Source organism: Aliiglaciecola sp. SL4 (genome assembly GCF_041538045.1).
Classification (GTDB): domain Bacteria; phylum Pseudomonadota; class Gammaproteobacteria; order Enterobacterales; family Alteromonadaceae; genus Aliiglaciecola.
In genome coordinates, this window is record NZ_JBGOSE010000018.1 from 1 (window position 1) to 57,671 (window position 57,671).

The 57,671-nt window shown below is 42.2% G+C and carries 44 protein-coding genes (1 of these 44 running past the window's edge); 20 read left to right on the forward strand and 24 right to left on the reverse strand.

The features are described 5' to 3' along the window. Positions 1-451: 451 nt before the first annotated feature. Positions 452-1,840 carry an MFS transporter gene (locus tag AB6T38_RS17955; RefSeq protein WP_372548613.1) on the forward strand — a complete coding sequence of 463 codons (1,389 nt, stop codon included), beginning with the start codon at positions 452-454 and terminating at the stop codon, positions 1,838-1,840. Positions 1,841-1,916: 76 nt separating this feature from the next. Here AB6T38_RS17955 and AB6T38_RS17960 read toward each other — a convergent pair whose 3' ends face one another. The 8 genes from AB6T38_RS17960 to AB6T38_RS17995 all read right to left on the reverse strand — a co-directional run bounded on the left by AB6T38_RS17960 (position 1,917) and on the right by AB6T38_RS17995 (position 18,801). Next, positions 1,917-3,407 (reverse strand): tryptophan halogenase family protein, encoded by a 1,491-nt coding sequence (locus AB6T38_RS17960; RefSeq protein ID WP_372548614.1) that lies wholly within the window; start codon positions 3,405-3,407, stop codon positions 1,917-1,919. Positions 3,408-3,409: 2 nt separating this feature from the next. After that, entirely contained in the window at positions 3,410-4,900 is a 1,491-nt protein-coding gene (locus tag AB6T38_RS17965; RefSeq protein WP_372548615.1) for a tryptophan halogenase family protein, read from the reverse strand. Positions 4,901-5,027: 127 nt separating this feature from the next. Beyond that, the gene (locus AB6T38_RS17970) at positions 5,028-7,958 is read right to left on the reverse strand and encodes a TonB-dependent receptor (RefSeq protein ID WP_372548616.1); all 2,931 of its coding nucleotides are present in this window, start codon (positions 7,956-7,958) and stop codon (positions 5,028-5,030) included. A gap of 520 nt (positions 7,959-8,478) precedes the next feature. Further along, on the reverse strand, positions 8,479-10,164 hold the full coding sequence (locus AB6T38_RS17975; protein ID WP_372548617.1) for an alpha-glucosidase: 1,686 nt from the start codon (positions 10,162-10,164) through the stop codon (positions 8,479-8,481). Positions 10,165-10,672: 508 nt separating this feature from the next. Beyond that, entirely contained in the window at positions 10,673-10,891 is a 219-nt protein-coding gene (locus AB6T38_RS17980) for a hypothetical protein (protein WP_372548618.1), read from the reverse strand. A 148-nt stretch (positions 10,892-11,039) separates the two neighbouring features. Further along, positions 11,040-15,992, reverse strand: coding sequence for a PAS domain S-box protein (locus tag AB6T38_RS17985; protein WP_372548619.1), 4,953 nt, complete (start codon positions 15,990-15,992; stop codon positions 11,040-11,042). Between the two features lie 124 nt (positions 15,993-16,116). Further along, positions 16,117-16,440 (reverse strand): EscU/YscU/HrcU family type III secretion system export apparatus switch protein, encoded by a 324-nt coding sequence (locus AB6T38_RS17990; RefSeq protein WP_372548620.1) that lies wholly within the window; start codon positions 16,438-16,440, stop codon positions 16,117-16,119. A 12-nt stretch (positions 16,441-16,452) separates the two neighbouring features. After that, on the reverse strand, positions 16,453-18,801 hold the full coding sequence (locus tag AB6T38_RS17995; protein ID WP_372548621.1) for a flagellar hook-length control protein FliK: 2,349 nt from the start codon (positions 18,799-18,801) through the stop codon (positions 16,453-16,455). 210 nt (positions 18,802-19,011) lie between these two features. Here AB6T38_RS17995 and ccmA point away from each other — a divergent pair, with 210 nt between their 5' ends. Genes ccmA through AB6T38_RS18055 form a run of 12 tightly spaced genes read left to right on the forward strand, consistent with a single transcriptional unit; the run spans position 19,012 to position 28,309 of the window. Then, positions 19,012-19,641 carry a cytochrome c biogenesis heme-transporting ATPase CcmA gene (gene ccmA, locus AB6T38_RS18000; RefSeq protein WP_372548622.1) on the forward strand — a complete coding sequence of 210 codons (630 nt, stop codon included), beginning with the start codon at positions 19,012-19,014 and terminating at the stop codon, positions 19,639-19,641. Then, on the forward strand, positions 19,638-20,306 hold the full coding sequence (gene ccmB / locus AB6T38_RS18005) for a heme exporter protein CcmB (protein ID WP_348491106.1): 669 nt from the start codon (positions 19,638-19,640) through the stop codon (positions 20,304-20,306). The genes ccmA and ccmB overlap by 4 nt, the downstream gene beginning before the upstream one ends. Next, on the forward strand, positions 20,306-21,052 hold the full coding sequence (locus tag AB6T38_RS18010) for a heme ABC transporter permease (protein ID WP_372548623.1): 747 nt from the start codon (positions 20,306-20,308) through the stop codon (positions 21,050-21,052). The genes ccmB and AB6T38_RS18010 overlap by 1 nt, the downstream gene beginning before the upstream one ends. Next, on the forward strand, positions 21,049-21,312 hold the full coding sequence (ccmD, locus tag AB6T38_RS18015; protein WP_372548624.1) for a heme exporter protein CcmD: 264 nt from the start codon (positions 21,049-21,051) through the stop codon (positions 21,310-21,312). Before AB6T38_RS18010 ends, ccmD begins: the two co-directional genes overlap by 4 nt. Then, the gene (gene ccmE, locus AB6T38_RS18020; protein WP_348491103.1) at positions 21,309-21,797 is read left to right on the forward strand and encodes a cytochrome c maturation protein CcmE; all 489 of its coding nucleotides are present in this window, start codon (positions 21,309-21,311) and stop codon (positions 21,795-21,797) included. Before ccmD ends, ccmE begins: the two co-directional genes overlap by 4 nt. Positions 21,798-21,809: 12 nt before the next feature. Continuing rightward, on the forward strand, positions 21,810-23,858 hold the full coding sequence (locus tag AB6T38_RS18025; protein ID WP_372548625.1) for a heme lyase CcmF/NrfE family subunit: 2,049 nt from the start codon (positions 21,810-21,812) through the stop codon (positions 23,856-23,858). Beyond that, entirely contained in the window at positions 23,855-24,427 is a 573-nt protein-coding gene (locus AB6T38_RS18030; protein WP_348491101.1) for a DsbE family thiol:disulfide interchange protein, read from the forward strand. Before AB6T38_RS18025 ends, AB6T38_RS18030 begins: the two co-directional genes overlap by 4 nt. Beyond that, positions 24,424-24,864: a cytochrome c-type biogenesis protein CcmH gene (locus tag AB6T38_RS18035; RefSeq protein WP_372548626.1), complete on the forward strand. Its 441-nt coding sequence runs from the start codon at positions 24,424-24,426 to the stop codon at positions 24,862-24,864. The genes AB6T38_RS18030 and AB6T38_RS18035 overlap by 4 nt, the downstream gene beginning before the upstream one ends. Then, positions 24,857-26,107, forward strand: a complete 1,251-nt coding sequence (gene ccmI / locus AB6T38_RS18040; protein WP_372548627.1) for a c-type cytochrome biogenesis protein CcmI — start codon at positions 24,857-24,859, stop codon at positions 26,105-26,107. The genes AB6T38_RS18035 and ccmI overlap by 8 nt, the downstream gene beginning before the upstream one ends. Continuing rightward, positions 26,107-26,883, forward strand: a complete 777-nt coding sequence (locus AB6T38_RS18045; protein ID WP_372548628.1) for a VacJ family lipoprotein — start codon at positions 26,107-26,109, stop codon at positions 26,881-26,883. The genes ccmI and AB6T38_RS18045 overlap by 1 nt, the downstream gene beginning before the upstream one ends. 28 nt (positions 26,884-26,911) lie before the next feature. Further along, entirely contained in the window at positions 26,912-27,718 is an 807-nt protein-coding gene (gene murI / locus AB6T38_RS18050; RefSeq protein ID WP_372548629.1) for a glutamate racemase, read from the forward strand. A 51-nt stretch (positions 27,719-27,769) separates the two neighbouring features. Beyond that, positions 27,770-28,309, forward strand: a complete 540-nt coding sequence (locus tag AB6T38_RS18055) for a hypothetical protein (RefSeq protein ID WP_372548630.1) — start codon at positions 27,770-27,772, stop codon at positions 28,307-28,309. A gap of 67 nt (positions 28,310-28,376) precedes the next feature. Here the strand turns inward: AB6T38_RS18055 and AB6T38_RS18060 are convergent, their stop codons facing one another. The 7 genes from AB6T38_RS18060 to AB6T38_RS18090 all read right to left on the reverse strand — a co-directional run bounded on the left by AB6T38_RS18060 (position 28,377) and on the right by AB6T38_RS18090 (position 40,437). Further along, positions 28,377-29,900, reverse strand: a complete 1,524-nt coding sequence (locus tag AB6T38_RS18060) for a tryptophan halogenase family protein (RefSeq protein ID WP_372548631.1) — start codon at positions 29,898-29,900, stop codon at positions 28,377-28,379. 215 nt (positions 29,901-30,115) lie between these two features. After that, positions 30,116-33,298: a TonB-dependent receptor gene (locus tag AB6T38_RS18065; protein ID WP_372548632.1), complete on the reverse strand. Its 3,183-nt coding sequence runs from the start codon at positions 33,296-33,298 to the stop codon at positions 30,116-30,118. 206 nt (positions 33,299-33,504) lie between these two features. Further along, the gene (locus AB6T38_RS18070; RefSeq protein WP_372548633.1) at positions 33,505-35,148 is read right to left on the reverse strand and encodes a glycoside hydrolase family 43 protein; all 1,644 of its coding nucleotides are present in this window, start codon (positions 35,146-35,148) and stop codon (positions 33,505-33,507) included. A gap of 2 nt (positions 35,149-35,150) precedes the next feature. After that, on the reverse strand, positions 35,151-36,467 hold the full coding sequence (locus AB6T38_RS18075) for a glycoside-pentoside-hexuronide (GPH):cation symporter (RefSeq protein WP_372548634.1): 1,317 nt from the start codon (positions 36,465-36,467) through the stop codon (positions 35,151-35,153). A gap of 17 nt (positions 36,468-36,484) precedes the next feature. Next, positions 36,485-37,639 (reverse strand): endo-1,4-beta-xylanase, encoded by a 1,155-nt coding sequence (locus AB6T38_RS18080; protein WP_372548635.1) that lies wholly within the window; start codon positions 37,637-37,639, stop codon positions 36,485-36,487. Positions 37,640-37,712: 73 nt separating this feature from the next. Continuing rightward, the gene (locus tag AB6T38_RS18085; protein WP_372548636.1) at positions 37,713-38,741 is read right to left on the reverse strand and encodes a LacI family DNA-binding transcriptional regulator; all 1,029 of its coding nucleotides are present in this window, start codon (positions 38,739-38,741) and stop codon (positions 37,713-37,715) included. A 322-nt stretch (positions 38,742-39,063) separates the two neighbouring features. After that, positions 39,064-40,437, reverse strand: a complete 1,374-nt coding sequence (locus AB6T38_RS18090; protein ID WP_372548637.1) for a M28 family peptidase — start codon at positions 40,435-40,437, stop codon at positions 39,064-39,066. A gap of 411 nt (positions 40,438-40,848) precedes the next feature. Here AB6T38_RS18090 and AB6T38_RS18095 point away from each other — a divergent pair, with 411 nt between their 5' ends. From AB6T38_RS18095 to AB6T38_RS18105, 3 genes are read left to right on the forward strand one after another with little or no spacing between them, the layout of a single operon-like run. Beyond that, positions 40,849-41,622: a gamma-glutamyl-gamma-aminobutyrate hydrolase family protein gene (locus AB6T38_RS18095; protein WP_372548638.1), complete on the forward strand. Its 774-nt coding sequence runs from the start codon at positions 40,849-40,851 to the stop codon at positions 41,620-41,622. Position 41,623: 1 nt separating this feature from the next. Beyond that, positions 41,624-42,283 carry a TVP38/TMEM64 family protein gene (locus AB6T38_RS18100; protein ID WP_372548639.1) on the forward strand — a complete coding sequence of 220 codons (660 nt, stop codon included), beginning with the start codon at positions 41,624-41,626 and terminating at the stop codon, positions 42,281-42,283. 37 nt (positions 42,284-42,320) lie between these two features. Beyond that, entirely contained in the window at positions 42,321-43,217 is an 897-nt protein-coding gene (locus AB6T38_RS18105) for a histone deacetylase (protein WP_372548640.1), read from the forward strand. An 828-nt stretch (positions 43,218-44,045) separates the two neighbouring features. Here AB6T38_RS18105 and AB6T38_RS18110 read toward each other — a convergent pair. Then, positions 44,046-46,073, reverse strand: coding sequence for an FAD-dependent oxidoreductase (locus AB6T38_RS18110; RefSeq protein ID WP_372548641.1), 2,028 nt, complete (start codon positions 46,071-46,073; stop codon positions 44,046-44,048). 158 nt (positions 46,074-46,231) lie between these two features. Between AB6T38_RS18110 and AB6T38_RS18115 the strand changes: the two genes are divergently transcribed. Further along, positions 46,232-47,233, forward strand: coding sequence for a phosphotransferase (locus AB6T38_RS18115; protein WP_372548642.1), 1,002 nt, complete (start codon positions 46,232-46,234; stop codon positions 47,231-47,233). Here the strand turns inward: AB6T38_RS18115 and AB6T38_RS18120 are convergent. Then, complete coding sequence (locus AB6T38_RS18120; protein WP_372548643.1) at positions 47,207-47,959, reverse strand: sulfite exporter TauE/SafE family protein; 753 nt, start codon at positions 47,957-47,959, stop codon at positions 47,207-47,209. The two genes, AB6T38_RS18115 and AB6T38_RS18120, sit on opposite strands and share 27 nt — an antisense overlap. Before the next feature lie 177 nt (positions 47,960-48,136). Here AB6T38_RS18120 and AB6T38_RS18125 point away from each other — a divergent pair, with 177 nt between their 5' ends. Then, positions 48,137-48,571, forward strand: a complete 435-nt coding sequence (locus AB6T38_RS18125; RefSeq protein ID WP_372548644.1) for a YbfB/YjiJ family MFS transporter — start codon at positions 48,137-48,139, stop codon at positions 48,569-48,571. Continuing rightward, the gene (locus tag AB6T38_RS18130) at positions 48,571-49,014 is read left to right on the forward strand and encodes a YbfB/YjiJ family MFS transporter (RefSeq protein ID WP_372548645.1); all 444 of its coding nucleotides are present in this window, start codon (positions 48,571-48,573) and stop codon (positions 49,012-49,014) included. The genes AB6T38_RS18125 and AB6T38_RS18130 overlap by 1 nt, the downstream gene beginning before the upstream one ends. Positions 49,015-49,233: 219 nt before the next feature. Here the strand turns inward: AB6T38_RS18130 and AB6T38_RS18135 are convergent, their stop codons facing one another. The 7 genes from AB6T38_RS18135 to AB6T38_RS18165 all read right to left on the reverse strand — a co-directional run bounded on the left by AB6T38_RS18135 (position 49,234) and on the right by AB6T38_RS18165 (position 56,793). Beyond that, complete coding sequence (locus AB6T38_RS18135; RefSeq protein ID WP_372548646.1) at positions 49,234-49,422, reverse strand: hypothetical protein; 189 nt, start codon at positions 49,420-49,422, stop codon at positions 49,234-49,236. A 246-nt stretch (positions 49,423-49,668) separates the two neighbouring features. After that, complete coding sequence (gene prpF, locus AB6T38_RS18140; RefSeq protein ID WP_372548647.1) at positions 49,669-50,850, reverse strand: 2-methylaconitate cis-trans isomerase PrpF; 1,182 nt, start codon at positions 50,848-50,850, stop codon at positions 49,669-49,671. After that, complete coding sequence (gene acnD / locus AB6T38_RS18145; protein ID WP_372548648.1) at positions 50,847-53,444, reverse strand: Fe/S-dependent 2-methylisocitrate dehydratase AcnD; 2,598 nt, start codon at positions 53,442-53,444, stop codon at positions 50,847-50,849. The genes prpF and acnD overlap by 4 nt, the downstream gene beginning before the upstream one ends. Positions 53,445-53,521: 77 nt before the next feature. Then, positions 53,522-54,646, reverse strand: a complete 1,125-nt coding sequence (prpC, locus tag AB6T38_RS18150; RefSeq protein ID WP_372548649.1) for a 2-methylcitrate synthase — start codon at positions 54,644-54,646, stop codon at positions 53,522-53,524. A gap of 35 nt (positions 54,647-54,681) precedes the next feature. Then, the gene (prpB, locus tag AB6T38_RS18155) at positions 54,682-55,560 is read right to left on the reverse strand and encodes a methylisocitrate lyase (protein ID WP_372548650.1); all 879 of its coding nucleotides are present in this window, start codon (positions 55,558-55,560) and stop codon (positions 54,682-54,684) included. 98 nt (positions 55,561-55,658) lie between these two features. Further along, the gene (locus AB6T38_RS18160) at positions 55,659-56,318 is read right to left on the reverse strand and encodes a GntR family transcriptional regulator (RefSeq protein WP_348491061.1); all 660 of its coding nucleotides are present in this window, start codon (positions 56,316-56,318) and stop codon (positions 55,659-55,661) included. A gap of 283 nt (positions 56,319-56,601) precedes the next feature. Continuing rightward, positions 56,602-56,793, reverse strand: coding sequence for a PLDc N-terminal domain-containing protein (locus tag AB6T38_RS18165; RefSeq protein ID WP_372548651.1), 192 nt, complete (start codon positions 56,791-56,793; stop codon positions 56,602-56,604). A 402-nt stretch (positions 56,794-57,195) separates the two neighbouring features. Between AB6T38_RS18165 and AB6T38_RS18170 the strand changes: the two genes are divergently transcribed. Next, positions 57,196-57,671, forward strand: the 5' end (the start) of a protein-coding gene (locus tag AB6T38_RS18170; RefSeq protein ID WP_372548652.1) for an HDOD domain-containing protein. 988 nt of this gene lie beyond the right edge of the window; the window shows 476 of its 1,464 coding nt (coding positions 1-476); it begins with the start codon at positions 57,196-57,198; the stop codon falls past the right edge of the window.

Here is a 57,671-nt window from a genome sequence, read left to right on the forward strand (position 1 = left end):
TAATTGACACACTGAGAAAACGTTCTTTAAGTTAGCCTTCAAGGATAACTTGCCAACCAATAAGTGGGGCACCTTAGTGTGTTAATTTTCATGGATGTCCTCTAAAGCTCTTCATGGATGTCCTTTAAATTCCCTTAAGTTAGCCTTTGAAGGAGAACATACCAACCAATGAGAGGGGCACCTTAGGTTAAAATTTACATGGATGTCCTCTAACTCCCTCTAACTCCAAATTTACATGGATGTCCTATAAACTATCTGCTAAAGTTTGGTCTAAACTTCTATAACTTTACCGCCATAATAACCATACCTTTTCAATCAATCCAGAAAGCTAAATTACTGTTGATCTATTCACCTTAATCGTTTAAGTTAAGCAGGTGTAAAATATCTGTTAACACATGAGCGTTATGACTAACTGTAATGTCATTTATTTTGGAACCTGTTTGGAGAAATCATGTCATCTGATTCAAGCAAAGCGCCCCTAAGTTTTAAAGAAAAAATAGGCTACGGCGTCGGAGATATGGCTTCAAACTTCTATTTGGGGTTCTTCGGTTTATATTTGCTTTACTACTACACCGATGTCTACGGTCTTGCTCCTGCAGCAGTGGGGCTAATGTTATTAATTTCAAAAATCACTGACGCTGTTAGTGATCCTGTTATGGGGCTTATCGCCGATAGAACAGAGTCTCGTTGGGGGAAGTATAGACCTTACCTCTTATGGGGTGCTATTCCTTATGGACTGCTAGGCTTTGCTATCTTTTTTGGTCCTGATTTTTCCGACACTGGAAAGCTGATTTATGCTTATGTCACTTACATTGGGGTGATGATTGCGTTCACCGCAATGAATGTACCTTATTCAGCGCTGCTAGCTGTGATTTCACCTGTAGCAGAAGAGCGTACTAAGGCGACCATGTACCGATTTATTTGTGCAGGTCTTGGTGGACTGTTGATTGCCGCCTTCGCAACGCCACTGGTTAGTTTATTAGGTGGAGGTGACGACGTACTTGGGTTTCGTTTGACCATTAGTGTTTTCGCAGTGCTGTCTATCGCTCTCTTTTGGTTCACCTTTGCCGTCACTAAAGAAAGGATAAAATTACCTAAACACGATTCATCGGCTAGAAAAGATATGAAAGTGTTGTTTAAAAATACTTCCTGGGTTGTTTTAGCTATCGCTTGTGTGTTGCTTGTAGTGGCCTTGGTGGCTCGCTTTTCATCGATTATCTTCTACGTAAAGTATTATATGGGAGATGATGGAGAAGCCATTTTCCTTATTTTCGACCGCGTTGCATTGTTTTCATCAATTGGCCTTTTTGGGCAAATCGTGGGTTCTTTATGGACACCCACATTAACTCGGTTATTTAACAAACATACGATAGTGTTAGTGATGTGTTTGTTGCATACCGTGTTCTTAGTGATGAGCTATTTTATTCCCCCTGATATGTTCTGGACAGCGGTGTTTTTACATTTCTTAGGGATCACTACGTTTGGGGTGGTGATTACTTTGCTGTTTGCCATGTTTACTGATTGTGCTGAGTATGGAGAGTGGGAAACCGGCAAACGAACTTCAGGTTTGACTGTTTCAGCATCTATGTTCGCTTTAAAGTTTGGTTCTGCTGTGGGCGGAGCTCTACCCGGTTTCATTCTTGCCTATGTGGGGTTTGTGGCAAATCAAACCGTGTCGGCTTTTACAATGGAAGGAATTCGAGTCATGGCGACACTATTGCCAGCAGTGTTGTTTGCCCTAGGCGGTCTATTAATGTTGTTCTACAAGATAGATAGACATCTATTATATCGTATCGAAAAAGAACTTATTGAACGTAGACGTTTAAATAGTAGTGAATAAATCCACCGCCCCTAAACCTCTCAAGTAGGTTCTGAGGCAGGGGCTTCTGAACAATTGATTTTCTGGCTGTAAATCTCTACTTCTGAGGGGCGAAATTTAGAATACAACCTGAAAACAATTGTTCTATTTGATTCTCTTCAAAATAATCTGTTGATGGCGTCAAAGTCTGCTGTTTGGCTCCCTTATTCAGTTTCGGAAAAACTCCGTATCCGGCTAACAGACAATGCCAAGAGGTGGCTCCAAAATGTTGGTTTATACCCTGACGCACGAGCTCTTTGCTCAAATCATTTTTCTTGTACCAAGTATCAAGGATCAATAATAACGACTCAGATAAGGCCATATTGTCGCGATTTTCCCGCCAATACTCGCTGTCTTGGCGGCTATTTAGTTTGTAATGGGCAACAATATAATCTCGTATTCGTTCAAAACGCTCACTCATTTCCTTATTGTAGTCATTTTGAAACTGGTTTGAAAAATGCCCTTTTTCAAAGTTATCAATGAACATCTCGACTGATATTTGGGTTAAATGTAAGGCAGTAGCTTCTAAAGGTTCAATAAAGCCCTGAGCTAGTCCGATGGCGATACAGTTTTTACTCCAGTGTTCAGTTACCTGACCTACACGCATTTTTAAATGGCGAGTTTCAATATCTGAATCTAATAAACCGAGATGTTGTCGCAACTCTATTTCGGCATCAACCTTTGAAATATGTTGCGAACTGTATACGTAACCATTGCCTGTCCTATTCTTCAACGGAATACGCCAAGCCCAACCATTCGAAAGAGCCGTAGATACGGTTTCAACAGGTATCTTTTGAAGTGGTTTAGTGCCTATTACTAGTGCTGAGTCATTGAATAGATTGTTACTGAAGTCCTTGAACTTTACACCTAATGCTCCTTGCAACAGTAAAGACCTAAAACCACTGCAGTCCACAAAAAAGTCAGCCTCAATTATTTGCTCATTATCGGTATGCAGTCTTGCAATACTGCCATCAGGGTGCAGTTCAACATTTTGTACTTTCAACGCATGGTGTCGCACGCCTAAACTCATCCCATGCTTTTGTAAAAATCGCCCTAAACAAGCAGAATCAAAATGATAACCATATTCAATTTTAAACGGAAAGTTGTTTGGAGTAACAGGGCTTAAGTTATGTTTGGCCAGCCAACCATTGAAAAGAAACCTATCGCTGGAAGTACAAACATCACTGCCCATGCGCCGCCCAAAACAGTTGGCATAAAACGGACGTTCACTGAAGGTATCTAATTGTGAGATAAAAGGGTGGCTATAGGATTCAATGTTTGACTCTGGGCTCCAATGTTCGAACCTAATATTTACTTTGTAAGTAGCATGACAAGCGGGCATCCATTCTGATTCAGGTATATCCATTATCTCAAAAAAACGCTTTAAGGTGGGCGTAGAGCCTTCCCCCACACCTATAGTGCCAATATCTGGCGCTTCAATAACGTCAATTTCAATATTTTTGTCTTGCCATTGTTTGGCCATTAGGTTTGCCGCCAACCATCCAGCAGTGCCGCCACCAACAATTGCGATTTTTTTACTAGGCTGCATGTTTACCCACCTGTGTACTGAGCAATGAATTGGTCGTGGGGGAGCAAACTAGATAATGGTTTTTGCTTTTCAGCTAAGACTTTCTGCATCACATTTAACAGTGCGCTATCGCCGTATTTTTTGGCTACAGGGTGGTAATCTTGTGGCTGAATCCCTTGCCCTAACATAACTTGCAACCATGAAGCATCTCGGAAGATATCGTTGTTGTCATTAAATATGGCGGCCGAAGATTGGAAAGCGTCAATCTTTTCTTTTAACCTATCGGGTATTGTCATGTTACGCATATCTTTCCAAAAATCTGAATCATCCCGTTCGTTTACATGGTAATGAAGGACAATAAAGTCAGCTATGGTTTCAAATTCGCGTTTAGATTCTGCGTTGTACATGTTTATCATTGCTTCAGAAATGCCGTTATTTGGAAACATTTTTAATAAACGTACAATGGCGGCTTGAATCAAATGGATACTCGTTGATTCAAGCGGCTCTAAAAACCCGCTAGATAAGCCGATGGCAATCACATTTTTATGCCATTGTTGTTCAGTGCGCCCTGTTTCGAATTTGATTTTTCTAGGCTCATCTAAAGGTTTGGAATCTAAATTAGTCATCAAGGTTTGATGAGCTTCGTCATCAGACATATATTTAGAGCTGTAAACAATACCATTGCCATTGCGATGGGTAAGAGGGATGCGCCACTGCAATCCTTTTTTGTGGGCAATACTGCGAGTGTAAGGGAGTGTGGTTGGAAATCGCTCGCTAGGGACCGCAATAGCCGAGTCGGCAGGTAGAAGATTCTCCCAACTTTGGTACTTTACGCCTAGGGTTTTCGTGATAAGTAGCTTTCGCATTCCCGTGCAATCAATAAATAAATCACCACTAATTTTATTCCCATTTTTAAGATGTAACTCAGTAATAAAGCCGCTACTTTTATCCTGTACTACATGCTCGATTATCCCTTCAGTGCGTTTTACTCCAGAATTTTCCGCTAACTTTCGTAAAAAGCGGCCATACAACCCAGAATCAAAGTGATAGGCATATTGCATTTCGTAAACAGGATTTTGGGTATTAATTTTGTTAAATAAACCGCGTTCACAACTCAAATAATTTAGATCGTAATCCCATAAAGATGCCGTTGCGCCAGCTTGTTTTGCGTGCAGCCAAAAATGCTGAAAACTACAAAACCCAATGTTTGCACCAGGCGCACCAAAGGTGTGGTAGTAACTTTCTCCAGGGACTCGCCAGTTCTCAAATTTAATCGCAAGTTTAATTGTCGCTTTGGTTTCACGAAGGAATTGCTTTTCATCTACTCCTAAGTACTGATTAAATAATTGAATCGGTGGAATAGTTGCTTCACCAACTCCTACAATGCCAATATCTTCTGATTCAACTAATTCAATCTCAACCTGATCTTGAAGGACTTTTTTAAGTAAGGCCGCGGTCATCCAACCTGCGGTGCCTCCGCCAGCAATAACGACTTTTTTAACCGGCTTTTGCATAGACAAGATCCTTTAAATTGTTTCATAAGCGCCAGCTTATAATATTTCGTTTAGTATAAATGTAAAAAAGCCTCATGAGTCTTGCAACTATGAGGCTTTTTATCAATCAATATTAACGCATAACTACTTAGTAGAAAGAATAGTTGAAGTTAAGCATATATGAAGGTCCAAACTGACGGCGTGTAGTAACGATGCCGTTCGCATCAACTATCTCATCATCCACGTCAGTCAAGTTTGTACCTTGCAATGAAACCCGTAGACCTTGCAAATAGTCATGCTCTGACTCAGAGAAGTCATAACTAATTTGCGCATCCACCAAAGTCACACCATTGCGTTGTACAGTATCGATTTTGTTAGAGCCACCACGTTGATAAGTATAGTATTCACCACGGTCAGTTCCAGCCACACGTACCTCAAAACCACCCATTGCATAGTATGCGGTTAGTGAATATGTTGAATCCGATTGACCAACAAGCGGCGAACCATCATCTAACTCGGCATCAATGAATATCGCAGAGGCGGCAACACCAAAGCCGTCTAAGGTATCGCTAAACATGCCAAAAGGCACATTTGCTGTAAGCTCTAGACCCTGAACGTCACCTGTTAAACCATCTTCAAAGAATGAGTAAGTTCCATAATCAGGAGGCGTGATTAAGTCGCCTTCGTTATACACAACACCAGCAGGTTCATGTGGCCCTGTAAATAACGCTAGGCGATCATGGAAGCCTGGGATGTAGTAATCTGCACCGTTATTCGTTTCATCATTTCTGAAGTTAATAAGTGAATTATCACCACTACTTTCTTGGGTTAAATTCACTAAGTCTTTATAGAATAAAACCGCAGATAAATAACCTTCATCTTCAAAGTAGTACTCGTAAGAAACGTCAAAGTTATTCGACTCTAAAGGACGAAGTTCTGGGTTGCCTGCAAATTTAGACCAAGGAGAACCGTACTGATTCACTGCTTCCACTGTATTAGGGATAGCAATAAGCGTGATGTTTTGATCAAACTTCACAAAACTAGAGGCTTTCATTTGATCGATACGAGCACGACTAATGGCTTTATTTGCTGCAAGTCGTACGAATTGGTTGTCGCCCACTTCCATACTAATATTTACACTTGGAAGCACATGACTATAGTCTGCACCACCAGAAACTCGACAGCTATCATCAATTTGCTGGTCATTGTTATCATCACATACCGCAAAATTAGAACCTACGATACCGTTAAAACCTGAAGATGTTTGGTCCGTTTGAACGTATTGCACACCTAAATTACCGCTAACTGGGAAGTCACCTAACTCAGTTTCAAAATCAACTTTAGCATACAAGGTGGTCACTTCTTCTTCGACAACATAAGTGTCACCTAAACGATCAGGTTCAAGTAGACCGGCATCATTTAATGTGTATTCGCCGTCTTGGTAAGGAGCAAAACCGTCGTAAGCTACAACCATACCTAGGCCAGCCCAGGTTAAATCAGCCAATCCGTCATACAGATATTTAGATGGAATTGAATCAGAAAAAGGGAAGGCCGATGCGGTAGCAAAGAAGCCTTTATTGTCTTTATCTTTATAACGATCACTGTAATTGATACCAGCCGTAAGAGTGTGGAAAACATCACCGTCTAAATTACCTACAACTTCAAAGCGTACTGTGGTTAGTTCTTCTTTGAAATCCGCATAATTTAAGAAACCATCTTGAGCTTGAACATAACTGAAAGGTTGTCCGTTTGCTTGTAGTTCAGAATGATCGTCAAAGTTGTCCGCTAAATTAGCTAAACCGCCACCCCATGCTTGAGGTCCAGTTAATTGCAATGCGTTAGGGTCAGAGAATGCATCAAGTCCAGAGGTGCTTGTGAAATCAATACCATCTTGGCTCATCACGAACTCTCGTGTACCGAACAAAGATGGGTCAGAGGCGTCAAGGGCACCGTTACGTGCTAAGCCTGAGTATGATTCACCTTGCAAATCACGTTTAGTTGACTTGCTGCGAGCAACATCTAATTCAACTGACCAGTCGTCGTTTACGTGATATTCAATGTTCAAACCATAGACATTCAAATCACCATCTTTTTGTTTAGGGTTGTTGATTAAAACAGAGTTGGCGTTAACTTGTGTTCCTGTGGAATTAAAACCTGTACCTGTTACATTTGCTGCTTCAAAGGGTTCGACGAAACCACGAATAATCCCCGAGTCGGAGAAACTAATATCCAGCGCATCTATTACAATATCAAGATCGTCTGTTGGTTGAAATTGTAAGACAGCTGAAATCGTGTCTCTTTCTAAAACGGTACTTTGTACGTTGGTATCAAGACCAGAAGGTAAAATTTGGCCATCATCATTTGCCGGGTTATATCCCCACACACCAAATTTACGCTGATTATTTGGTGATTCAGTTGTTGCTAGCGCTACTGCAAGACCAATAGTATCGTCGGCAAACTTTTCAACAAAAGATAGTGAATAGCGGTGGCCTTTGTTATCGAATTCTGGATTATCAGATTCGCGACCACTAATTTCGTATACGCCAGTGACTGTGAGTGTTTCTTGAGCTTGTAAAGGACGCACAGTTTGTAAATCAACCGTACCGCCTATACCTTGCACCATCAAAGAAGCATCAGTGGTTTTGTAAACCGTTGCGCCTGTCATTATTTCAGAAGGGTATAAATCGTATTCAACACCGCGGTTATCACCAATCCCGATTAGTTCTCTACCGTTTAATGATGTACCGGTGAAATCTTCTTTAAATCCGCGAATTGAAATTCCAGATGTTCGTCCACCTACACGCTCTCCAGACATACCTGGTAAACGAGCCAAGGACTCTGCAATAGATGAGTCTGGTAATTTACCAATATCCTCTGCCGAGATTGCTTCAACAATGGAGGAGTTATCCATTTTAACAGCTTGGGCTCGGATTAAGGATCCGCGTATCCCGCTGACAGAAATAACTTCAAGATCTTCCGCCGCGGCAGCAGATTCTTGTGCTAAGGCATGGCCTGAAATCAAAGCTGCAGAAATAGCAGCCGATAATAACGCTGGTTTAAAATATGTGCTCGTTTTCATATGTGTGTCCCGCTAAGTGCGTTTTTTATGGTCAATATTGTTACTACAATGTTAAAAGTACTATCAAATGTAAATAAGATCAATATTTTTTCTTAATCGTTTAAGAGTTATTTTAAATAAAAACCATATTTTTTACATGAATAGAGCTATTTAAATAATCATTTTGACCTTTGTATAAAGCTGGGACTTACTCAGTGAAGCGAAAGTGTTTACTCTTACTTAAGAAAGTAAATGATTGCTAATATCTTTATTTATATTGGTATTGTGTTGGTTTTTTTAAATATTTTTTGAACTAGGATATTTAATTAAAGGTGGCTGTTCGACACAATTTTTAAATGCAATTCTAAATTAAATTAAAAGATTAAAAAGGAATAACAAAAACCAACTTAAATGATTTATATTATGAGTGTTTTCCCCCTAATTTCGGTCTAAAATAGGGTCGTAATTTAAACCATTAACACGGAGCATGCTAATGGCTGCAAACTTGTTATTGGGCCTATTATTTAAACTCAATCTTAGGTTAACCCTTTTGAGATAAAACCACAGCCTGATACGCTTTCAACTTTGCCCTTCCATCATTAATACGCAATTCTGAATAGTTGTTCCCTTGAATTTCAAAAGATTGCATATTATCTGGTAATTGAAAAATTGAATCCGTCTCTACAAAACTAAGTAGCACTAGCCATACCTGACTATCCAGAGTCCTAGAATAAGCGTAGACCTCAGGATTATCTTTGTCCACTTGCTGATAAGTGCCATAAATTAAAACTGGGTTATTGGTTCTAAGGCTGGTTAGTTGTCGAAAATGATTTAATACCGAGTCAGGGCAGGTTTCTTGGGCTGCCACGTTTACCTCTTTATAATCTTGATTGACCGCTATCCAAGGTAAATCGGAACTAAAGCCAGCATGTTCAGAGTTATCCCATTGCATTGGTGTTCGGCTATTATCGCGAGAGTAAAAGCTAAGATTTTGCATAAACTTTTTCATATCTCTACCTTCGCTTAAGGCTTTTTTATAACCATTCTTAGCTGCAATGTCTTGATATTCACTGATATGCTGAAAATAAATGTTTTTCATCCCCAATTCATCGCCAAAGTAGCAGTAGGGTGTGCCTCGCATGGTCAGTAAGAAAGTATTGAGCATTTTGCTGGATGCAACTCTGAATTCATCGCTATCATTACCGAACCTAGATACCATGCGCGGTACATCGTGGTTAGCTAAAAATATCGAAATCCAACCATTATCCTTAAAGGACGCTTCCCATTTTGAATGTACTTGTTTGAAATCGGCCAAGGTATGTGGGTCATCCAAGCCATTTCCTACCTCAACGCCTTCAAAATGATATACCATTTGCAGTTCGTTACGATCTTCATCAACGAGGGAGTGGGCATCTTCAAAACTACTTCCTACTCCCTCACTGACTGCAAATACTTCATATTTACTAAGTACTTCTTTATTCATTTCACGTATGTGATCGTGCAATGTCGGTCCCATGCCGTGGTGTTTTATTACATCCACTACATTATTCTGATAACCCTTTGGAAACGGTGGGAAAGAGGTATCTTTAGAAATAAATTGAAATGCGTCGAGCCGAAAACCATCTACTCCTTTTTTAACCCAAAAATGCATAATGTCATATATTTCTCGTCGTACTTCTGGGTTTTCCCAATTTAAATCCGGCTGTTTGGCTGAAAAATAATGTAGGTAATACGCATCTGTGTGTGCATCGTATTTCCATGCATCGCCTTTTTCGTCGAAATAACTGAACCTATAATTAGGTTTGCCGTTTTCCGCTGGCCACCAATGGTAATAATCACGGTACAAATTATAACGAGAGCTTCGTGACTGCTTAAACCACTCATGTTCGTCACTTGTATGGTTAACAACTAAATCCATGACGAATTTGATATCGCGGTCGTGAAAACCTTTTATCATCTCATTAAAATCATCCATGTTACCGAATTCGTCCATAATTTTGCGATAGTCACTAATATCGTAACCATTGTCATCATTAGGGGAGGCGTAAAAAGGATTAACCCAAACAGCGGTTACACCAAGACTCTTTATATAGTCGAGCTTTTCAATAATGCCTTTTAAATCGCCAATACCATCACCATCGCTATCAAAAAAACTACGAGGATAAATTTGATAAATGATTTGTTCTTTCCACCATTTTTTTGAAGATGAGGTTTTTGATTTAGCCATTTCACACGCTCCCAATTTCAGTCAAATACAAGAGGCTAACTAGAATTATTGAATTTTAGGTTGCTCGAATATAGCCACTGCTAATGTTTCTAATTATTTACTTTTCAAATTTAACGGGTTAATCCTAAAACGATTAAGGGTGATTTATCTAGATAATATAGTTAATTTTTAGAATTTAATTGGTTATTTATGCTTTTAATTAGATTGTTTAATTTTTAATTTAATCGATTAAGTTGAAGGTTTGAGTCATATTGAAATATCTAGTCAGCATCAAACTATGGCTGTCCATGATAAAGCTGATATTGAAATATCTAGTCAGCATCTAACTATGGCTGTCCATGATAAAGCTGGCATCAAACTATGGCTGTCCATGATAAAAATTGTGAAACATAGGTTGATATTATTGGATTAAGGAGAGGGACGAGTGGAGTCCAAAAAGCCTAGATGTAAATATCCCGTGAGGGTTAGTTCTGGGGGAGTGGGACGCGAGTTTATGCCTTTAATAGACCTAACTGACTTCTTCACCTTCGTACTTGCTTGCAAGATCATCTAATTCAGCACTGGTGCTGTCGAACCCAGTATCTGCATATTGATAAGTTACCTGCACTTTCAATGAACCTCGATACAGTTTTGCTTTAATATTCGGACGTTGCTCGGAATTCACATCGTTTAAAAAACGGTTAGCTACTTGACCACTGGGGAATTGATAAATAATTTGATTTTGCATATTCAGATTAAAGTGAGGTTGTTTTTAAGATTGCAGACTGTCGCCAATAGTGCATGTTCGACGGCACATTGGCAATAGTCAGGCTTGGCATATTTGCATTGTAGACTCAATTAATTTTTAAACTTAACCAAGCCCAGCTCAATACAGGCTATTTATTTAAATGTGAATAAATCACCCTGAGTGTTGTCATGATGGATTCTTTCACACTGGGCCAAAAAATTGAAATACTGTCAACTTCTCCTTGTCTAAAGTCTGCTTCTAATCGAGTGGCTACATCGTCCAACGGATTAGAGTTAACTTTGCGAGCAATATGCGCCAGCTTTCGGGCCTGAGTAAGTATTGCACTGCTATTGTCTTCCATCACAACTTTATCCATGTTGTGCATCGACTCTTCCAGTTCATTCATCAAGGCTCCAAGGTCAATAGCCAGCGACTGTTTGGGTGGATTTTTTTGTAAAAAAGGTAATAGATCGAACCAAACATGCGGGTCTCTTGGCATATCTAATTTAGCGAACTCTGGGGCTTGCTGAGGCTCAGGGCTAGGGCGCTGTTCTTGAACCTGTTTCAATTCCTCTTTATGAGCCGCTACTAGGGCTTTCTCTTTGACTTGTAATTTGGCCTGACTGGATTCTAATTGCTTCTGTGCTTGTTCCAATTCAGTTTCTTTATTGGCAATTTGCTGTTTATTATTGTTTAGTTCTTGTTCAAGTAGTTGTAACTTTTCAGTTAACTCTGACTGATTGTTATCTTGGGCGTTTAAACTCGCTTTTGTATGATCATATTCTGCTTGGATAGACTGCAATTCATCGGTTAGTTGTTGTTGCTCGTTGTGCATTTTCTGCACATTTTGTTCACTGTTTTGCAGTGCTTTTTGTTGTTCTGCTAATTGTTGTTGCAGCTTCAATTCCTGCTGCTCTTGCTGTTTCAGTTTATCTTGCAGTTCTTGGGCTTCTCTTTTTGCCTGTTCTAATTCTGATTGTAACTTTTGTTCACCGGATTGGGTGTCACTCACCTGTGATTCTGCCCGCGCTAACTCCTGCAGGCTTTGTTGCAGTTTCTCCTGCATTTGCTGGTTTTGTTGTTCGGCGTCACGTAACGACTGTTGTAATTGTTTTTTCTGTTGTTCGATTTCTGCATGATGTTGGCGCCATTGTTCATCACTTCCTTGCAGCATTTCTTTTTGTTTTGTGGCACGGTTTTCTACATCTGACAATTCCAATTTTAGTTGGTCGAGTTTTTGTTGTTGTTCCAGGCGCTCGCGTTTTTCTTTATCAGTTTGTCGCTGATTCTCGTCTAATTGTTGTTGAGTTTGTTGCAATTGTGCTTGTTTGGCTTGAACTTCTTGTTTCAAAGCTTCTTGACGCTGTTGCCACTGTTGATCACTTTCTTGCATTTCTCGCTGCTGTTCAGAGCTGCGCTGTTCCATTTCTAAAAGCTCAGACTGTAACTGCTCAAAAATCTTTTGCTGTTGTTGTTTAGCTGCTTTTTCAGCTTCGGTTTGCTGCGCGGTTTTTTGCAAAGCTTGTTCGGTTTCGTGTAGTTTCTGTTGTTTAAGTTGCAGCGCTTTTTGCAACTTATCTTGTTTGTCCTTCCAGCGTCGATTCGCTTCTTCAACTATTTGTTTTTGTTGTTGTTCACTACGTTTTTCCATTTCAAGCAATTCAGATTGCAAACGCGTCATTAACTCCCGTTGTTGGGCTTTTTCAGCTTCGGTTTGCTGTTTCGCTTGATTTAGACTCTGTTCTGCCTGTTGCAGTTTTTGTTGTTGCTGTTCAAGCTCTTGTTGCCATTGACGCTGCTGTTCTTGCAGTCTTAGTTCAGCTTCATCATTCTTTTGCTGTTGCTGTAGTTCACTACGTCTCTCCATTTCAGCCAATTCTTGTTGCAATTTCTCAAACACTTTTTGCTGCTCAGCCTTTGCCGATTTCTCTGCTTCTACCTGCTGTTCTTGTTGCTCCAAAATACGCTGGGTTTCCTGCAGTTTTTGTTGTTTTTTGTGTAACTCTTGTTGTAATTTTTGTTGCTGCTGGGCCCAGTGATTATCTGCTTCGGCTATTTTCTGTTGCTGCTGTTCACTGCGACGTTCAACTTCCGCTAAATCATCTTGTAATTGCTGCAATCGTTGCTGTTGCTGTTGTTTTTCTGCTTTATCTTGTTCAGATTGTTGTTGCGCTTGATTTAATATTTCTTGAGTTGCCTGCAACTGTTGTTGTTTATTTTCGAGCTCTTGTTGCAACAATGCCTGTTGTTTTTCCATATCGCCTTTTTGTTGTTTGGACATTTCTTCAAATTTATCCATCTCATGCTGCAAATGGTCAATATGACGGGCTTTATTGGATAATTCTGACTGGGCAACAAAACAGGACTGTTCGAGGTCACGTCGTTGTTTCTCAGCTATTTCACTGGCTTTACGTTGATTAATTAATAACTGACGTAATTTTTCACTGGCCTGACTAGAGCTAGATAACTTTGATTGCAAACTGCTGATCTGGTTGTTTACATCTGAAAGTTGTTTGTCTTTTTGATGAATAGATGTTTTGAGTTGGTTGATTTCCTCCTCAAAGGCAAGCATTTTTTGTTGTTGTTCTTGTCGTTCTGTTTCTAAATTGCGGGCGGTTTCTTCACTTTCAGCCAACTCTTTTTGAGCGTCGTTGTATTTTTTGTTGCTGTATTGCAATTCATCGGCAATTTGATTCCGCTGTTTTTCTAAGCCGTGAATTCGTTTACCGGTTTGCTCAAGTTGCTCGGCTAGTTCTTCATTGGCCTTTTCGCTGCTGGCTAGGGAATCTCGACTCTGTTGATAATCTTGCTGCAATTGATTCAAGTGTGCAGTGATATTGTCATGGGCTTCTTGTAGGGAAGATAATTCTGAGGTTTTGTCGGTTATATCTTCTTCGGCCGCTTTTAATTTGGATTGCGTATCAGAAAGGGATCTCACTTTACTGGCTAGTTGATCCTGGCTGCTTTCCAATAGTTGTTGTTTTTCAACAATTAATCGCTCGGCTGCTTGGTGCAAATTAATGGCTTCCAAACGTTCTTGGTCGGCTTTTTTAATAGCTCTTAAGTCAGTCCAAATACACAGTATTGAATCGAAATCTTGTCCCTTAAACATTGGTACAAAGGTAACCTGACAGGGAAGTTTGTGATTATTTAGGTTATGTTGCCAAGTAATTGATAGGGCTTGTCCGTCTTGTTTTATGTACTCAATTTTATTCTGTAAGTTATTAAGATCTGATTCACTATCATTGAGTGTCTCTGAATAGGGATAAAGCCCAAATAGTTCTTCTTGGTCTTCCACCGAGAAAAAGTCACACGCTGCGGGGTTAAGCTTGTTAAAACCGCCTTCGGTTAATACCGCCATTGGCATACTGCTGTGTAACAACAAACTCTCAAATTTATCTTGTTGATACTGTTCATCACTAATATCTGATATCCAACATAAATAATGTTGCTTTTCACGGTCGAACAATTCGATGTTTAACTCACTAGGATGTAACTGTTGTTGTTTGCCTATTAAGTTTGCATGGAAACCTTCTAAACGCCCATTTTTATGTAGCTTTTTAGCCGCTTTTCCAGAGTTTTTAGGATCATTAAATAATTGATAAAAAGAGCTTTTCTTTAACTCTTTCTCAGATAGATTTAAGCGTTGAGTCAACGCGCTGTTTGCCTGCACAATGCGATCGTCGTCATCAATCATGGCGATGCCAAGAGGCGCTTTGTTGATAATATTTGAGAAATGTTGACGCTCATGTTCAAGTAGCGCTTTCGTTTGTTTTAGCTCGCTAATGTCTTCTAACAAACAAATGGAACCAGCAGGATTGCCGCCTTCATCTCTAAAAGATTGAACCTTTACTTTTAAGGTTTTGTTCTCACCAGACGGCAAGGCTAAGCTCATTTCTTTGGCACTGCCAACACTCGTCGAATAAGCCATGCTGGGAGACTGCCCTTGGGGCATAACATCTTGAATGTCGGTCGGTAGCACCGGCAGTTGATATGCTGGCTGCCCTCGTAAATTCTCCGCCGAGGTATTAAAAAATAGTTCAAAAGCACTGTTACAGGCGACCACCATACTATTTTCATCCAATAATAGAGTAGGGTGACTGATGGAGCTAAGCATGCCTTTTACAAGCTGTTTGCTAGCAGCCAATTGATGTTTCAAGGCAACCTGCAGACTGATGTTAGTAACGGTGATATGGACATTTTGCGATTTACCCTTGTCATCCATGTTTAGCGGCAAGCCAACTAACCTGACATAGACATCGCCTGCATGGGCATCCAACTTACACTCTAAATCAATGGGTTGGCCGCGCTCCAACTCTTTAAGTCCCTGATTCCAAGCAAACTGTGTTTGTTGCGATAGATATTGTTCAAAGTGTTTAAGCTCACCGCTTAATTGCTCGTCATTGTTTGTTAACAGCTTAGAAAAAACACTATTGGTACTGAAGGTTTTTTCTGATAAGTCGATTTCTAATTGACCAATTTGGCTATTATCTAACAGTTGGTTATTCAGGCTTAATGAATTTACTAAGGTATCTATTTGTGACTGGGGAGCGGTGAAGTCGACTATGGATATAACTGACGCAATATTTTGTTGATTGTCTTTTTGCGGGGCAAATTCGAGTTGTAAATCGCGGTCTTTCACTGGGCCTATGAGTTGTTCTTTACATTGAATTTTAGCATTAATACCTTTTTCGATCTGTTCGCCATATTCTTTTTTAAACAGGGAGCTTAATGCTTTGCCATTTAAATTTTCAGCTCTGTTACCTAAATAATATGCTGCGAGTTTATTGCAATATTGAATTTCACCAGCGTGATTAACATGCACCATGCCGATATGGAAATTATCTAAATAGTAAGTATTTTGCTCGAGAATACGCTGATTTTCAGCAAGTTGATTAGCTACTTTTTTTTGTTTGATTTTGAAAACCATCATCACAACAAGCACAGCGAATACGACTGCGATAGCTATTAAACCGTATTCAATATTATCAGCAGATTGCTGCAATACTTGTTCAGCAATTGCATAAACATTATTTGTCATCAATAAAGTGCTTAGTGCAACACAGGTTTTAGACACGTTTTTAAATGCGTGCAGCGTCATTAGACTATTCCCATTCAACATATTGCAGATAGAGTAACCTGTCAGCTTTGAACAACAAATCTTTTTAAAAACAACTAGGTGTAGAAAACAATACGCAAGTAAATGGTAAACAGTGGATAGCTGGTTAGGCTTTAGTTGATAATTTATGCTGACTTGCTGCCCAGTTTTCAGGAAACTTGCCTTGCAATACATAGGAAAAAGCGATGAGCTCAGCTATGACATGGTAGAGTTGCTCGGGAATTTCCTGACCTAAATCCATACTGGCAAGAAATTCACTTAAATAAGGATCTTCATGTACTAAAACCCCACTTTGTTTGGCAAGTGCGACTATTTCTTCTGCTAGATCCCCAAACCCTTTGGCGATCACTTTTGGCGCTTGTTTATCACCTTCTTGGTATTGAAGGCCAACGGCACTTTTGGTTTTTTTCGCGTTTTTCGGATCAGTCATGGTGTCTGCTCATTAGGCTTGGGTTTGAAAAATTTGATACGGGCGAGTATGCAAATGGGCTGGAATTTTACCTAGCTGACATTGGGCCTTTGCCACCTCAATGCCTAAACTTTTTAAACGTTTTTTGAATAACGGCAGAAAGTTATATACCAGTTCTTTTACTGCCTCGTTGGAGGTGTACAAATCTAGCTCTAATTCATCTTGTTGTAGTCTGGCTTTCGTCAATATTTGGCCAACATCGCCAATGTCCATTTTCATGGTTAAGTGCCAAACCGCAAGTTTACTTTTTTGTTTATCTGCGTTTCCGTGCTTTTCTGGTTCACGTTTTATCAGTAGCTCGATGTCTTTTTTGTTTTCACCAACGCCACTGGGCAACACGTAATAAAAACTCTCTTGTCCTTGCAAGGCTTGCTCAGCGTTGTTCAATTTGCTTGATTGATGTTGTGCAAACATTCGTCCTAGCTGCTTGAGTATCTGATGCTTTTGCTCCATTTGGTTCAAATCATTTAAGCTGCGCTGGCTTGGCGGTGTAGTGGTCTTGTTTGAGCTAGAAAGCAGGCTACTAACAATTTGTGCGATTTTTTCACTGTGCTGAGGTTGGTTTCGATTTAACTTGGCGGCTAAGCTAATTTGCAACATTGTCATCAGTCCAGCCACTATCCCTTGGGATGAAATTGCTTGGGTAAGCTGAATGGGTGATAAGTTTAGGGGGGCTTGGGTAATTAATTGTTTAATATTTTCCACATCAGCTTCTTTACCCTGTGGTGTGCCTTGTTGCAGCTGTTTTAAGATGTTTTCTACCACCGCTTTGGCCTCGGGCGATTTGGCTAAAACCGGATCCTTCAATGCCACCTCAATATTTTGCAGGGTTTCGCTTGGACTAGCAGCTTGAGGTAAAACCCGGCGCATCAATTCACTTATCTGTGTCAGCACTTGTTGTTTCTGCGCTGCAGGTATCGATTCTAATTTGCTAGTTAAGCTTTGCAGTGTTTTTGTTATTTCTGTTGAATCCGTTTGCGCTGGATTAACCGTCACGTCTTTTGAATTCAGTTGATTTGAAACCTTGTCAGCGGCAGGTTTACCTTGGTTAGCTGATTGCCCTTCAAGCAGGGCTTTTAGGGCTGATTCGGGCTTGGGAATCGCTGCGTCTGCGCGCAAAGCAGAAGACTCAATGGTTTGCGAGGCAGCTTGTTTAGATTCAGTTTGCAAAAACAGCACTCTTTTTACTTGTTGCACTTGGGTGTCAGTGAGGGGAAGCTGGGCAACAGGCGCTTTTACAGGGCCTTTAATCTCGCCTTTACCGGAGACCAGTATATCTATACTCACATTTTTCACCCCTGCATCAACTCGTAAAAGCTTAGCCACAGCATTGTCTAAACGTAACTCGGGAAGTTTTGTTAGGGTTTCAATTAATGTCTGGCGAGGCACCGTCAAGGATATATTTTGAGATGGATTATTTAGCCGAGCTGAATCAGATTGTAACAATTTAACAATATCTGCTTTGTTTAAATTGAGCATAATGACTTTTTGCTCACCGCTGGTTTGACTGCCAGTTAGGGGACTGCTGCTGTTTTGGTTTGGCGTGTTAGCTTGAGTTTGCAGGTTCTGCTGCGCAGCTTTGTTTGTTTGATTGTTTTGGGCGTACTTGTCGAAGATAACCTGTTGGCTTATGGGCTCTGATTTTGCTGGTTGAATGGCAGCTTTAGGGGCCGAAGATTGAATAGTGATGTTATCTGTTTTAGCTTGAGTTTGCCCATTATTAGGGCTGTCTACGGTTAGTTTAATTTGCCACTGATTACCTTTAGGCAGGATCTGCAATTGTACATTTTGTGTGTTTGCTGGCAGTTTTGTCGCTGATGGTAAATTCACACTAAAGCTTTCTGATTTACCTTGTACTTGAGCAGATACATTTAGGGTGTTGCCACTGCTACTCAGAACTTTTGCATCCACGATGACGCTTTTAGCCTGGCCATTAGGTGATGCATTGCCACTGATAGCATTTAAAATGGTGGCCAATTGTTTTTGATTGAGGCTGGCGATAACTGCTTGCGCGTCTGTTTTGGTTGACGGGCTAAATAATAATAGTTCTGAAGTAGTATTTTGATTACCCGACGAACTGGTATGATTCTGCAATTGTGCTTGCACTTGGGTGGCGTTTAGGGATTGAGGCAAGTTAGTGGGTTTTGGCAAGGTAACAGTTTGTTGCTGTTTGGGTAAGGTTAAGCCAATTTGATTGTTTGCTAAGAACTGGACAATCACTTGTGCTGCTTGTTTTGCTACTGGCGAGTTTGAAGACAGCTTCGTAAGTTGAGCTGCGGCCTGGACAAGTTGCTGTTGAGCATTAAGTGATATATCGGACATAAACAGGTTATCGGCAACACATCAGTAGATTAAACACTGACTAAGCATAACCTGTTGTAGATATAGAATCTAATAGCTGGATTTGGCTTTTTGCTATGGTATCATTTGCGCCGATTTTTCGGCTGAAAGTTTTCACTAAATCGAAATGTTTTTGATTTAACAATTAGTTAAGTCTTTGTTGTATATAGCCTAACTGGAGAATGACTCAACTTGGCATTGTTACGTGGGCAAAATTTGGGGTGTGTAAAACAAGATCGAACTTTGTTTGAGAAGGTTAATTTTTCAATCGATCCCTCCCAATTACTTTATGTGCGCGGCCAAAACGGCGCTGGAAAAACCAGTTTGTTGCGAATTTTGGTGGGCTTAAGCGATCCTGCTGAGGGGCAAGTAGAGTATAAACAGCAAAATATTCAAACGGTCAATGAGCCGTATTTTCAAGACTTAATCTATTTTGGACATAAATTAGGGTTAAGTTTGAATCTAAATGCCATTGAAAATTTACGATTTTGGTGTCAATTAAATCAAGTGAGCTGTACGGAACCTGCGTTATTCGATTTACTTGCCGAGCTCGGCTTGGTGGGTTTAGAAGATGTTCCCGTGAGTCAGCTTTCTGCTGGCCAGCAACGGCGTGTCGCGTTAGCCCGCTTGTGGTTGAAGACCGACGCTAAGATTTGGATTTTAGATGAACCCTTTACGGCCTTAGATGTCCAAGGTATTGCCTTGTTGCGAAACAAAATGATTCAACATTTGAGTGTGGGTGGGGCGATAATTATTACCTCTCACCAAACCTTAGATGTGGATTATCCCACATCTGAATTGTTGTTGGAGTATCGTATATGACCTCCACACTACTAGCTGTTTTCAAGCGTGATTTGGCCTTGGCGTTTCGTCAACGAGCTGAGCTATTACAGCCAATGATGTTTTTTGTTTTGGTGATCAGCCTTTTTCCGTTAGGTGTTGGTCCAGGCCCTGAAATTCTGCAAAAGATTGGTCCAGGGGTTATCTGGGTGGCGGCTATCTTATCTTCCTTGTTAGGCATGGAACGGTTATTCCGAGACGATTTTCAGGATGGCACCCTTGAGCAGATAATGTTAAGTGGTGCACCTATGGCCCTAGTCTGTTTGGTGAAGGTGGCAGTGCATTGGTTGGCCAGCATTGTACCGTTAATTTTATTGTCGCCCCTGTTAGGGCTGTTTTTAAACCTGAGTTTAGAAATGTATTGGGCATTGCTGGCAACTTTATTGGTTGGTACTCCTTTACTTAGTTTGGTTGGCGCTGTGGCGGTTGGCTTGACGGTAGGGCTGCAAAAAGGTGGCGTGTTGCTGGCCCTGTTATTGTTACCGGTTTTTGTACCTTTATTGATATTTGCCACGGCGGCGGTAGATGCAGCCTCCTTACAAATATCCTATTCAGCCCATTTAGGCTTAATTGGAGCAATGTTATTATTCGCTCTTGCACTGGCTCCTATGGCCATTGCCTATGCATTAAAAGTGAGTCAAAGTTAATGTGGAAGTGGTTACATCCTTACGCTAAATCAGAGTCAACTTACAAACTCTGTCAAACCTTATTGCCATGGTTTTCAATCAGTGCAGCAATAACCTTAGTCATTGGCCTAATTTTAGGACTGATGTTTGCCCCAGCTGATTACCAACAAGGTGATTCTTTCCGGATTATCTATATCCATGTGCCTAGTGCTATTACCTCCATGAGTGCCTACGCGGCGATGGCTGTTGCTGCACTTATCGGTTTGGTATGGCAAATTCGTACGGCGTATATGGCGATGATCGCCATTGCTCCAGTGGGCGCGATGATGACCTTTATCGCTTTATTTACTGGGGCTGCATGGGGCAAACCTATGTGGGGCACTTGGTGGGTATGGGATGCACGTTTAACCTCCGAACTGGTTCTGTTGTTTTTATATCTTGGGGTCATTTCCCTATACAAATCCTTCGATGACAAGGTGCAGGCAGGCAAGGCTGCGGGTGTGATGTCCTTAGTGGGGGTTATTAACTTGCCGATTATTCATTACTCCGTTGAATGGTGGAACACATTGCATCAAGGGGCAACCATCAGCAAGTTTGATAAACCCTCTATTGCACCTGAGATGTTTTGGCCATTGATGGTCAATCTGTTGGCGGCAGTCTTATTAATTGGGGCAATCACCTTAAAGCGTTTGCAAAATGAGTTGTTACGTCGCGAAATACACCGTCCCTGGGCGATAAAAACCTTATTGAAAGAGGGGAAATCATGACTTTTCAATTTGATTCTTGGCAAGCCTTTTGGGACATGGGTGGATATGGCTTCTACGTATGGTTGGCCTTTGGCGTTTCATTTGTAGCTGTTTTGTTGGTCGTTTACGAGAGCATTTGGGCTAAAAAGCAGCTGATTAAAGCCGTTAATGCGCAAATGGCGCGAAAAAAACGTATTAAACAAAATAAACAGAAAAAAGCGGCGGCAATAGCCGAACAAGAAACCCAATCGAATTCTGAAAAAGAAGGTGAATTATCGTGAACCCAAGACGTCAAAAACGTTTGTTTGGCATATTGGCAATTGTGCTTTTAGTGGCCGCTGCCGTATGGATGATGCTCAGTGCACTGAGTGAAAATATTGACCATTTTTATACTCCCTCTGAAATTATCGATGGTAAAGAAGGTATTAAACCAACCGTAGGTCAACGTCTGCGAATTGGTGGCATGGTTGTTCCTGGCAGTGTTCAACGTGATCAAGAAAGTTTATCCGTGAGTTTTGATTTGGCCGATGTCGGTCCTATTGTGACGGTGCGCTACGCGGGGATTTTACCAGACCTTTTTCGTGAAGGGCAGGGCATAGTGGCTACCGGCCGACTAACGGAAAATAACCTGATTGTGGCCGATGAAGTTTTAGCCAAACATGATGAAGAATATATGCCGCCAGAATTGGCTGAAAAAATGAAAGGCATTAAGCATGTGAAACCCGACAATTTACAATCAGAACCAAAATCTGGTTCTGGCTATTAGGATAATAGAAACATGTTTGCAGAATTAGGACACTTTTCGCTGGTATTGGCCTTACTTATGTCAATGCTATTGTCTGTTTATCCAATGTGGGGTGCGTACAAAAACCAAGTCCAATATATGGCCCTTGCCAAGCCATTAGCCATAGGTATGTTTTTGTTTACTGCCATTTCATTTGGCGCTCTGGTAAACGCGTTCTATACGGATGATTTTAGTGTTGCTTATGTGGCCAACCACTCAAATAGCTTGTTGCCTTGGTATTACAAGATTACCGCAGTATGGGGCGGCCACGAAGGTTCATTTTTATTGTGGATTTTGATCTTTTCAATTTGGACTGTTGGCGTTGCAGTATTAAGTCGAGGAATTCCTCAAGCCATGGTTGCCAGAGTGCTGTCAATTTTGGGAATGGTGGCAATTGGCTTCTATTTATATTTATTACTTGCTTCTAACCCATTTGAGAGTCTTTTACCTTTTTATCCTGTCGACGGGCGAGATCTTAATCCCTTGTTGCAAGATTTTGGCATGATTATTCATCCTCCTATGTTGTATATGGGGTATGTAGGGTTTGCCGTTGCTTTTGCTTTCGCTATATCGGCGCTTCTCTCTGGTCAGCTTGATTCTACTTGGGCCCGCTGGTCCCGCCCTTGGACCCTAGCCGCATGGTGCTTCTTAACTCTGGGCCTATCTTTGGGCTCGTGGTGGGCTTATTATGAATTAGGTTGGGGTGGCTGGTGGTTCTGGGATCCAGTTGAAAATGCAGCCCTTATGCCTTGGTTAGTGGGAACCGCGCTGGTACATAGTCTAGCGGTAACTGAAAAACGTAAAATATTTAAATCTTGGACAGTGCTTCTGGCCATATCTGCATTCTCTTTGAGTTTATTAGGTACCTTCTTAGTGCGCTCTGGTGTGCTGGTTTCCGTGCATTCATTTGCCAGTGATCCCACTCGAGGTTTGTTCATTCTGGCCATTTTAGGTGTGGTAGTTGGTGGTTCATTAGTTTTGTATGCCATCCGCGCACCTCAACTAAAAAGTGTGGGGCGCTACGAATGGTTTTCCCGTGAAGTGATGCTAATTGGCAATAACTTGTTATTAACCGCCGCTACTATCGTGGTGTTAATGGGCACATTATTACCTTTGGTGCATAAAGAAATTGGCTTAGGTTCTATCTCAATTGGCGCGCCATTTTTTAACCAAATGTTCACTTATTTGATTGTGCCCTTTGTGCTACTGCTTGCAATGGGGCCATTGTCTCGCTGGAAAAAGCAGTCAGCTAAAGCGATTCAAAAACAAATGTTAATTGGCTTTGTCATTAGTGTTTGTGCCGCCCTTCTTATTCAAGCTAGTTACAACCAAATGACCTATATGGCGACTTTGGGAGCAATTTTAAGTGTGTGGATTTTGGTTTCAACCCTGCAAGAAATCATGCAGAGAGTGGCAAAGGAAAATAACAAAACTAGCTCTTCAACAACTTGGCAACGACTACGTCGTTTAACACCAAGTCATTGGGGAATGGTATTGGGACATTTAGGGTTTGCGGTAACTTTGATCGGTATTACCCTTGTGAGTAATTACGATCAGGAAAAAGATGTGCGCATGCGCACTGGAGATGTGGTCGAAATTAGTGGATACGTTTTCCAGTTTAACGGCGTCAGAGAGTTAACGGGCCCGAACTATTATGGTCATGTGGGGATCGTCGATGTGTATACGGATACGACGTTAACTGAAAAAATCACTCATCTTGAAGCTGAAAAACGGTTTTATCCTGTGCAGCGTTCGAGTATGACCGAAGCTGGAATTGATAGTGGTATTTCCAGAGATTTATTCATGGCATTAGGTGAACAGCTAAATGACGGTGCATGGGCGGTGAGAATTTATGTCAAACCATTCGTAAATTGGATATGGGCCGGTTCTATTATCATGGCGTTAGGTGGATTGTTGTCGATATCCGATAAACGTTATCGCATGGCTAAAGTGGCCAAAGTTAAGCGACGCCTAAGTGGCGAGCAAACTGATACGGCAACTAGCTCTGACGTGTTAGCAACCAAAGCACAAGGACAAGCATGAAAAAAGCCTCTTTATTTTTAATACCAATAACCTTATTTGTGTTGTTATCGGTTTTTTTATACAAAGGTTTGTATGGCGATCCTAGGCAACTAGATTCTACGGTATTAAACAAACCCGCACCTAACTTTGCTTTGCCTGATCTGATGCAGCCGGATGTCATCTACGATCCATCCATATTTGCTGGCCAAGTGACCTTGATGAACGTGTGGGGCGTGTGGTGCGTGACCTGTGCTGTTGAACTGCCTTATTTAACTGAATTGAGTCAACAGGGGGTGCGTATTATTGGTTTGTATTACGACCAAGATACCGACCCAGATTTTGGGATTAAAAGTATTCCCACCATTCAAAAAGAAGTGGCTGCTAAGTTGGCGCAACTGGGCAACCCGTATGAGTTTAATGTGTTCGATGTTAAACGAGATTATTCCTTGGACCTAGGGGTTACTGGTGCCCCAGAAACCTTCCTAATTGATAAGCAGGGTGTGATTAGAATGCATCATATTGGTGATATTAACACTCGGGTTTGGCGAACTAAAATTGCACCTTTATACAACGAGTTAATAGCCCAATGAAAAAACTAATCCTGTTATTCGTGTTGTTTACTAGCCCACTTTGGGCGTTGGAAGAAGCCTACACCTTCGATGATCCGGTAAAACAAAAAATGTTTTTGGATTTGACCGAAGAACTGCGTTGTCCTCAATGCCAGAATCAAAATATTGCTGATTCTGATGCCATGATTGCCCATGATTTGCGCCGCAAAGTTTACGAATTGTTGAACGAAGGCAAAAGTAGAGAAGAAATCGTTGACTTCATGAAGTCTCGTTATGGTGATTTTGTATCCTATCAGCCGCCAGTAACACCATTGACCATTTGGTTATGGTTGCTGCCGGTTATTTTTGTCATCGGAGCGGCTTGGTTGGTTTTTACTCAACGTAAAAAACAAGTGAATGATTTTGATGAAGATGTGCTAGCAAAGGCAGATTCGTTATTGGAGAAAGAAAATGACTAGTTATTGGCTGGGTTTTGCCATGTTGTCGGCCATTGCTGTGGGAATTTTAGTTGTTCCTTGGTTACTTAAACGCAATCGACATAACCAAGATGTGTTGACCAACACCCAAATTATTAAACAGCGGATGCAAGAGCTAAGTCGTGAAGTGGATGAAGGCTTAATCTCTTCTGATGATAAAGACATTGCAATTAAAGAACTAAAACTAGCCTTAGTGGATGAAACTGTTGCCAATACAGAACAACAACAATCCGCTTCTTGGCCATTGTTTTTAGGTATCAGCGTTAGCGTGGTGTTGTGTGCCATTTTGTATTACAAAAGCAACGAAGTGGCGGATTTACAACATTGGGAAGGGGTTAAACAGCAGTCTTCTGAATTGGCTAAACGGATCGTTATTGAAGGGGACTCCAGTGTCACCCTAGATGAGTTAAATGATTTCAGTTTGGCAATGCGTAGCAAACTTGTTGGCGCACCTGATGATTATATTGGCTGGTTGTTACTAGGCAGACTACATGCCTCGTTAAATCGCCTTGAGTCAGCTTTACAAGCCTTTGAAAAAGCGTATTTGTTAGCACCAGAACACAGTGGCGTGTTATCTAGTTATACACAAACTTTGGTTATGACAGGTGAAGAGAATTATATTCGCAAAGCACAACGATTGTTAAAAACAATGGTTCAGAATAACCCGCAAGATATGAATGCTATCGGCATACTGGCGGTGGCATCCACTCAGTTGGGGGATACACAACAAGCACTGAGTAGCTGGCAACAATTGAAGTTAATTTTACCCGCTGATGATGCAATGATCGCTGAGGTGGACAAGCGTATTGAACAACTTAGTCCTGGGGCCGTTGCACCTCAAGTTGATGAACCTATCGAGGTTACAGACGCTGATACCTCGGTATTAATTACTGTGTCAATATCTGACGAACTTGCGGCTAAAATACCAGAAGATGCGTTTATCTTTGTGTTTGCACAAGATGCCAATGGCTCGGTAAGAATGCCTGCTGCGGTGGTCAAAAATCGATTGTCTGACTTACCGCTACAGGTAAAATTGTCTGATGATAATGCCATGCTACCGAGTTTTAAATTATCTCAGTTAGAAAGTGCAAGGTTGGTGGCACGGATTTCCTTGGATGAAAATGTGGCCCAAGCTAAAGGCGAATTGCAAGGCGAAGTGACAGTGACACTGCAAGCAGGTAATCAAATTACTCAGTCAATAGTTATCGATAAGGAAGTGATGTAATGAAAGTAAAAAATTACTTGCTATTAATTGTAGCATTTGTGCTTGGCGGCTGTGCTTCTCAGCAAGCTGTTAATGGACAAGTTCAAAACGTTGAATACAACGATCCCCGTGATTCAGTAGAGGGCTTTAACCGTGCCATGTGGGATTTCAACTACGACGTACTTGATGCCTATATTTTGCGACCCACAGCCGTGGTTTACGTTGATTATGTCCCGCAACCTGCCCGACAAGGTTTGCACAACGCCGCGTTAAATTTAGAAGAACCTTCGAACTCGGTGAATAACTTACTGCAAGGTAAAGTTGGCGGAAGTTTAGCGAGTTTAGGACGATTTGTGCTCAATTCAACTGTGGGTATTCTAGGCATATTTGATGTGGCTAAGGAAATTGGCTTAGAAAGGCAAGAAGAAGAGTTTGGTGAAGTGCTAGGTAAGTATGGGGTTGGTACCGGTACCTACCTGATGTTGCCGGCTTACGGCCCTACTGATCTTCGTTCTTTGACCGGTGACTTTGTGGATTCATCCTATTTTCCGCTGCAAGATCTGTCATTTTACGTAGCGGCGGTGCGAACTGGCATTAAAGTGCTTGAAGCTCGTGCTCAATTGATGGAGCAAGAAGGGCAACTCGATCAATCACTGGATCCCTATGCCTTCGTGAAAAATGCTTACTTCCAAAACCTCGAGTTTCGTGTCACTGACGGAGAGGTACCGCAATCTGATTTGAATACTGATCCGGAAGAAGAAAGCGAAAACTTTGAAGACTTTTTAGACGACCTTTAGGGTCGTCTGTTTATCGAGAGGGCTACCCTTGCTAACGTGTGCAAGTCATGCTGCTATTGGCGTGTTTGATTCAGGTGTCGGTGGTTTATCCATCGCTGCAGCAATTCGCCAAATATTACCCCATGAAAATATCATTTACGTTGCCGATAGTGCGAATGCCCCCTATGGCGGTAAGCCTGAACAGGTGGTTTTACAGCGCTGCCAGACCATTGTTGAGTTTTTAATGGCCCAAGAGGTGAAACTGATAGTTGTGGCGTGTAACACCGCAACCTTAACCTGTATCGCCAAATTGCGTGCACTTTACCCCATTGAATTTGTTGGCGTTGAACCTGGTATTAAACCCGCTCTGAATGTCAGTCAAACAGGCACTATTGGCGTGTTAGCCACCCATAACACCATTAAAAGCCAGCAATATCAGCAATTAGTGGCAAGGTTGAAAACGCAAAATACGGTTCTGTCTCAAGCCTGTCATGGTCTAGTGGAAAAGATTGAAGCAGGGGAGTTTGATTCGTCCGCAACCCAAATGTTAATTAAACAATATGTGTTGCCTCTAATCACCCAAGGCGCCGATCAAATCGTCTTAGGTTGTACTCATTACGGTTTTTTGAGTCGGCAAATTCGCGGTATTGCTGGTGAAAATGCACAGCTAGTGAATACCAGTGAAGCCATCGCTCGCCAAACCTTGGCAGTGTTAACTCGTAATGAAATGTTAAACAGCAGCCAACAACAAGGGCAAACCATGTTATTTTCCAGTCGCTGTAATCCAGACTTTTTGGCTGTATCTAAGCTGTTATGGCCCAATGAAATTCAACAGGCTCATGAATTTCCACACTAGCTTGGGTTGTTGGGATATAGTAACCATGTTTCCTCGGTTCGGTAGGTCAATATGCGCGTGATATTTGCGGTTATTTTTAGTTATTTGCTGTCGGCCTGCGCCAGTCAGAACACTCCATACCAAGGCGAAAACTTGGTCATCCCCTCAATTCAAGTACTCAAGTCTTGGCAATTATTTCAAAAACAAGACGACACTTATCGTTCTAACATGTGGCAAAAAAAAGGACAACGTTGGGCCGATACCTTTGCCGTAAGTATTTATGCTCAACACCAAGAAAATCTGCAACAAAAACGCACTGAACTCGATGCGCCAGGCAAATCACACTGCCAAGCATTTCAATCCATCGATATGCAACACCCTAAAATACAGAATGTAGCATATGAATACTGGCAAACTCGCTGTGAAATGAATGGCAAAGTTGTCGCCCGGATGATTCATTTAATGATGCAAGGGCAAGAAAGCTTTTACCATATCCAAAAGGTCTGGGCATTTGATGCACAAGAGCCGCAGTTTTTGTATTGGAAAGAGCAAATTGATGACACTTTTTTATGTAATTTAGGAGCAAGTAATCACACTTGCCCCATGGAGTAGAATCACTAAGTTAGTTCAACAACACCATCTAATTTATAGCTTCAAGCAGAGGCAAGCTTCAGTCGATTTAATTGTTGTCGTTTACGGGATTAGCGGAGCAGTGTTTAGCAATAAATTGCGCTTGGCTAGGCATATAATCTACCGATTGTTCGATAACACTTTTGACGTTTTCCATTCGTTTGTGGATTTGTTCTTTGCTGAGTACGTCAACCATTGGATGATAACCTTCGGGCATCATACCTTGTCCAACCATTACACTTAACCAGCTTGTTTGATTAAACAATTCTTCGTCCTCGCGGAATATGCGTCCATTTGCTTTAAATAAATCTATTTTCCGTTGTAGGTATTCGGGAATTTCCATATTGCGTACGTAATCCCAAAACGGCGTGTCGTCTCTTTCAGTGACTTTGTAATGTAAAATAATAAAGTCGCGAATACGTTCTATTTCCAAAGCCGCTTGTTGGTTATAGGTATCAATGTCGGTTTGAAAAAATTGTTTTGATGGGAATAAACTCATCAGCCGAGAAATGCCGCTTTGTACCAAATGGATAGCGGTTGATTCTAAAGGCTCAATAAAACCGCCAGCCAAACCTATTGCTACACAGTTTTTGTTCCAGAATTTTTTTCGCATGCCGGTTTTAAATCGAATTATACGAGGAGCGGTTAATGGCTCTCCTTCTATTCCTTCTAGCAGTATTTTTTCGGCTTCTTCATCGCTCATAAATTTAGATGAATAGACATGTCCATTACCAACGCGATGTTGCAGGGGAATACGCCATTGCCAACCGGCTTTTTGTGCGGTAGAACGGGTATATGGTACTGGTGCTTCCGTGGTTTTACTTTGTACCGCAACTGCACGGTCACAGGGCAACCAATGACTCCAATCTTCATAGCCAGTATGCAGTGCTTGTTCAATTAGTATGCCTCGAAAACCACTACAATCAATAAATAACTCACCTTCGACTACTTCACCATTATCTAATACTAGGCTTTCTATAAAGCCATCACTGTTACGCAAATTCACGTCCGTTACCTTGGCATCAGTGCGTTTTACACCGTGTTTTTCAGCAATTTCACGTAAATATTTTACGTATAAGTTTGCATCAAAATGAAAGGCATATGCGATATTGTTTAATGGCGAGTTAGGGGTGTTGATAGAGCGCATCATTTTGCCCGATTTCGCGGCAACGCTGTTAAACGAGTAATCTTGTAAATCACCAGCTTTGCCGAGTTTTGACATCTTTAACCAAAATTGATGAAACTCGACCCCTTCAAAATTCAGCCCTATAGTGCCAAATGGATGCATGTAGCTATGATCTAATTTCTTCCAATTAACAAACTCAATACCATGTTTGAAGGTTGCTTGGGTTTTTCTAACGAAATCATCTTCGTCTAATCCAAGCAAATCATTGAATAGTTTAATTTGTGGAATAGTTGCCTCTCCGACACCGACATTAGAAATATCACTGGACTCTATTAAGCGAATATTCATGCCATCTTGACGCAGCAAGGTGCCTAAGGCTGCCGCAGTCATCCAACCTGAAGTGCCTCCACCGACGATGACAATATTTTTAATTAGGTGCTCGCTCATATGCTTTTCCTATTTTATAAATACACGCAACTACTCGGGTTCGGTAGATCTGTTATTTAACGTTGCTCTAAGGAATGTATTTCAAAGTTGCAACTATTCTACCTGAGTAGGCAATGTTAGCAACGTGCGTGCTTTAATCTGACCTATAGCGTTAATTTTAAATATATGCGCCTCTTGTGTGAGGCGCATATATTTTTGCAATTTTCTTTAGCAAGTTAGAAGTTGGCTCTAACTACAAAAGAGAATCGTCTATCATTTACAAACCAAGAACGTCCGGTTCGAGTACCTGCATCGTCAATCTGCATGGTTGTTTTTGTGACGGTATCTAATAAGTTCACTGCTTGAATACCCACTTTAATATTGTCAGTTGCGTTGTAAAAAATAGAACCATCAAGGAAGCCTGCACTTTCATTATAAATGGGTCTATAGGGGGCAATAACGTCTCTAGCGGTTAACAAGTATTCAGAACGCCAGTTATAAGCCAAGCGAGCCGACAAGTCATTCTTTTCATAGGTTAACACTAAATTGGCAGTGTGTTTCGATTGACCTTCGAGGGGCAGTGACTCAAATGCGGCTTCTGCAGGGCCATCTTTAGGTTTGCCGTCAGGTTCAGTCTCATACGTATTACTATTAGGCACCCCTTCAGCTTCAATATAAGTGTAGTTAGCCTGTACGCCTAAACCATCAAAAGGGGCGGGTAAGAAATCGAAAAATTGTGAGTAGGCAAATTCAATCCCTTGCATTGTACCTTCATCGGTATTCAGAGGCTTTTGTACTCTCACTGAATTGGTAACACCATTGTTGGTGTACTGCTCATCTACAGCACCTGTCACAAAGAAGTTACTCAAATCTTTGTAGAATACCGTTGTGGTTAGTGAGTTTGAGGGGCTGAAATACCACTCCAAAGAGAAGTCATACTGAATCGACTCCATTGGCGCTAAATACGGATTTCCAGAGTTACCTTCCCAAGTGGTTACATCGGCACCGTTAATGGTTGCTTCACCACCTGGTTCTGCAGGTTCTGTCCGGTCAGTAACAAAAATACCATCCTCAATATTCACGTAGTTTTTCAAGTTACCAGTGTCTGGATAAGCAATTGCTTTAGATACAGCAAAACGAGCAATTAAATCGTCATCTAGCTCTACCTTTATGTTAAAGCTAGGCAGGATAAAGTCATCTCTGTAGACATCGTTAAGTATCGATGTACCATAGTTACCAAAGGCACGATCATCAGCCGGTAAATAATTCAAGCGGTCGGAAGTATCCGTTGGATCATTGGGAATTAGATTAGGAAAGGTTACGGCGCCATCGGTTTCCCGTTTTACTTCAATGTAACGAATACCAAAGTTACCCGTAAATGGGAACTTAAGCTCATCATATTCAAAATCAAATCGAACATATGCCGCTTTATTTGTTTCCACAAAAGTGTTCGACTCAGCTGGTCTAAATGGACCGTCTAATTGTTCATATGTGGGGTTGCCATCGGCATCAACACCGTTTTGTATTTGTCGTTCAGATAAAGGCTCCCAATCAGAAGCAATATCCGCAAGCCTACTTCCCCAATTCGCATAGTCTTGGACTAACGCTATTGACGGGTGCAGGGTTGTGCCTCCAGGCACTATGACATTGTCGCCACGGTGATGATTGTCCCAACTAACTTGCTGTACTTCGTCAATCAAACTGGCACTGGAAGGCAAGTCTAGCCAAGCCGCAGCATACCCATCACCATCTGTGTCATTACTAAATATTGCTCCCAGTGATTGCCAATTATAGGCCGAAAAGCGCACGGTTTGTTCTCGCTGTGCGTAACGAACCCCCGCTTTAACCGAGGAGAAAAAGCCGTTATCGAAGATATACTTGGTATCATATCGAAAGGCTAAAGAATCACCTTCACTGCGTTCGTAATGATCCATAGCCGAGCGCCAATAATATGAAGATTTTGTTTGGAAAAATGCAGGGTTACTTTCCCTTCCATTTCCGCCAGGATGGCCATTCCAAGGTTCCAGAAGTTCAATTCGGGGTACATCGCCCTTTAAGTTCAAGCTCATATTGGCTTGTGTTCCTAGAAAGAGCGTGACGTCGTCATCTTTGGTGGTTGCATCGATATATTGTGCGTCAAACTCATGGGACCAGGTATCATTAGGTCTAAATTTCACGTTGAACGCGTAGTCATCAACAATGGTTCTTTGTTCTTTGGTGCGAGTTGTCGTTTGATAGGTATTTCCAAATTGTGGTACCGATGGATTTCCCCAATCGGCAGCAATGGGGACACGTTGCTGATCATTCCCATTTGAACGCCAACCACCATCACGTTGGTCGGTGATTGTACCATTAATGAAAGTACCACTATCATCAAATTCATAGGCTGGTGTGCCGTCTAGAGGATAAGTGTCGCGTCTTAGGCCGTCGGCTTCCGCACCATTGTTTTGGTCAGTTTGATAACTAAAGGTATTTTCTGTCCAGGCTAAAGTCGCGTCGGAACGCATAAATTGGCCGGTTATAAGAGTCCGTCTATCCGGGCTTTCCCATTGAGCGGCTAGAGCAAGCCCTTGTCTTTCACGGTTGATATTGTTTTTTCCAAAGTTTCCGCCATTAGGAGCCAGAACTGTTTGCCCTTCGACTAAATCATCGCGAGTTAAAAATACTTCAGATTGCAAACTGTGTGAAAGGCTTTCTAATTCAGATGAAGCGACGTTGACGAGAAATCCGAATTTTCCAGCATCTGTTTCCCAGCTGTCACTAAACATGGCAGAGGCGCTAGGTGTGGTTTCTTCTATTAAATCACTGTAGGTAAGATCTGCAGAGACTGCGACAATACGTTCTTCTGAATCAAATGGCAGGCGAGTATGCAGGCTGACAGTACCGCCAATTCCACCTTCAATTAGATCCGCGCTCTGGTTTTTATAGACTTGAACTGAACCCATTAATTCTGGGGGAACATCTTGGAAACTAAGGCCTCGACCAGAGTTGGCAGTAAAAGAATCTCGCCCATTAAACTCACTGCGCGTGGCCGACATACCTCGGATCACAGCTCCACTACCTTCCACACCAAAATGATCAGGGTCATTGGCTGCGGCAAAGCGTTCGATTGAAATGCCGGGTATGCGCTGCATTGCTTCAAGTACACTGCGATCTGGAAGTGCACCAATATCTGATGCGGTGATGGCGTCTACGAACGTATCAGCTTCTCGTTTTAATTCTTGTGCTTGAATAACACTAGAGCGTACGCCTCGAACGTTGATAATTTCAACAATGGCGTCCTCCTCTTCTGTGTTGGGCTGCGTCTCTTGTGCAAAGTTTTGACTACTAAACCCCAATATTGCTAGTGCAATCATAGATTTATTAAATCTGGGGGTACTCTTATGTTTTAGTTCGGCTAAATGGTTTTTATGCTTCACGGTTAAACTCCAAGTTTGTATGTCTAGTTATGGTTTTCGTTTTTATTGTATTTAATCGGTAATTTTATTACCGTAAGCAGCCCAATAAATGCCGCAGTAAAAAGGGTCTAAATGTTACCTTCGGGTTAACGTTAGTGAATAAATCTAGACGGTTTGAAGCGCCTAATCTAAAAATGACGTTACCCATAGAATCTGTTTGTTTTCAGTTATTGTTCGCTGTAGTTAAAGTAATCAAAATCAGCAGGACATTGTTGGCCTGACACATCTTGACAAGCCATGCCTACAAACCCACCGGTGAAATGCGCACCGTCGCCGCCACCTGCTTCATCGGAAATAATGCTGTAGTCGAGGTTAATTGGCAGTTTTGTCCAATGAACTTCGTCAACTGAGAAGGAGAAATTGAGGAGGTGGTGGTCGACATCTGCTCGTAAATATACGAGCCCATCTTTAGGTAGCAAAAAGCGTTTATCGGTTATAAATGCATCAATATGTCCGTCTCGAAGACCAAAGGTTAGGGTCAAATCTTGACTGCCTAAACAACTCATTACATCGATAAAACGGTTACCCTCATCGTCAATGGAAACATAGCAGTAGTGGAATTTATTGCTGTTGTAGTAACAAATCAGTCCAGCTGTTTGCTGAAAATTAGTGGGGTAGAATTCCATTGCAGTTTGTGCTGAATATTTGAAAGCCTCCTGTCTACGAGCCACTAAAGCATGTTCATACAATGAACCTAGGGACTCTCTTCCAATCAAGCGTAAATAACCTGAACGAGCAGTTAAACTGAACAAACGTTCGGGATTAGGGGTGCGTAACCATTGGAATTCTGTTGGTAACTCTGCTGCGTCAAAGTTGTGAGAGTGTTGCTCTGCAGGCCAAGGGTGTTCGGGGAGGTTTGGCGCTGGAACTTGCAACTCAGGTAAACCATCGGTAACCGCATTTTCGACCCTTAACCAGTTATCATCAGTCCAATAGGTTTTTTGCAGTCCTGTTTCACGGCCCAAGGGGCAACGACGTTCTCCTAGCAAGGGACGGCCACATAAATGCACAAGGTAAGTTTCGCCCTTAGATGTTTCAAACAAGTCACCATGTCCAGTTCGTTGTAGTGGCAAATCTTGATTATCTTTAGCTGTTAATAAGTAACCATAGGGGTCTAGCTCATAAGGCCCATCAATATTTTTTGAACGTGCCATGGTCATTGCATGGGTATAAAAGGTTCCGCCTTCAGCGGTTAATAAGTAGTAATAACCGTTTCGTTTAAACAAGTGCGGGGCTTCTGTGCAAGCCAGTTTGCTACCAGCAAAGATATTCTTGATTTCACCCACTAACTTTTTGGTTTCAGGACAATACTGCTGCAATAAAATGCCGCCGAACCTATTTTTTTCACGACGGTGATCCCACACCATATTAATGAACCACTTTTTGCCGTCATCGTCATGAAATAGAGAAGGATCGAAACCGCTCGAATTCATGTAAATAGGATCACTCCATTCACCATCTATGGTTTCACAGGTGGTTAGATAATTATGGGCGTCTTTAAAGTCACCATTGAAGCGTTTTACGTCTGTATAAATTAAATAAAATAGTCCGTCGTGATAGCTAAGACAGGGAGCCCACACTCCGCAGGAATCTGGCTCTCCACGTAAATCCAATAATGCTTCTCGATTTAGCGGACGGCTCACTAACCGCCAGTTTTTGAGATCTTTTGAGTGGTGTATTTGTACTCCCGGATACCATTCAAAAGTGGATGTCGCGATGTAAAAGTCATCATCCACTGCAACAATACTCGGATCTGGATTGAAACCAGGTAGTATTGGGTTTTGTATCATTGGTCGAGTAGGGGTCGTCATTCTTACGCTTCCTTAAAATCACGTGTAAGTTTGTAAAATTTCATGCATGCAAACACCACAATGCCGGCAATAACGGAACTTGCTGAATACAAGAAGATGATGCCATTCAATGCTGATTCGCTTTGGTCTATGTTTGGTTGATAGCCAGATGTTGCGAGTATCCAGCCTGTAAATGCGCCGCCTAACGCAATACCTAATTTGATCATCAACAGGTGGCCCGAAAACGCCATAGCCATTGCATTTTGCCCTAATTTTTTAGCTCCGTAGTCGACGGTGTCGGGCACTGCAGAAAATAACAGCGGGGTAAATATCATGTGGACGAAATTGGCTAATATTGTAAATACCAATGCGATCTCCATTCCATCCCGCGGGACAAAAAACAAAGCTCCATTGGCTATCACTATGGCTAATGCGCAAGTGCGCATAAGAGCGACTTTACAGAATCGTTTTACCAGCCAATTAGCACTTAGAGCACCGGCAATCCCTGCAACCATGCCGCTAGTCATGAATAGTGTAATAAGTGACTCTTGTTGCAAATAATATTGCACATAAAACGGCGTGGTCGCGCCGCGCATTGCCACACTGATTAGTAGCAACAGACTTACAATGGCAATGATTCGCCATTGATCATTTTGCAGCATTTTGGCGAAGTCTAACCAAATGCCTTTAAGGATATGATTGCTTGGGGATTTGGGCATTTCGACACGTTCTTTAGTCAAAGAGAAGCAGCCGACAAAACATAGCACCGCAACAATGGATAAAGTCACCATTGCCATTTGAAAACCAAACTGCTCGTTACCTTGACCAAAATACTCAACTAAGGGCAGTACAGTGGCTGTAACAATTGCGCCACCTACCATGGCTAATGCAAACCGATAGGATTGGACGGAAGCTCGCTCGGTTGGAGATGCCGTCATGACGCCACCTAGAGCTGAATAAGGAATATTGATAGCAGTGTAAACTGTCATCAATAACGTATAGCTAATGTAAGCGTATATGAGCTTACCGGTATCACCCAAATCAGGAGTCGTAAAAGCCACAATTGCCAACAAACCATATGGAATAGCAAACCACAATAAATAGGGGCGATATTTGCCCCATCTTGTATTGGTTCTGTCTGCAATTCCGCCCATAACGGGATCTGTAAATGCATCAAATATTCTAACTACTAAGAATAAAGTACCTACTGCTGCCGCAGATATCCCAAATACATCCGTATAGAAATACAGCAAAAATCCCATGACTACTTGGAAGACAATGTTACTTGCTGCATCGCCCAGACCATAGCCTATTTTTTCAGTAACGCTTACCTTCTCCATCGTATATTTACCTTAAATTATCGATATTGATTAGCTAGGGCCACTAAATCTTTTACAAAAGCTTTAGCTTGATAGTCTCGATTAAACAGCAACGGATAATCTGTTCGCCCATGCATAGGCCAGTTATTGCGCCAAGTATCATTATCAGAAACGCCCCAGAATGTGACTCTATCGATATGCTTTTGATAGCGTAAAAACAGAGCGAATAGGTGCTTATAGGCATTAGCTAATTTAAGATTGGATGATTTTGAAATGCCATTCACATAAGGGTTGAATTCATCTTCAAGGGCAAAATTTAATGAAATATCTGCACCCATATTTTTTTCGTCGGGAAATTTAAGAACAGTAATATCTAGTTCTGTAATCATCATTGATAAACCCATCTCAGCGACTTTTTTAATACTGCTTTCCAGCTGTTCAAAAGGGGGTTCTATTCCGTAATGACCTTGCTCGCCAATTCCGTCAATTCGGATGCCTTTTGCTTTAAGGCGTTTGGCCAATGCTATTACACTGTCCATTTTTTCGGCTTTAAATAAGTTGTAATCGTTGTAGTAAAGCTCCGCATTTGGCGCGGCTTGGTGGGCATATTCGAAGGCTTTTTCGATGAAGTCTGGACCAATAATGCGTGACCATTTCGAGTCCCGCAAAGAACCGTCTTCGTTGAACGCTTCGTTCACCACGTCCCAGCCTTTGATATCGTTTTTATAGCGACCTGCTAGGGCGAATATATGGGCTTTCATTCTCGACAGTAGAGCATCACGACTGATGGGGTTGCCAAGTTTGTCTTCGAACACCCAATCTGGGGTTTGTTGATGCCAAACTAAGGTATGGCCAATGATGTCTTTTTTACTGGCTTTAGCATAGGCAACAAGGGCGTCTGCTGCGTCGAAAGTAAATTGATTCAAGTTAGGTTGAATGCTTTCCCATTTCATATCATTTTCAGCGGTGAGGGTGTTGAAATGCTGATCAATAATTGCCACTGATTGGCGATCCTTACCGTTTGCTTGCTGGGTATTGATTGCTACGCCAACATTGAAATAAGAAGAAAATGCTTGGTGTAGTGAAAAGCCTGTTGTCAGATTAGCGTCCCTAGTACTGGAGTTGGTATTCGCACACCCAGACACAGACCCGAGTACAAAGGTTAAAAGTGTCGTAGCTATAATATGTTTCATCACTCACCGGAAATTGACGCTAAAATGTTAGCGCTAACAATATTTTGTCAAGTTCGTTTTGTCAATTATAATTTTACGTTATTTTAACATTGTTTTTACTTGAGTCTCGTAACTGCACTTTATATTCCAATACATGACGCATGTTGGAAACTTTAAAAGTTTTATTTTTTTTAGGGGATGTGAAGATATCGATGGCCAGTTCGGCCATCTTTTCTAAGGGTTGGGTAACCGTAGATAGGTTAGGCCATATGGTGGTGGCGAGTTGAGTGTCATCAAAGCCGACAATAGAAACATCTTCTGGTACATCTAGATGTTTCATGTGTGCAACGGAAACAACGGCTGCAGCCATCTCATCATTTGCTGCAAATATTGCATCGGGTTTGTTGGGTAATTCAAGTAATCGTTTGGCCGCATCTAGACCTGATTTATAGGTGAAATCTCCTTGTTCAATGTACTCGGGAGGAACCATTTTTTGATTTGACCGTAACGCGTCTAAATACCCTTGATAACGCATTCTACTTGCGCCTTGATTTGGGCTTCCAATGATATGTGCAATTCGAGAATGACCATTTAGAATAAGCTGTTCAGTGACATCAAATGCCGCTTGATAGTCGTCAATACAAATGTAAGGACTCGCGGTTAAATTGATGTCAGGAGCGATACGCACAAAATCAACATTCGCGCTTTCTAATAAGTCGACAACCTCTGGTATATTGCTGACAGGTGGTAGTAAAATCACACCATTTACTTTAGTGACTTCAATTAGATCTTTTATTGTTGCTAAGGTTTTATCACGATCACCAGTGGTTTCATCCAAAATAATATGATAGCCGGTAGTTCGACATTTCCGCAGCCCGCCAACTAAAAACTTGTTAACGTATGATGAATTAGCATAATCACAGACTAAGCCAATAAAAAAGGACTTAGAACTGGCTAGATGTCGCGCCGCTATATTGGGCTTATATTGCATTTCCTTGGCAATTTTACTTACTTTTTCTCGGGTTTTTGCTCCTACTTTAGGATCGTTGTTCATTACCCTAGAGACGGTCATCATTGAGACGCCAGCTTTATCAGCGATATCTTGTAGCTTAACCTTAGACATGTATTTCTAGCCGTTTTGTTAACAGAAAAATTTCCAATTTATGTAGTCTACTTCATCACAAAGAATAAACCTAAATGTTAATTAACATTTTCTTTGTGTTTTCGTTATATTTTGTAACAAGGTGATTTTAAATCAGTCGCCAACAGCACTAGCGCGCTTAATCTAGGCAAAGAATAAATACACGCAAGTTTGAGGTTAATTTATGTTTTACAGGTTAACCCTTTTAGCGAGTCTTTTATGAACTAAAAATAATCATATTTTATTACAGAGAATGGCAACGTTGTTGCCCCATAGAATAGAGTTTCAGCTTTGTTTAATCCCTTTATTCACCAAAAGCACCAGCTGCACCGGGGAAGACAACTGGGCTTTCAAACCCTGCTTTGTTGACGCTGCTGACACCAAAAAAGTAGTTATCAATAACCACATTTTCCAATGTAAATTCAGACACTTTGCCTACGTATCGACTAAACTGCCATTGAGAGGCATCCGTGTATCGCCAGTAAATCTTATAACCTGCTAAATCCGGTGCCTGTTCAGGTAAAGCCATTTGCCAACTCAAGGTGGTACTAGGTTGCACCGCACCTTTAATCTTTACATTCGTCGGTGGAGTGGGGGCCCATGCCATACCTGCCAATGACACTGCATTTAACGCGGTTAATTTAGCAGCATAAGCAAAATTAACGCCGTCAATGGTATCGCCAAAGGTTATGCCATTTTCAGTGCGTAGATCTTGATGTTGACGGTGGTAATTCTCGTTGGTTTCCATAATACGCACACCAGGATAGCCCAAATCATTAAATGGACGATGGTGTCCGCCCCGGGCAAAACGGTCTAAGCGATAGATCACCATGGTATCTAAATTGGGAATATAACGGTCCGCCATCCAGTCAATGTAACGAGCTAAATTACGACTTAGTGAGTCCACTTCGCCACCAGTGAATCGTCGCGTTCGCGCTTCATCTTGGGTTTCCGTTTGACGGGTACCTTCTGCAAAAATACGTGCGCTGGTGTTATCAATAACACCATTAATACCTTCGATATTACCGATCATGTCGTTGTTTAGGACCGCTTTTATCCGCCACCCGCTTTGTTTGGCATGTTCGGCTAATATTTTGCCGCCAAATAAACCTTGCTCTTCTCCCGCAAGCGCAGCATAAACAATGGAGCTATTAAATTGATATTTGGATAACACTCGGGCTGCTTCTATGGTACCGGCGATACCAGAGGCATTATCATTGGCACCGGGGGAGTCAGAGGTTGAGTCCATCACATCCGAAACTCTAGAATCTATGTCGCCAGACATGATCACGTAGCGCCCAGGATCTGTTTGCCCGCGTTGAATGGCAATGACACTTACCACCTCAGTGGCATCAGGAATACGTTTTTCACCGCTTATGGTCCCTGATTGAAAATAAACCTGTAAACAACCCCCACATTGGGCGGAAATCTTGTCAAATTCTGCCTTTATCCAACATCTTGCCGCGCCTATTCCTCGGGTATCTGATTGGGTCTCGGATAAGGTGTGGCGGGTACCAAAGTTCACTAATGTAGTTATATGGTTTTCAATATTGTCAGCCGAAACTTGCGCCGCAATATCATGTAATTTCTGTTGATCTTGATAGTCCACTTTGTCTTGGGCATATGCACACGGTAGGCTCGAAAAAATTAAACAGAAAACTAATCTAGAAAGGGTCATGTCAACCTCTTGTTATGTAATGTGCACGGTCACAAACGTCAACCGCCCATAGCCGTAGAGATAATTCTATCTATTTAAACCATAAACTGCTCTGAATGAAATCTTTTATCGTTGAACCGCTTAATTAATGGTGTCAAAGGGAGTGATTAAGCCCGCCTTGGTGTTTAGTGTTTGCATAATCTAGGCATAGAAAAAATACACGTAAGTTTGAAATTAATTCACGTTGCCAATAATAAAAGAGCGTTTTTGATTTTGAAGTTCACGCTAGTGTATTAGTTAAGTATCTGATTTTAATTATGAACTTAAAGGTTTTTCAGTGGCGTTCGAAAGTGGTTCGGTCTTTGCTGTTTAACTCTATTAGAGAATCTTTTATGAACTAAACAGAATAGCATTTTGACAATGGATGGACATATGGCAGTGAATAACAAACCGAAAATTGCAGTTACCGGGCCCAATAGTTCTGGTCTTACTGCGTGGCTATTTACTGCCTTAAATGTGCGTTTAGCCGGGGGAGTGCCAGTACGCGTCACGCCTGACAAATTCACTGGTCACATTGATTTTGATGGCGTCATCATTGGTGGCGGTTCCGATATTCATCCAGACAATTACACCAAACAAGCATTACCTAAAGTCGAACGTTCCATGTGGTTAAAAATGAAAGAAGCATTGGTGTATCCCATGGAGTTTCTAAGTCGATTCTCAACTGGTGAATACGACAAAGCCCGTGATGCCATGGAACAAGAATTTATCGACTACGCGATGGAGCACGATAAACCTATATTAGGGATCTGTCGCGGGCATCAACTTCTTAATGCAGAACTCGGTGGCAGCATGTACCAATCTACATTGCCACTGTTACAGGAAAAAATGCGGATCCGTAGTCCATTCCCTCGTAAAAAGGTGATTTACACCAAAGACAACACACTGATTAACGACATTGTGGGTGATGATCCTATTCGCGTAAATGCGATTCACTCCCAAGCCATAGCGGAGCCGGCAGATTCATTAGAGGTTACTGGCAAGGAGAAAGCGGGTATCAATCAGGTTGTTGAAAGCAAAGACAGTGACAACGTCTTGGGTGTGCAGTGGCATCCAGAGTATTTGTTTTATATGAAAACCCACAGACGTATTTTTCAATGGTTAGTACAACAGGCGAAAAATAGTAAAAATAATAAGGAAGGGTGAGATGAAAAAACATAATGGGATTAAATTAGGGGTAATCGTAGCTATTTTGGCCGGTGTTGTTGCGGCGTATTTCTTGACACCTTTAGGGGAGTATTTGAACATAGATAAGATCACTGAACTAACCAGCAGTGTTCCGCAAAACTTTGTCACAGCGTTAGTTTTCTTAGGGGTATTTTTTATAGGTGGCAGTTTATTGGTGCCTATTCCTTTGATGGCATTTGCCGTGGGCTTGGTATTTAATATTTGGATTAGCCTATTAATTTGTATTCCCGGCTTCTTACTGGCAAGTGTTAGTGGTTATGGCGTTGGCAAATTCATGGGCGTGGAAGTATTTGGGCAAAAAGTGAGTAATAGTTTAGACAAAGTGAAAGATAAGATGGATGATAAAGGCGCTTGGGCAGTCCTTGCATTACGATTAGCGCCAACGCCGCCATTTACAGTAACCAGTATTATCGGTGGTTCTTTACGTATTGATTTTTGGAAGTACGCATTTGGTTCAACCGTGGGGATTATGCCCCTTGGTCTGAGTGCGGTATTCTTTGGAGAAGGTGCGCTACAGATGATGAAAGACCCTTCAGGGTTAGCGGCTACCTCATTGGTGGCTGCAATTATTCTGTTTATTGTTTATCGTGTCATGGTAAATAAGCAGACCGAGCAGTAAAGCTCAATATTTAGATTAATTTTTATTTTGGAAGTCTATGATCCCACTGGTATTTCATCCTATTTATTCGATTCTAGATTTACCGGTGAGACACCGATTTCCGATTCAGAAGTACCAAGCTATTCATACCGCACTACGTCAGCTTGGGGTGCCAGAAGCTAGTTTTCATCAACCCCAAGCGGTTAATATCGAAAGCCTAAAGTCGGTTTTAAATCCCTTGTATGTTCAGCAGTTGACTACCGGCACCCTTGATCCTAAAGCCATGCGTCGCATTGGTTTCCCATGGTCTGAACAATTGATTGAACGAACCCTGACCGCCGTTGGAGGAACGATTTTAACCAGTCAACTTGCCTTACAGACCGGTAAAGCTATCAATTTAACCGGAGGTTACCATCATGCTTTTGCTAATTTTGGCTCGGGCTTTTGCATGGTGAATGACTTATATCTCAGCGCCTTAAATATGCTGAAACAGCCCAATATCGATGGGATTTTGATCTTCGATTGTGATGTGCATCAAGGTGATGGGACTGCCAAATTGGCCGAACGAAACGCCAATGTTAAAACTGTTTCGATTCATGGCGAAAAGAACTTTCCTCACCGAAAACAAATCTCAGATTATGACTTTCCATTACCCAAAGGGACCACAGATGATGCCTATTTGGAGACTGTGGATTCAGCGTTAAATCTAGCTGTAAATATATTCCAACCCGATGCCGTTATTTATGATGCTGGGGTGGATGTCCATGAAGATGATGACTTGGGACATTTGAGCATTAGCACCGAGGGCGTATACGCCAGAGACAAATTAGTCTTCGATTTATGTGAACAAAAAGGCCTTCCCGTCGCAGCCGTTATTGGCGGTGGATATCAGCGAGATATCGAAGCCCTAGTCAAAGTGCATTTACAGTTGTTCAAAGCCGCAGGAGTTTATTAATTTCCATCTAGGATTAACCTGTAGCCTGGGCTTTAGTCCATGGCAGGAATAATTTGCGGACCTAAAGTGCCCGCCTACAGGATTGGGGTGTTTCAATACCCCGTTGTAGCATGGGCTTTAGCCCATGGGTGTGCGGGGTAAACGCGTCGATGATAATCGCGAATAAACCGCGGGGCTAAAGCACCCGCCTACAGGATTGGGAGGTTCAATTATCCCGTTGTAGCATGGGCTTCAGCCCATGGGTGTGCGGGGTAAACGCGTTCATGATAATCGCGAATAAATCGCGGGGCTAAAGCACCCGCCTACAGGATTGGGAGGTTCAATTATCCCGTTGTAGCATGGGCTTTAGCCCATGGGTGTGTGGGATTAATCGCGTCGATGATAATCGCGAATAAATCGCGGGGCTAAAGCACCCGCCTACAGGATGGGGGGTAATTATCCCTTTGTAGCATGGGCTTTAGCCCATGGGTGTGCGGGGTAAACGCGTCCATGATAATTCGCGAATAAACCGCGGGGCTAAAGCACCCGCCTACAGGATGGGGAGGTTTCATTATCCCTTTGTAGCATGGGCTTCAGCCCATGGGTGTGTGGGATTAATCGCGTCGATGATAATCGCGGATAAACCGCGGGCCTAAAGCACCCGCCTACAGGGTTGGTAGGTTTCATTATCCCTTTGTAGCATGGGCTTTAGCCCATGGGTGTGCAGGATTAATCGCGTCGATGATAATCGCGAATAAACCGCGGGGCTAAAGCACCCGCCTACAGGATGGGGAGGTTCAATTATCCTTTTGTAGCATGGGCTTTAGCCCATGGGTGTGCAGGATTATGCTAGATTGATGCGGCTAACTCTGCACCTTGTCTAATAGCTCGTTTAGCATCAAGTTCGGCGGCCACATCAGCACCACCAATAACATGGACAGTCATACCCGCTGCGACCAAACTCTCTTCTAATTCACGGAAGGGCAGTTGACCGGCGCAGATGATAATATTATCGACTTCTAAAAGTTTAGGTTTATCGCCAACCTTAATATGAAAGCCGTGGTCGTTAATTTTTTCGTAGCTTACTGAGTTGATCATGTTCACATTGTGATGGGCTAGGGACGTGCGGTGGATCCAGCCGGTGGTTTTACCTAAATTTGCGCCCACTTTAGTCTCTTTGCGTTGCAGTAAGTAGACCTCTTTGTCGGTTGGTGTAATCTGCGGGGGCATGAGTGCTCCCGGATTGGAATAACTTTTATCAATGCCCCAGTGGGTTAACCATTTATCTAAGTCCGTGGTGAGATGTTCGTGTTCCACTAGGTATTCAGCCACATCGAAGCCAATGCCCCCCGCACCTACAATAGCCACTCGTTTGCCCACAGGTTTGTGGTCTCGCAACACATCTAAATAACTCATCACACTAGGATGATCGATACCAGGAATGGTTAATTGCCGAGGTTTGATGCCAGTTGCCATGATGACTTCAGTAAAACCTTGTGCTGCTAACATTTGGGCATCTGCATTGGTGTTTAGATGCAAGTTCACACCTAAAACCTCGATTCTTCTTCCGTAATAACGCAAGGTTTCGTAAAACTCTTCTTTACCGGGAATTTGTTTTGCGTAGTTAAATTGGCCGCCTATTTCAGCGGATTTTTCAAACAAATGCACCTGATGTCCGCGCTCTGCGGCATAAGTAGCAAAAGCTAAACCTGCTGGGCCTGCACCTATGACCGCAAGTTTTTTAGGCTCTGCAACCCTTTTGAAAATAAGCTCGGTTTCATAACAAGCCTGAGGATTAACTAAGCAACTTGCGCGTTTTTGGGCAAACGCATGATCTAAGCAAGCCTGATTACACGCAATACAGGTATTAATTTGATCAGATTCATTGCGCATCGCTTTGGCCACAAAGTCGGCGTCGGCTAAAAATGGTCTGGCCATGGATACCATATCAGCATCACCATGGGCTAACACTGACTCTGCCACTTCTGGGGTGTTAATGCGGTTCGTGGTGATAAGTGGGATCTCGACCTCGGATTTTAAGCGTTTAGTCACCCAAGTGAATGCGGCTCTGGGGACAGAAGTGGAAATTGTGGGTATTCGAGCCTCATGCCAGCCAATACCAGTATTGATTATGGTTGCACCGGCTTTTTCAATTTCCTTTGCCAAGTACACTACCTCTTCCCAGGGGGCGCCTCCTTCAACCAAATCTATCATTGATAATCGGTAAATAATGATAAAGTTTTCACCCACTTTTTGCCGCGTCTGCTTGACGGTTTCTATGGCTAAACGGGCTCTATTTTCTAAACTGCCGCCCCATTCATCATCTCGTTGATTTGTTCGTTGGCAAAAGAACTGATTAATCAAATAGCCTTCTGAGCCCATAATTTCAACACCATCATAACCCGCAAATTGGGCGTATTTGGCACTGTTGGCGTAATCTTTAATGGTGTTATACACACCTTTGGTTGAAAGTGATCTGGGTTTAAAGGGGGAAATCGGCGCTTTTACCGAGGACGCAGAAACGTTTAATGGGTGATAACCGTAACGGCCGGAATGCAATATTTGCATGCAAATCTTGCCGCCATGGGCGTGCACCGCATCGGTGACTACTTTATGCTTTTTGGCGTGTCGACGGCTGCTCATTCGTCCTGCAAAAGGGGCCAACCAGCCAGCGATGTTAGGACTTACTCCCCCTGTAACTATTAATCCTACACCACCCTCAGCGCGTTTGGCGTAAAATGCCGCGAGCTTTTCAAATCCGCCATTTTCTTCTTCCAGACCGAGGTGCATTGAGCCCATTAAGATGCGATTTTTCAAGGTAGTAAAACCAAGCTCCAAAGGGCTTAATAAATGTGGAAATGCCGAGGGTGTTGTCATATCTTTATCCTTAATTATTATTCGCCAAGGTTAGAACGCATATGCACAATACGCAACTATGCATAGGCGCAACTTTACAACAAACACGACTATGCAAAACCGCAACTGTTAGGATAGTGCTACAATGTTTGTTCGCAAATTAACGTGTTAAATCCTATATGAGTCAAAGTTACCCAGTTTCGTTGCTGGAAATATTAAAAGCCTATTTTCAAGATCCAAAAGTACACAAAGTGGAGTCGATTCAGACTTTGTGGAGTGGTTATGGGGAAATTGCTCGTTATTTTGTGCCTGCTAAACAACAGTATTTTGTGGTTAAAGTGGTAGATCCTAACACTCACTCTGAACATCCTAGAGGGTGGAATACCTCTATATCCCATTCCCGCAAATTAGACTCCTATCAAAACGAGCAAGTCTTTTATCAGAAATACAGTGCTTTGGCCGATAGCAAATGTCGGCTTCCAAAGTGTATCGCCACCGGTCAAAACCAACAGCTACGCTGGCTAATTATGGAAGATTTGGATGCCAGTGGTTTAACCTATCGATGTGATGATGCGCCCTTGGATGCAGTCAGACTTGGCGTTCGCTGGTTGGCTTATTTCCATGCTCGTTTTATAAATCAGGCTACTCCTGAACTTTGGCCCGAAGGCACCTATTGGCACCTTAAGACTCGTCCAGATGAGTTTCAAAAAATGCCGCAAGGAAGATTAAAATCCGCAGCAGCCGCTCTAGATGAAAAGTTGAACTCTGCGAGCTACCAAACCCTTTTACATGGTGATGCTAAGTTGGCTAATTTCTGTTTTGCTGCCGATAAAAAGGATTTAGCTGCAGTAGATTTTCAATACGTTGGTCGAGGTGTGGGAGTTAAGGATTTAGCTTACTTTTTAGGTAGCTGCTTTTATGATGAGGGATTGTTTACCCATGCCGATAATTTACTAAATGAGTACTTTACCCATTTCAAAGCGGCTGTTTCGCACTATCAACTAAATTGCGATATTGCATTATTGGAAGCTCAGTGGAGAGCTTTATATCCCTTGGCGTGGGCAGACTTTGATCGCTTTTTAAGTGGCTGGGCGGCTGACCATTATAAACGTAATGAGTTTATGCAAAACCAAACAGAACAAGGGTTACTGTATTTAGAGCAGCATAAATCCAGCAGCTAGGCCAGTCATGGCAATAACCAACCAGCGATATTGTTTATCTGGTACACGTTTAACAATTTGAATTCCCACATAAATACCCAGCGCGATAAAGGGCAAGCCCAGTAAACTTAACCCAAAAGAATTCACGCTAATGGTCTCCCACGGCCAAATGTGAAAGGGCACTTTAAACAGGTTGATAATCAAAAAGAACCAAGCGGCGGTGCCAATATATTCGTTTTTCGGTAAGCGCATACTCAATAAATACAGGGCCATTACTGAACCTGCCAGATTGCCAATCATGGTAGTAATACCACCTAAGGTGCCCATTAAAATTGCAAACCACAAATAGTCAGGTATTTTTTCTTTATTGGCTGTTTCCATCCACAACATAATAGCCAAGCTAACAATAATGATGTAGCCCATAATTTGTTTAAACACGCCGTCGTCAATGCTGTTGCCGATTAACGTGGCAATGAGTACGCCTATGGCTGCTGAGGGAAAAAGCTTGATCAAAAAACTCCAGTTTGCGTGACGATGATAATATTTAACGGCAAATAAATCGGCCATAATTAACATCGGCAACATTAAGCCCGAAGAGGCTTTACCACCGAAAATTAGCGCTAGAATGGGCACCGCAAACAGGGAGATTCCGTGCACACCAGCTTTTGCCATGCCGATAAATAGCGCGACTAAAAATAGCAGGCCGAGTTGATCATAATTTAGTGAATAGGAAAATAATTCAAACATTGAATAGCGAGCAATTGTATTTTGACGTTATTAAAAACAAAATAAATATCCAAATTTGCTGTTAAAGTGCTGATGTTATTAATTAGTTTAACATTGAAGTATAAGTTAGATTGAATGAGTGGGCGTCAAATTGCCAATGGTTTTTGCTAAACAACTGGGGTTTTTATTGCCTCGAGTATGCACAATCTAAATTATAAATATAACTTACATCGTCTCTCTCTTATTTTGAGTATTGTCACTTGTGGGGCAATGTTGCTCACCACCAATATGCTTGTTTGGGCGATATTGAGGTATATCGCAGGGATCTGTGCTTCAGGTGGCTTTATTATCGCCTCAGGTTTAATTTTAAAGTGGTTGGTGAATCATCACCACCGCGCTGAATTAGGTATCCATTTTGCCGGTGCAGGGGTGAGTATAGTGATCACCTCAATACTGGTGGAAGTCATGTTAACTATGTCGGCAAGCTGGCAACAACAGTGGTTAGCGTTAGCTGTATTGGCCGCGGTAGCGGCAATTCCTGCGTGGTTATGGATGCCTCATCCTGCTATCAAAGGCACTGCTACCCATGTCGCTGTTGACAATCCTCCAAGCAAAGCTTTTCATCAATTTTAATGCTAGCCTATTTTTGTGCCGGATATGGCTATGCAGTCAGTTCGACGTTTATAGTGGATATTGTTGAACGTGCTGATGGATTAGCTGGAAAGGGGAGTTTGGCGTTTTTATTGGTTGGGTTAGCGGCGACTCCCGCTGCTTTATTCTGGGACCGAATCGCTCGAAAAAGGGGGGATCTGCAAGCACTGCTTGGTGCATATATCCTCCAGACTATAGGCATCATACTGCCCGCAATAAATGAGACTCTGCCCGTTGTTATCATCAGTGCATTGTTATTTGGCGGCACTTTTATCGCATGTGTTAGCCTAGTATTGACCATGGCTGGGAATTTTTATCCAAGTAACCCCGCAAAATTTATGGGCACAATGACCTTAGCTTATGGAGTTGCACAAATCATTGCTCCTATCCCTACAGGCTACCTTGCCGAAGCCTTTGGAAATTAAGATATCGGACTATATTTGTCTGCTACTGTGGTGGTGATCGGCTCTCTATTACTTGGCTTTTTGTATTTAGATAACGGGCTGGTGGAGAGTAAAAATACCGCCTGATTGAATGCACGCTATATGCACAATATTTTCAAATTATTTACTAATTTACTCTGACTTTATCATTGGTATTAAACATGGCTGTCCATGTAAAAGAAACATGCCTGTCCACGATAGTTAAACATGGGTGTCTATGTAAAAGAAACGTGCCTGTCCACGATAGTTAACATGGGTGTCCATGTAAAAGAAACGTGCCTGTCCACGATAATTAACATGGGTGTCTATGTATAAGAAACGTGCCTGTCCACGATAGTTAACATGGGTGTCTATGTATAAGAAACGTGCCTGTCCACGATAGTTAAACATGGGTGTCTATGTAAAAGAAACGTGCCTGTCCACGATAGTTAACATGGGTGTCTATGTATAAGAAACGTGCCTGTCCACGATAGTTAAACATGGGTGTCTATGTAAAAGAAACGTGCCTGTCCACGATAGTTAACATGGCTGTCCATGTAAAAGAAACATGCCTGTCCACGATAAAGTACACGTAGAAATAAAAAACGGCCAATTGGAGGCCGTTTGTAATATTTGGTTAAGGTGTACCTTAGTAACTTAAACTTTGGGTTCAGGTACTCTAATCCAACCTTCCATTAAGATCCTTGCACTGCGACTCATTACCGCTTTTTCAACTTGCCACTTACCTTGATTCAGCACAGCTTTTGCGCCAACTCGTAGGGTCCCTGAAGGGTGACCAAAACACACCGACTCAAGTTCTCCGCCGCCAGCGGCTAGATTGACTAAGGTGCCTGGAATGGCTGCAGCTGTGCCTATTGCCACCGCAGCGGTGCCCATCATTGCGTGGTGCAGTTTGCCCATGGAAAGCGCACGAACCGACAAGTCTATGTCAGACTTCGCCACGGTTTTTCCACTTGAAGACAAATAATCTGCTGGTGGAGCAACAAAAGCAACTTTGGGAGTATGTTGACGCTGGGCTGCTTGTTCAAGGTTATCAATTAAACCCATTTTAACAGCGCCGTGAGCACGAATAGTTTCGAACTTAGTCAATGCATCGCTATTGCTATTGATTGCGTCTTGCAATTCAGTACCTTGATAACCTATTTCTTCGGCATTCAAAAATATAGTGGGAATACCAGCATTGATAAGGGTTGCATTAAGCTTACCTATACCTGGTACATCCAATATTTCCGACACTTCACCGGTGGGGAACATATCACCCTCACCGTCGGCAGGATCAATAAACTCTACTGGGATTTCAGCGGCAGGGAAGGTGACCCCATCTAACTCAAAATCACCGAGCTCTTGCACTTGACCATCACTCATGGGTACGTGGGCAATAATGGTCTTTTGAATATTAACTTGCCAAATTTTGATGGTCACAACGCCATTTTCAACCAGTTTTTCACTAGGGATTAAGCCTGCGTGAATGGCGAAAGGGCCGACTGCTGCTGATAAGTTACCGCAGTTTCCAGACCAGTCAACAAAGGCTTTGTCGATGGCTACTTGACCAAACAAATAGTCAACATCGTGGTCACTTTGCTGACTTTTCGAGACAATCACCGTTTTACTGGTACTAGAAGTGGCACCGCCCATACCGTCGGTTTGTTTACCGTAGGGATCTGGGCTACCGATGGTGCGCAACAACAAAGCATCGCGATAAGCACCGGCAGTTTGGGCTGGTTCCGGCAGGTCAGCAAGGTTGAAAAATACGCCCTTGCTGGTCCCGCCGCGCATATAAGTTGCGGGAACCTTTATTTGTTGAGGAAAGTGACTCATTGTCCTTGTCCCTCAGACTCCAAAAAGTCCTGAGCAAAACGTTGTAACACACCGCCAGCTTCGTAAATAGACACTTCTTCTGCTGTATCTAAACGGCAATTTACCGGAACTTCTACCGTTTCACCGTTAGTACGGGTGATTACCAAGGTAAGTGAAGCACCAGGTTGACGCGCCCCTTTAACATCGAACATTTCGCTACCGTCGATATTCAGAGTTTTGCGTGTTGTGCCAGCTTCAAACTCTAGAGGTAACACACCCATGCCAATTAAGTTGGTACGGTGAATACGTTCAAAGCCTTCAGCAACTATCACTTCAACACCGGCTAAACGCACGCCTTTGGCTGCCCAATCTCGAGATGAACCTTGGCCGTAATCAGCGCCCGCAATAATAATTAGCGGCTGCTTACGTTGCATATAGGTTTCAATGGCTTCCCACATGCGTACGGTTTGTCCTTCAGGCTCAAGGCGGGTGAGCGAACCTTGTTTGACTTCACCGTTTTCTATTACCATTTCATTTAACAATTTAGGATTGGCAAAAGTTGCTCTTTGCGCTGTTAAATGGTCGCCCCTGTGGGTTGCATAGGAGTTAAAGTCAACTTCAGGAACATCCATTGAAAGCAAATATTCACCAGCAGCGCTGTCGGCTAAAATAGCGTTAGACGGTGACAAGTGATCTGTAGTTATGTTGTCGCCAAGGACGGCTAAAGCGCGCATGCCTTTCATAGTGCGCTCTGCTGCCAGAGCACCTTCCCAATAGGGAGGACGACGAATATAAGTACTCTTTGGACGCCATTCGTACAAAGGATCAATGTCTTCACCATAATCCACAGTCAAATCAAACATGGGATCATAGACTTTCTTGAATTGCTCCGGCTTGACGCTTTTGGCTACTATGGCATCAATCTCTTCATCAGTTGGCCATAGGTCTTTCAAGGTAATTGGGTTTCCTTGGGCATCGGTTCCCAGTGCGTCTTTTTCAATATCGAAGCGGATAGTACCGGCAATTGCATAAGCGACTACTAACGGTGGAGACGCTAGGAATGCTTGTTTGGCATACGGATGTATGCGGCCATCAAAGTTACGGTTTCCGGATAACACCGCGGTGGAATATAGATCGCGGTCGATTACTTCTTTTTGAATTTTAGGATCTAAGGCGCCACTCATACCGTTACAGGTAGTACAGGCAAATCCAACGATACCAAAACCTAGCTGTTCTAATTCAGGTAACAGTTTTGAATCTTCTAAATACAGTTGAACCGCTTTGGAACCAGGTGCTAACGAGGTTTTCACCCAAGGTTTACGAGTTAAGCCCAGCTTATTGGCGTTTCTGGCAACCAGTCCTGCTGCAATCACATTGCGAGGGTTACTGGTATTGGTACAACTGGTGATAGCAGCAATAATAACCGCGCCATCTGGCATTAAATCACCGTCATGTTCAACAGTACCGGAAATTCCTTCGGCGGCTAAATCAGTGGTAGAAACCCGTCTATGGGGATTAGATGGTCCCGCGATATTACGACCTACAGATGACAGGTTGAAGGTTAATACTCGCTCATATTTGGCTTTTTTCAGGGTATCGGCCCACAAACCAGCTTGTTTGGCGTAGTTCTCCACAAGTTCAACTTGTGCATCGTCCCGACCTGTTAGTTTAAGGTAATCGATGGTTTTGTCATCGATATAAAACATTGCAGCCGAGGCTCCAAATTCTGGAGTCATATTTGAGATAGTAGCACGATCACCAAGGGTAAGATCAGAAGCCCCTTCACCAAAAAATTCCAAGTAAGAAGAAACAACACGCTCTTTACGTAAAAATTCGGTAATGGCTAACACAATATCGGTGGCAGTAATGCCAGGTTGGCGTTTGCCAGTAAGCTCAACACCAATAATATCTGGCAGACGCATGTAAGACGCGCGTCCTAACATAACACTTTCAGCTTCCAATCCGCCCACACCCAAGGCAATCACACCTAAAGCATCAACGTGAGGGGTATGGCTATCTGTACCTACTAAGGTATCGGGGAAAGCAACGCCGTCTCTGGCGTGTACAACTGGAGACATTTTCTCCAAATTAATTTGGTGCATGATGCCGTTACCCGGCGGGATAACGTCAATATTTTTAAATGCAGTTTTGGTCCAATTGATAAAATGAAAACGGTCTTCGTTTCTACGATCTTCAATAGCACGGTTTTGTTCAAAAGCATCGGATTCAAACCCGGCATGTTCTACCGCAAGAGAATGATCCACTATCAATTGTGTCGGAACCACTGGATTAACTTTGGAGGGATCGCCACCTTTTAAGGCGATGGCATCACGGAGACCGGCTAAGTCTACCAAGGCGGTTTGGCCTAAAATATCATGGCAAACTACTCTTGCTGGATACCAAGGAAAATCTAAATCTTGTTTGCGTTCGATGATTTGTTCTAGTGCCGCATTCAGTTTTTCAGGCTCACATCTTCGAACTAAGTTTTCGGCTAATACACGGGAAGTGTAGGGTAGGGTCTCATAAGCCCCTGGTTTTATTGCATCTACTGCTTCTTGGGTATCGAAATAATCAAGTTTGGAACCAGGAAGGCGTTTTCTATATTGCGTATTCATATTTTCTACCTTGCTATTGCGTGAGTAGAGTGGGCATATTGAACGCCCACTTTTTAATTGCCTGGAAAAGGAAAGTTTTATCGTTGTTTTATCGGGGTAACCTTGCGAGGTTCTTCACCGATGTAATCCGCACTAGGTCTGATGATGCGGTTATTCGATCTTTGTTCCATTACGTGTGATGCCCAGCCTGTTAGGCGTGAGCAGACAAATATAGGGGTGAACAACTTAGTTGGGATCCCCATGAAATGATAAGCTGAAGCATGGAAGAAATCGGCATTACAAAACAGCTTTTTGGTGTCCCACATGAATTCTTCACAGGCCACTGAAATGTCATACAAGCTTGAGTCACCAAACTCTTGTCCAAGTTTTTCAGACCAAGATTTAATGATCACGTTGCGCGGGTCAGATTCACGATAAATAGCGTGGCCGAAACCCATGATCTTTTCTTTGTTTGCCAACATTTCAGCCATTTTGGTTTTGGCATCTTCAGGGGAGCTGAATTTTTGAATCATATCCATGGCAGCTTCATTGGCTCCACCGTGCAATGGACCACGCAAGGTACCAATTGCACCAGTAATACATGAGAACATGTCAGATAAGGTTGATGCACAAACGCGAGCTGTAAAGGTTGATGCATTGAACTCATGCTCAGCATATAAAATCAAAGACACGTCCATTACTCGACGGTGCAACTCAGATGGGTCTTGATCCGTTAATAGCTTTAAGAAGTGACCTGCGATGGAATCTTGATCACTGGTACATTCAATTTCAACATTGTCGTGACTATAACGATACCAATAACACATGATGGCCGGGAAGGCTGCTAGCAGTCTATCTGCGCTTTCTTGTTGTTGGTTAAAATCTTCTTCAGGTTCTAAGTTACCTAAAAATGAACAACCCGTGCGCATAACATCCATTGGATGAGTATCGGCAGGAATGAGTTTTAATACTTCTTTTAAGGCGTCAGGTAAGTCACGCTTTGCGAACAATTGCGCATTGTACTCTTGCAATTGTGCTTCGGTGGGCAATTCGCCTTTAAATAACAAATAAGCTACTTCTTCAAAGGTGGCATTGTCTGCTAAATCAGATACATCGTAGCCGCGGTAGGTTAAGCCAGAGCCTGATTTACCTACTGTGCACAATGCAGTTTCACCTGCGCTTTGACCACGAAGTCCTGCGCCACTGAGTTTTTTGTCAACCATGATAGAGTCCTGTTTTATATATGAGAAATATAGGGTTATTTATTCTTACCTTGCGAGAAAAGACTATCTAACTTTTGCTCGTAATCGTGATAGCCAAGGTAGTCGTACAAATCCATGCGGGTTTGCATGCTATCTACCACTGCTTTTTGATCGCCATTTTTGAGTATTGAAGTGTAGACGGTTTCGGCGGCTTTATTCATTGCTCTGAATGCGCTCAACGGGTAAAGCACCATGTCAGCGCCCCACTGTGCAAGTTGCTCTTTGTTCCACAGTTCAGTTTTACCGAACTCAGTAATGTTGGCTAAAATTGGCACATCTAAGGCTTCAGAGAAGGCACGGTAATGCTCTTCGGTTTGAATCGCTTCGGCAAAAATGCCATCTGCGCCAGCTGCAACATAAGCTTTTGCTCGCTCAATTGCCGCTTCTAGACCTTCTTGAGCAAATGCATCAGTACGTGCCATGATGAAAAAGTCAGGATCAGTACGGGCATCTACTGCAGCGGTAATTCGGTCAGCCATTTCTTCAATGGAAACAATTTCTTTGTTAGGACGATGACCACAGCGCTTTTGAGCTACTTGATCTTCCATATGCACTGCTGCGGCACCGGCTTTTTCCATATCACGTATGGTTTTGGCAATGTTAAATGCGCCGCCCCAACCAGTATCAATATCAACCAACAAAGGCAGATCACAGGCTGAAGTAATACGTTGTACATCAACAATTACGTCATTCAGTGATGTCATACCAAGGTCAGGTAAACCGTATGATGCATTGGCCACACCGCCACCAGATAAATAAATTGCCTTATGACCAATCTGTTTTGCCATCATTGCTGAATAGGCATTGATAGTGCCAACAATTTGAAGTGGTTTATTATCAACCAATGCTTGTCTGAATTTTTTGCCTGGAGTCATTATTTCCTCTCTTTAACAATCGGTGAGTTTGTTAACCTGTGGTGGGAATAGCGTATTTCTAATCAACTCTGCTTAGTCCCAAGCTCAGGTTAGTTACGTTACTGCAATTTCTTTTCAATATTATTTTTGGAATACAAAATATGGCGGCGCATTAACATTTCAGCTAATTCACCATCACGATTAGCAATGGCCTGCACTATGTGTTTATGTTCATCAAACGCGGTGGAAACCCTTGGCCCTGCCATGCCTAGTTGTACGCGATACATACGCACCAAGTGATAAATGCCATTGATGAGCATGGAAATAAGGTGTTCATTTTTACTGCCCACTATAATTCGGTAGTGAAAATCCACGTCTCCGGCTTCTTGGTAATAGGACTGTCCTTCTTTAACTTCTTGGAAGTGTTCAGAAAGCAAAGATTCAAGCTCGTGAACTTCTTCGTCGGTCATATTTGTTGCTGCCAAACGAGCAGCCATTCCTTCAAGAGATTCTCGTACTTGATACAACTGAATTAGCCCTTCTGGTGTTAATGTCACCACTCTGGCACCGACGTTCGCTTTACGTTCTACCAAATGACAGGTTTCTAAGCGATTAATGGCTTCTCGCACAACGGCTCGACTAACCGCATATTTTGTCGACAATTCAGTTTCACTTAGTTTGCTACCAGGTTGGATATCACCTTCGACAATATCTTTGCGAAGTTGAAAAAACGTCTTATCCGCTGATGTAACCGGTGATTCTGATAAAAAGTTGACCAAAATAATGTCTTCGCGTTGCCTTTAATGTCGACAATATAGACCTGAAATGTGAATAATTCAATATTTAATCGCAATATTGTCGACAATTTATCAATTTTGTTGATCTAAGTCAGTTTTAACCACTTATAACGGGTTTTGCATTAGAAGAAAGCAAATTGCGAAAATTTGAAGGTAAAGTGTTTTCGAGAAGGGGGGCGACTAACCTTAGTTGATCAACCTATTGGAAAAGGTTAGCCGGGTTGTGTGTTAATACTAAACATACCAGTTACGTCAGAATGTGAATTTAAACTCTATAGCGAGGAGATTTTAACGGTGCCAGCAACAGGTAAAATATCCAAGCGAACCAAGAAATAAAAATCACCGCTAGTAACCATGCCGCTTTTTCGCCTCCTGCGGTGCGACTTGAAGTGGCGATTGCCACTATGGGAATGAGCCATAAACAAAAAATGATTAAGCCACATAAAAAAGTAAACATCTGTATTCTCCTTTTTACCGCAACCACAGTATGGTGGGGGTTTCGATTATTATTTTGCTCGGTTGTTTCTAACCGTTGCCACTTTGCAGGTAATTAAGCAAAGCACACTTATACAGAGCAACTTTTATTCCAGATGAAAAAACTATAAAAATCAATCAAGTAGGTTTTTGATTCAGTGTGCTTCCACAGCGTTTTGACTAAAAAATAGTAATTTTGCCTAAATAAATAAGAGGCGCAAAATCAAAGACATATAAAGGTGCAGACAATTTTAGTTTCGCTGATATACTCCCAAGGTAATTAAAAAGTAATAAAAATGTAATTAAGTAATTGATGACTTAATAGGTTTATTAGCAATCGTTTGGACAAGGTGTTTCCTTTTCGTTTTGCTGTTTGGAACTCCATATGCGTGAAAAGTCAAAGCTGACGTCAGATCAGTGGGTAGCGTTACTTGCCAAAGAGGAATTGCCGGCAATTACCTCCATTGCTGGTATTTTAGATAAATTCTCAAATGACGATAGATCCTCTATCCCCAATCTTAGCAAGGTCATTTTGCATGATCAGGCACTATCATCCAGCTTATTAAAAGTAGCCAACAGTTCGAGTCGTTCCCCTGTTAAACGGGTTACTACTGTCTCCCGTGCCGCTATTTTTCTGGGTATTCAATCAGTTAAGAATATTTGCTTAACCGCCAAAGTGTTAGAAGGTTTGTTAAATAGCAAACATCTATCACCTGCGGTTTATGACAGACTGATGAAGTTAATGGCGAATGCTTTTTATGCTGGGTTGTTGGCTAAAATGATGGTCCCTGACTACGATGAAAGTACTCAAGAAGAAGTGTATTTAGCGGCGATGATGTACAACATTGGAGAAACTTCATT

Excerpts from the sequence above, each read along its gene's own strand:
- AB6T38_RS18095 (WP_372548638.1), top strand. The coding sequence starts at position 40,849 with ATGGCAGTGAATAACAAACCGAAAATTGCAGTTACCGGGCCCAATAGT.
- AB6T38_RS18135 (WP_372548646.1), bottom strand. The coding sequence starts at position 49,422 with ATGTTTAACTATCGTGGACAGGCACGTTTCTTATACATAGACACCCAT.
- AB6T38_RS18075 (WP_372548634.1), bottom strand. The coding sequence starts at position 36,467 with ATGGAGAAGGTAAGCGTTACTGAAAAAATAGGCTATGGTCTGGGCGAT.
- AB6T38_RS17995 (WP_372548621.1), bottom strand. The coding sequence starts at position 18,801 with ATGTCCGATATATCACTTAATGCTCAACAGCAACTTGTCCAGGCCGCA.
- AB6T38_RS18165 (WP_372548651.1), bottom strand. The coding sequence starts at position 56,793 with ATGTTTACTTTTTTATGTGGCTTAATCATTTTTTGTTTATGGCTCATT.
- AB6T38_RS18125 (WP_372548644.1), top strand. The coding sequence starts at position 48,137 with ATGCACAATCTAAATTATAAATATAACTTACATCGTCTCTCTCTTATT.
- ccmI (WP_372548627.1), top strand. The coding sequence starts at position 24,857 with ATGACTAGTTATTGGCTGGGTTTTGCCATGTTGTCGGCCATTGCTGTG.
- AB6T38_RS18100 (WP_372548639.1), top strand. The coding sequence starts at position 41,624 with ATGAAAAAACATAATGGGATTAAATTAGGGGTAATCGTAGCTATTTTG.
- acnD (WP_372548648.1), bottom strand. The coding sequence starts at position 53,444 with ATGAATACGCAATATAGAAAACGCCTTCCTGGTTCCAAACTTGATTAT.
- ccmB (WP_348491106.1), top strand. The coding sequence starts at position 19,638 with ATGACCTCCACACTACTAGCTGTTTTCAAGCGTGATTTGGCCTTGGCG.
- AB6T38_RS18110 (WP_372548641.1), bottom strand. The coding sequence starts at position 46,073 with ATGACAACACCCTCGGCATTTCCACATTTATTAAGCCCTTTGGAGCTT.
- AB6T38_RS18120 (WP_372548643.1), bottom strand. The coding sequence starts at position 47,959 with ATGTTTGAATTATTTTCCTATTCACTAAATTATGATCAACTCGGCCTG.
- AB6T38_RS17985 (WP_372548619.1), bottom strand. The coding sequence starts at position 15,992 with ATGACGCTGCACGCATTTAAAAACGTGTCTAAAACCTGTGTTGCACTA.
- AB6T38_RS18085 (WP_372548636.1), bottom strand. The coding sequence starts at position 38,741 with ATGTCTAAGGTTAAGCTACAAGATATCGCTGATAAAGCTGGCGTCTCA.
- AB6T38_RS17975 (WP_372548617.1), bottom strand. The coding sequence starts at position 10,164 with ATGGCTAAATCAAAAACCTCATCTTCAAAAAAATGGTGGAAAGAACAA.
- AB6T38_RS18035 (WP_372548626.1), top strand. The coding sequence starts at position 24,424 with ATGAAAAAACTAATCCTGTTATTCGTGTTGTTTACTAGCCCACTTTGG.
- AB6T38_RS18115 (WP_372548642.1), top strand. The coding sequence starts at position 46,232 with ATGAGTCAAAGTTACCCAGTTTCGTTGCTGGAAATATTAAAAGCCTAT.
- prpB (WP_372548650.1), bottom strand. The coding sequence starts at position 55,560 with ATGACTCCAGGCAAAAAATTCAGACAAGCATTGGTTGATAATAAACCA.
- AB6T38_RS17965 (WP_372548615.1), bottom strand. The coding sequence starts at position 4,900 with ATGCAAAAGCCGGTTAAAAAAGTCGTTATTGCTGGCGGAGGCACCGCA.
- AB6T38_RS18105 (WP_372548640.1), top strand. The coding sequence starts at position 42,321 with ATGATCCCACTGGTATTTCATCCTATTTATTCGATTCTAGATTTACCG.
- AB6T38_RS18070 (WP_372548633.1), bottom strand. The coding sequence starts at position 35,148 with ATGACGACCCCTACTCGACCAATGATACAAAACCCAATACTACCTGGT.
- AB6T38_RS18080 (WP_372548635.1), bottom strand. The coding sequence starts at position 37,639 with ATGAAACATATTATAGCTACGACACTTTTAACCTTTGTACTCGGGTCT.
- AB6T38_RS17990 (WP_372548620.1), bottom strand. The coding sequence starts at position 16,440 with ATGACTGATCCGAAAAACGCGAAAAAAACCAAAAGTGCCGTTGGCCTT.
- AB6T38_RS18055 (WP_372548630.1), top strand. The coding sequence starts at position 27,770 with ATGCGCGTGATATTTGCGGTTATTTTTAGTTATTTGCTGTCGGCCTGC.
- AB6T38_RS18060 (WP_372548631.1), bottom strand. The coding sequence starts at position 29,900 with ATGAGCGAGCACCTAATTAAAAATATTGTCATCGTCGGTGGAGGCACT.
- AB6T38_RS17970 (WP_372548616.1), bottom strand. The coding sequence starts at position 7,958 with ATGAAAACGAGCACATATTTTAAACCAGCGTTATTATCGGCTGCTATT.
- AB6T38_RS18010 (WP_372548623.1), top strand. The coding sequence starts at position 20,306 with ATGTGGAAGTGGTTACATCCTTACGCTAAATCAGAGTCAACTTACAAA.
- prpF (WP_372548647.1), bottom strand. The coding sequence starts at position 50,850 with ATGAGTCACTTTCCTCAACAAATAAAGGTTCCCGCAACTTATATGCGC.
- AB6T38_RS18025 (WP_372548625.1), top strand. The coding sequence starts at position 21,810 with ATGTTTGCAGAATTAGGACACTTTTCGCTGGTATTGGCCTTACTTATG.
- AB6T38_RS18045 (WP_372548628.1), top strand. The coding sequence starts at position 26,107 with ATGAAAGTAAAAAATTACTTGCTATTAATTGTAGCATTTGTGCTTGGC.
- AB6T38_RS17955 (WP_372548613.1), top strand. The coding sequence starts at position 452 with ATGTCATCTGATTCAAGCAAAGCGCCCCTAAGTTTTAAAGAAAAAATA.
- AB6T38_RS18090 (WP_372548637.1), bottom strand. The coding sequence starts at position 40,437 with ATGACCCTTTCTAGATTAGTTTTCTGTTTAATTTTTTCGAGCCTACCG.
- prpC (WP_372548649.1), bottom strand. The coding sequence starts at position 54,646 with ATGGTTGACAAAAAACTCAGTGGCGCAGGACTTCGTGGTCAAAGCGCA.
- ccmD (WP_372548624.1), top strand. The coding sequence starts at position 21,049 with ATGACTTTTCAATTTGATTCTTGGCAAGCCTTTTGGGACATGGGTGGA.
- AB6T38_RS17960 (WP_372548614.1), bottom strand. The coding sequence starts at position 3,407 with ATGCAGCCTAGTAAAAAAATCGCAATTGTTGGTGGCGGCACTGCTGGA.
- AB6T38_RS18030 (WP_348491101.1), top strand. The coding sequence starts at position 23,855 with ATGAAAAAAGCCTCTTTATTTTTAATACCAATAACCTTATTTGTGTTG.
- AB6T38_RS18130 (WP_372548645.1), top strand. The coding sequence starts at position 48,571 with ATGCTAGCCTATTTTTGTGCCGGATATGGCTATGCAGTCAGTTCGACG.
- AB6T38_RS17980 (WP_372548618.1), bottom strand. The coding sequence starts at position 10,891 with ATGCAAAATCAAATTATTTATCAATTCCCCAGTGGTCAAGTAGCTAAC.